Below are 57196 nucleotides of genomic sequence, written 5' to 3'. Positions count from 1 at the left end.
GCACCTTCGCAGAGTCTGTCCTGGGGACAGACCCGGCCGCACATCTCCGGCAGGGAGTTGGTCTGGTGGGACAGATCGGCCGCCTCCAGAATCCGCCCCTGCTTGGCCAGTTTCAGCCAGTCAGGGATGTAGTTGTGTACGGGGCATTTCCACTCGCAGTAGGGGTTGCCGCAGTCCAGGCAGCGTTCGGACTGTTCGGCAACCTTCTCCTGTTCGAAAGGCCGGTAGATCTCGACAAACTCCTGCTTTCGGGTAGTGAGCGGAGCCTTCTCGGGGTCGTGGCGATCCACCTCAAGAAATTGAAATACGTTGCTCATCTTCACTCCTTAACTTGCCTTGACCTGCAGTTGCTGACTCTGCTCCAGCGCCATCAATTCACCCAGTTGGCTCGCCTTGGGTTTGACGATGCGGAACTTGGGCAGCCAGTTGGTGAAATCCTCCAGGATCTCGGCGGCTCGCTCGGAACCTGTGGCGTCCAGGTGCTCCTCCAGCAGGCGCTTGAGGTGCAGCTGAACCATGGGCTCGACCACCGGCAGGGCTTCCACCAGCTCTTTGTTCAGGCGCCGGTCCAGGTAGTTTTTCTGGTCGAAGACGTAGGCAAAGCCGCCAGTCATTCCCGCGCCGAAGTTGACGCCGGTGCGTCCCAGTACCATCACCACACCGCCGGTCATGTATTCACAGGCGTTGTCGCCACAGCCCTCAATCACCGCGATGGCTCCGGAGTTACGCACCCCGAAACGTTCACCAGCGGTCCCGGCGGCAAACAGTTTGCCTCCGGTGGCGCCGTAGAGGCAGGTGTTGCCGATGATGGCGGACTGGTGGCTGCGATAGGCGACGCCCGGGGGCGGGGTGATCACCAGTTTGCCGCCAGTCATTCCCTTGCCCACATAGTCGTTGGCGTCCCCGGCCAGGGTCAGATTCATCCCCTCGACGTTCCACACGCCGAAGCTCTGGCCGGCGGAGCCGTTGAAGCGGATGTCCAGCGGCGTTTCACGCAGCCCCTGGTTGCCCCACTTGGCGGCGATGTAGCCGGAGAGGGAGGCGCCGACACTGCGATCGGTGTTCTGCAGCGTCAGTTGCCAGCCGGCACTCTGACGGGCGTCCACCGCCTGTTTGGCCAGCTCCAGCAACTGCTGGTTCTTCAGTCCCTTGTCGTCCGGGTAGTTGCGCTCGGTGCAGAACAGCTCGGTATCGCTGCCCGCCGGCACACTGGTCAGCACGGGAGAGAGATCCAGCTTGGCCTGACGCGGGGTTTCCCCAGGCAGCTGGGTCATCAGGTCGGTACGGCCGATGAGCTGGTTAAACTCGGTCACGCCCAGCTTGGCCATGTAGTGACGCAGATCCTCGGCCACGAAGCGGAAGAAGTTCTCTACTTTCTCCGGGGTGCCGTTGTAGTGGTTGTTGCGCAGGTCTTCACGCTGGGTGGCGACGCCGGTGGCGCAGTTGTTCAGGTGACAGATGCGCAGGTACTTACAGCCCAGGGCGATCATGGGCGCGGTGCCAAAGCCGAAGCTCTCCGCTCCCAGCAGCGCCGCTTTCACCACATCCAGGCCGGTCTTCAGACCGCCGTCCACCTGCAGGCGCACCTTGTGGCGCAGGCCATTGGCCACCAGGGCTTGCTGCACCTCGGCCAGGCCCAGCTCCCAGGGGGATCCCGCGTAGTGGATGGAGGTCAGAGGGCTGGCACCTGTGCCGCCATCGTAACCGGAGACGGTGATCATGTCGGCGTTGGCCTTGGCTACGCCACAGGCGATGGTGCCGATGCCGGGCTCAGATACCAGCTTCACCGATACTCTGGCCTTGGGGTTCACCTGCTTGAGATCGAAGATCAGCTGAGCCAGATCCTCAATGGAGTAGATGTCGTGGTGGGGCGGCGGCGAGATCAGGGTGACACCCGGACGCGAGTAGCGCAGGGTGGCGATCTCTGTGCTTACCTTTTTGCCGGGTAGCTGACCGCCCTCGCCGGGTTTGGCGCCCTGAGCCACCTTGATCTGGATGACGTCGGCGCTCATCAGGTAGGCGGCGGTGACGCCGAAGCGGCCGGAGGCCACCTGCTTGATGCGGCTGTTACCCGGGCTGTTGAAGCGGCGGGGATCCTCGCCCCCTTCGCCGGAGTTGGAGTGGCCACCGAGGCGATTCATGGCGATGGCCAGCGCCTCATGGGCTTCCGGCGCCAGGGCGCCGATACTCATGGCGGCGGTGTCGAAGCGCCAGAACAGCTTGTCTGCACCCTCCACTTGTTCCAGGGCCAGGCCCTCTTCCGGTGGGGTCAGTTTGAGCAGGTCCCGCAAGGTGGCCACCGGACGGGTGTCCACCAGTTCACAGTAGTGGTCGTAGTCCTTCTGATTGCCACTGGCGACCGCTTTCTGCAGAGCCTGGACCACGTCCGGGTTGAAGCAGTGGTACTCACCGCCATGGACAAACTTCAGCAGACCGCCGTGTCCCAGGGGCTGGCGCGCCTTGAAGGCGGCCTGATGCAGCTGCCTTTGATCCTGCTCCAGATCCTCGAAGTCGGCTCCCTGGATGCGGGCGGTGACGCCGAAGAAACAGAGATCGATCACCTCGCTGGAGAGGCCCACAGCCTCGAACAGGCGGCTGCAACGGTAGCTGGCGATGGTGCTGATCCCCATCTTGGAGAGGATCTTCTGCAGACCCTTGTCGATGCCGGCACGGTAGCCCAGCAGCAGATCACGCAGCTCCGCTTCCTCGCCTTGTTGACGGGCCAGGGCATCGATGGACTCGTAGGCCAGGTAGGGGTAGATGGCGGTGGCACCAAAGCCGAGCAGCACGGCGAAGTGGTGGGGATCTCGGGCGGAGCCGGTTTCCACCAGGATGTTGGTGTCACAGCGCAGGTTGGTGTCCACCAGGCGCTTTTGCACCGCACCCACGGCCATGGCGGCGGGCACCAGCAGCTTATCGTTGGACAGCTTGCGGTCGGAGAGCACCACCATGGTGGCGCCTTCGCGGGCGGCGGTTTCCGCCTCGGTGCACAGGCGGCAGATCGCCTGCTTCAGCCCTTCGGACTCGTCGTAGTTGAGATCCAGGCTGACCGAGCGGTAGTGCTCGTTGTCCAGTGCCATCAGCTGGGCAAAGTCGGAGTAGAGCAACACCGGAGAGTCGAAGATCACCCGGTTGGCGTGACCCGTGGTCTCGTTAAACAGGTTTTGTTCCTTGCCAATGCAGGTGGCCAGGCTCATGACGTGCTTTTCGCGCAGCGGGTCGATGGCCGGGTTGGTCACCTGAGCAAACTGCTGACGGAAGTAGTCGCAGATGTGGCGTTCCTGCTTGGAGAGGACGGCGATGGGGGTGTCATCCCCCATGGAGCCGATCGCCTCCTGCGCCCCGGAAGCCAGAGGCCAGAGAATCTCCAGCAGCTCTTCCCGGGTCAGGTTGAACGCCTTCTGGTACTGGGTCAGCTGAGCATTGGAGAGATCGCCGCAGCCCAGGGCGCTGGCATCCAGCTGCTGGGGTGGGATCAGACGCTTGGAGTTGATGCGCATCCACTCGGCATAGGGGTGACGCTGCTTGAGATCCTCGTCGATCTCGAACGAGCGCATCAGGCTGCCGGTGAAGGTGTCCAGCACCAGCAACTCACCGGGGCCGACTCGGCCCTTCTCGACCACCTCATCAGGCTGGTAGTCCCAGATCCCCACTTCGGAGGCCAGGGTCAGGATGCGATCCTTGGTGATGATGTAACGGGAAGGACGCAGGCCGTTGCGGTCGACGGCGCAGGCGGCGTGGCGACCGTTGGTCAGTACCACCCCGGCGGGGCCATCCCAGGGCTCCATATGCATGGAGTTGAAGTCGTAGAACGCCTTGAGCTCTTCATCCATCTCTGGATTGGATTGCCAGGCGGGCGGGATCAACAGACGCATGGCACGCTTGATGTCCATGCCGCCGGCCAGCAGCAGCTCCAGCATGTTGTCCAGGCTGGAGGAGTCGGAGCCGGTCTCATTGACGAACGGCGCCGCGTCTTTCAGGTCCGGCAACAGCGGAGAGTTGAATTTGTACGCCCGGGCACGGGCCCACTGGCGGTTTCCGGCAATGGTGTTGATCTCACCATTGTGGGCCAGGTAGCGGAATGGCTGGGCCAGGGGCCACCTTGGCTGAGTGTTGGTGGAGAAGCGTTGGTGGAACAGGCAGACGGCACTTTCCATCCGCAGGTCCGCCAGGTCCGGGAATACGTTGGGCAGGTCCGCAGGCAGCATCAGCCCCTTGTAGACCACCACCTGACCAGAGAGGCTGGCCACGTAGAAGTCCGGGTCATCCTGTAGCTGCTTCTCGATGCGGCGACGGGCCATAAAGAGGCGGCGCTCGAGATCCCGGGCGCGCCAGCCTGCGGGAGCATTGATGAAGACCTGGGCGAAGGCGGGCACACAGGATGCGGCGATGCTACCCAGAACAGATTCATTGACCGGCACGTCACGCCAGCCCAGGACAGACAGAGTCTCTCTGCCGAGCTCCTGCTCTATCTGAGTGCGCGCGTGCTGGGCCCGAACCGGGTCCTTACTCATCATCAGCATGCCCACGGCATACTTGTTGGACAGGCGCCAGCCCTGCTCCTGGGCAAGGTGGCGGAAGAAGCCATCGGGTTTCTTCATCAGCAGTCCGCAGCCGTCGCCGGTCTTACCGTCGGCGCCCACGGCCCCCCGGTGTTTCAGGCGATCCAGAGCTTGGATTGCGGTACGGACAATACGGTGACTGGGCTCGCCATCCATGTGGGCAATGAGCCCGAAACCACAATTTTCACGCTCAAAATCAGGCTGGTACAACGACATTCCCTCTCCTCCGCGTCGTGCAAAACTGACTACTACTAACACATAATTATGCAGGTGAACGATTCAAAGTACCTAGGCTGGGTACAAAGGTCAAACGATGCACCATTCTGGTAAGTTGGGCGAGAATGGAAGCATTCACAACCTATATCATCGCTTTATGACCGGTTTACAGAGCAAACATTCTGCTATTTCGGCCAGTAAACTGTGCGCTGACGCAGAAACTCCTTCTCCTACCAGATCCAGATCCTGTTAACCAGTTCAAATATGGAGATAGATCACGGCCGCGATTGAAACTCACCTGAAGAGAAAGCTGAATAATCATTCGAAATATTGTGCAAAGCTGTGATCGGGATCCTGCGTTGGCCCGGTTCCCTTTAGGTACAATGCCCCGTTTTCCCTATTTTGGAGCAGTCATGGGGCTGGATCGGTACGTTCACACTCTGGGTAATCACATGAAGGCCCGCTATGGCCAGAAGATCCACAAGCTGACCATAGACGCCAGCTTCACCTGCCCCAACCGGGATGGCACCCTGGGCCGGGGGGGGTGCACCTTCTGTAACGTGACCTCATTCAGTGCCGAGGCTGGGCAGGGCAAAAGTGTGGCGGTGCAACTGGCGGAGGGCAAAGCCCGTCGCGGCGAGTCCAGGCGCTATATGGCCTATTTCCAGGCCTATACCTCCACCTATGATGAATATCAGGTGCTCAAGCGTCGATACGAAGAGGCGTTGGCGGTGTCTGACATTGTCGGCCTGTGCGTAGGGACCCGCCCGGACTGCGTGCCGGACTCGGTCCTGGAGCTGTTGGCCCACTACCGGGAGCAGGGAATGGAGTTGTGGTTGGAGCTGGGGCTGCAGTCCGCCCATGATGATACCCTGAAGCGGATCAACCGTGGGCACGGCTTCGAGGCATACCGGGATACGGTGGCGCGGGCCCGCGCCATGGGGTTGCAGGTGTGCACCCACCTTATTATGGGGCTGCCCGGCGAAGGACCTGAGCACGCCTTCGACACCCTGGATCGTGTGCTGGAGCTGGGCGTGGACGGGCTCAAGCTTCACCCCCTGCACGTGGTGCAAAACAGCACCATGGCCAAGCAGTATGCCGCCGGTCGCCTGCCACTGATGGATGCCGACACCTATATGGATACCGCCGCCGAGATGATTCGCCGAACGCCCGAGTCGGTGGTGTTTCACCGGGTCAGTGCCTATGCAAAGCCACCACAACTGGTCGCTCCCCAATGGTGTGGGGATAAGTGGTTGGCCTTAAACGGCATCCTGGATCGCCTCAAGCGAGATGGTGGTCAGGGCAGCGCCCTGTAAAGAGGCAATAAAAAGGCCGCAGCTGCGGCCTTGTCATTATCTGACTTCAGACTTAGGGCTGATAGCCGTTCTCCACACCCTTGCAGGTCACCGACACGGCATCGTGGGCATGCAGACTCTCCAGGTGATTGACGCGCAGCCAGAAGTCCTGGAACCGTTGCTCCTCATTGAGGGCGGTCTTCAGACGGCGGGCGGCGTCCTCCACGAACATCAGGTTCTGGCCGTTGAGGCGGGCAAACTCCTGCTCATCTTCCCGTTTAACCGCGGCCTGAACCGGGGTCGCCAGGGCACCTTCGATACGATCCACCAGGTTGACCAGAGGCAGGGCCTCCAGTTTCTCATCCAGCTTGACCCACACCTGAGCCAGACTGCGTTGGCTGTGAGGGGTGGCCACTACGCCCTGGGTGGTACCCAGCCATTGGTGCACCTCCTCGGCGGTGACGGTCTGCTGGTCGGCAAACTGATTGTTGAACGCTTCCTGAATCAACTGGCGTGCCAGCGCGGCGGAACAGGGGCAGGTGGAGGAGTAGGCGACTTCGACGCTCATCTCCAGTGACAGCTTGCCCTGGTCCAGGCTGCCCACCAGGGTCACCGGGTAGGCGCGCCAGCCACTGTTTTCAGACAACAGCGAGTTGCGACGCAGGTGATAGTCAAAACTGATCTTCACCTTGGCGCGGTCTGACAGCGCTTCGTGAGAGGAGATGAAATCGTCGAGCAGAGACTTGAGGCTGGCAAGGGTCAACTCACCGTTGAGAGACAACTGGTCCAGGGCCAGATAGAGGCGCGACATGTGGATCCCCTTGGCCTGGGGATTGGGCAGGTTCACAAAGGCCTCCACCTTTGCGGACACTGAGCGGGAGTGGCCGTCGTCGGCCTTAACCGTCAGTGGAAGTTCGATGTTGCTCATGCCCACCCAGTCCAGGGTGCCGCCCACCTGGGCTTTGGCACTGCTCGCTACATCGGGCATTGTTGTCGCCATGGACACAGACTCCGTCAATTATCTAACCCTCAAACTGCTTAAGGGCGGGATTGTAACATGGGGTGCGGCGTTCGCCGCGAAAAACTTTGGTTCTCCACTCGATTGCATCGAGCGGCTTTTTCGACCGAAACCGCCCGGCAATGCCGGGCGGTCAGGGGGGGATTGGTCCCGGTCTGGGCAGGCAATTTACCGCAGTGAGCCCAGGGATCTCAACCATGGACTTTGTGGGGCTTTGGGCAGGCTCGCGAGGGCCTGGCCGGCTTCGGCGCGATTGTTGAAGCTGCCCCACAGAACCTGATACCACCCGTTACTGAAGTGTATATGGGCATCCTTGCCCAGATTCAAGCCCTGCATCACCTGTCGGGCGCTGATTTCCTGCCGGGTTGCAGCGATCTGCCAGGTCAGATTGCCCGGAGGCTGGCTGGTGACCCAGTCGGCTTCGGCATCCGGGGAGTCCATGCCGCTGGCCCGCAGCAGCTGATGCTGTGCCTGAAGCTCTGCTGCGGGGCGCACCAGAGGCAGATCATTGGCAAAATCCTTGGGAACATCCCGCAACCCATACTGAGCCGACCGCTCCGTAGGAAAGCGGCCGCTGAGCAGCAGGTACATCGGCTTGCCGTCCCGCACAACCGGCAACTGGCTCAACGACAGGGCGGGGTAGCGCTTCTTAAGCGTGGTCAGGTCCCAGGCACGCCGGCTGGCAGCCAGTTGCAGAGTATACTCCTTGGGATCCATGGCCATCACGCCGTTGGGTACCCTTTGGGGTACCTGTGTCTTGGGAGTCGGCGGTTGAGGCTGAACCGGTGCTTGCCCCAGGCGCTGCATCAGGCTGGATTGTTCAAGGTAGCCCACCTTGATGTCCTGACGCTGATGATCCAGGGGCTTGCCGGAGATGGCCACGGGGTAGAGGGGCTCCTCCATCAGTACCCCTTGGTCGCCGATGATCGCCGGGTCAGGCTGAAGCAGGTAGTACCCGGGTTTGATGTCATCGAACCGATACTCACCCCTGGGGCCGGTGACCAGGGTGGCCAGGGGTTGACGATGGAGATCCTTAAGCACCAGGGGGATGCCTGAGAGTCCCTGATTGCTGTCACCCCGCAGCACCCGACCCTCCAGGTCCGTCAGTCGTACCAGTGGCAGATCCAGTACCACCAGCTTGCCGGTGACCGGCATCGCCTGTGCCGGACCGTCCCGCAGCACCAGATCCGAGGGCATAAACTCAGGTTCCACACCGATGCGATAGAGTTGGTTGGAGGGCACCTGAGTCAGTTTCACCAGACCGGTATCATCGCTGGGGGAGTGGGGCAGGCCGGGGGCCGTCAGCAGCGGCAGTCCCGTCAGGGGGCGATCACTGGGGTCAAAGCGGCCATTGTTGTTGATGTCTTCAAACACTCGAACCTGGATGTCAGACAGCTGAGGGCGGTAGTCCACCCCTTTCAGGCGTCCATCCTGATAGTTGAGGGCCACGGCACTGGTGGCCATCACCTGCCAGTCACCGCGGGTGTTCACTTCCCCTTCAAGGCCCAGGGTCAGCCATTGCCAGGTCAAGGCGAAGCGGTGACCCAGGCCGAATCGACTCTTGCTGTCCAGAGGGTCCCGATAGTAGAGCTGGGTCTGGTTGTTGATGCCGCGCCATGGACGCCAGCGCAGAGTGGTCAGCACCTCCCCTATCCCTTCCCCGGTCTGATAGTTCAGGTGGCCGGAGAGGTTCCAGTCCCTCATGGGGGTGTCGAACAGAAGTTGACCGCTCAGGCGCCGCGACACATCATCGAAGCGGGTGTCGTAGGCCAGATAATGGGTCAGATTGAGTCCGGATAGCTGGCCGCTGAGACGATTATCAAACAGGAAGCCGCTGCCCAATTCGGTGTCCCTGAAGGCGGTGCCAAACTGATATTGCAGGCCTGTGGCCCGGGGCAATGTCCCTTCAATTTCAAACCGGGTCGCCCGTCGCACCTGCACCAGCTCCTCTGGGGTGCTGCGACTGGATTGGAAGTCGCCAAAATCGTTGTGGGTTAACCGCAAACTGTGGTCGGTGCCCAGCAGGGTCTGCCAGCCCAGGGCAAAGGCGCTGTCGCCATCGGCCTCCATGGCGGCTTCGGCAAACCAGGTGCTGTCGGCAACATAGGCGGTGGCGCGGGTGCTGAAGTAGTCGTGGTTCTTAATGACCCCATTCTCCCGCACGCTCTGCTGGCTGTACCCCACTCCCAGGGTCAGAGTGTCGGTGAGGCCATAGTCCACCCTGGCATCATAGGCCCGTCGCAGCCCCAGGCTGGCCAGCTCTTTGTCGCTTTTGTGAGTGAACAGATTGCTGGTCTGGTCGATGTAGAAGCCGGAATAACTGACCTGCCCTGCGGCCAGGGTGGCGCCGCCGCTGTGGACTGTGCGCCTGCGGACCAGGTATTCACCATTGGGGCCAAACAGGTGCAGCTCAAACAGGTTGGAGCCCTGGACCAGGGGCAGGTTGCTGAACTGATAGTGGTTGTCCTGATCGGCGGTGGTGACCCGCATCAGGGCGCCGTTGCGATAGAGGTTGACCGACCAGCCTTCGGGGGCATTGCCCTCGATGACGGTTCGTCCGAACCTTGCCTGGTCCCGCTGCTGAGCATTGCCGAATACCACCCCCTGGCCCGTCATCTGGCCGTGGACAAGGTTGTCTCCGAAGTAGCGGACGTCCCCGACTTGGTAGCCGCCCAGTTGAAAGGGGATGAATCCGTCAAGATCCCCAAAGTCCCGGGAGATACGCAGCCGGAAGCGTTCATCCTCTCCCTGGGTGCGGCCGGCGCTGAACTCATAGGAGTGCATGGCCAGGTCGCCCTGGGCAAACAGGTTGAACATGTAGTCTTCGGTGACAAAGTCTTCACCGGCGAGGTCCGCTTCCCCCTGCAGATAGACCAGGGGCGGGGTATAGAGTTGATAGTCATGGGGATGCTGAGGGTCGAAACTGGTCTGGGTCAGATCCTTCTGCTGATTGGGATCCGCGGTGACCTGATTCAGGGTGATCGCCTGATCCACGGCGGGCATGGGGATGACCCCCGAGGCATGGACGGTTTGACGCAGATTCTGAATGTTGAGGGTCAGCGGCAGCAGCTGCTGGACAAATTCCGGTGTCAGGTAGATATCCAGGTTGTCCCGTCCCCAGACCATCTCAGGATTCACGGTGATCTGCTTGAGCCCCCGCCTGGCTTTGTCCCGGTTGAGGTCCAGCATCAGGTTGGCGTTCTCGCCCTGAATCCAGCCTGAGGCGGTCAGCGCCTGGGGGTCCACCTTGACGTCGATGCCCAGTGCCGCCGCCAGCCCCTGAAGGGGCAACAGCAGTTTTCCCCGATAGAGATAGACGGGCAGCTGATCGGTCAGCTGGACGCCTCTGGCGTGAAGGGTGAATGGCCGAAGATTCTGGTTGGGAAGGTCTATCTCCTGGGTGAAGGCGCAGGCGCTGTAACAACTCAACAACCCTGACAGAACTAGGCTAACAACTCGCATCAAACCAACTACGTTCGGTATATAACTGCCGGCGATGATAGCACCATTCATTCAGATTCATGGTTGTAAAACCAATAATTTACAATGGTTAAATTGCCCTGCTGTGATAACCTGTTTCTCTTAGGATGTGATGAGTTAGATGGAGTGTACGCATGACGGACGCAAGTACCGCTTCGCTGGATCTGCAGACCCTGGATGCCTATTGTGCTGCCATTGGCGCAGCGACCCTGCTAAAGAGTGTGGTGGTGTTTGAGCAGATGGCGCCTGAGTACCTGCAAACCATGGCAGCCGCCATGCAGAGCAAGGACAAGCCTCTGTTGTGCAGTGAAGCCCACAAGTTGAAGGGGGCCGCAGGCTCTGTGGGGTTGAAACGTATCCAGGAGTTGTCTCAGCAGCTTCAATGTGGCGATCTGCCCCAGTGGCAGGAGGGCCATGAGCAGTGGTATCAGCAGATTGAGCGGCACCTGGAAGAGGATGTGGCCAGTCTCAAGCAGTACCTGAGCCAACGAAGCTAAGTTGAAATAAAAAAAGCCGCTGAAAAGCGGCTTTTTTTATGGCTGGGCCTTACTGGTTTTCCAGCTGGCCACAGAAGCGGTAACCTTCGCCGTGAATGGTGGCGATGATCTCCGGAGTCTCTGGGTGACTCTCGAAGTGCTTGCGGATACGACGGATGGTCACATCCACAGTGCGGTCGTGGGGCTTGAGCTCACGGCCGGTCATCTTCATCAGCAGGTCCGCACGGGAGAGGATCTTGCCTGGGTTCTCAACGAAGTGCAGCATGGCGCGGAACTCGCTGCGAGGCAGCTTGAAGGGCTCGCCACTGGGGCTGACCAGAGAGCGGCTGTTGATCTCCAGGGACCAGCCATTGAACAGGTAGTGTTCCACCTGAGGCTTCTCTTCCGGTGCCTTGCTGGAACTGACGATACGGTTCAGCAGGTTGCGGGCGCGGATGGTCAGCTCCCGTGGGTTGAATGGCTTGGTGATGTAGTCGTCAGCACCGATCTCCAGGCCGAGAATCTTATCAACTTCGTTGTCACGACCGGTGAGGAACATCAGGGCGATGTTGTTGTTCTCACGCAGCTCGCGAGCCAGCAGCAGACCGTTCTTACCTGGCAGGTTGATGTCCATGATCACCAGGTTGACCTTGTGTGCCTTGAGCACATCGTGCATCTCGTCGCCATCTACGGCCTCGGATACCAGGTATCCCTCTGCTTCAAAAATACTTTTCAGTGTGTTTCGAGTGACGGCTTCGTCCTCGACAATCAAGATATGTGGATTTTGCATGATCAGCTACCTAAAGCCCATTTTAAACCAACCGTCCTGAACAGAGTCACTCTCCATTCGGGACAAGAATGCCTATGCAAATTCCTTTTCGGCGTGTAATAGCCCGATGCGCCAGCATTGGGGGAGCAGGACGAATTGGGATTCGCTCTGTTCATTTGAAGTGCCCAAAATACCGTATTTTGGCTCAAATGTTATCCGCAAATGTTAACAGAATCCGGTTTCTGCCGATTGTGTCACACTTTATGAAACTCACGGATGATTTTTGTTTCGGTCTGTAAGCCCGTACGCCTAAAGGTGTCTGTAATGATAGACGAATTACAGTATTGTGCCCCGGCGGTAACAGCCCCGGGGCGGGATGGGCCCGTTAAAACTGTGACCCGGCCTCCCGTAACGGGAGGGTAAGGGGTACATTACTTACTCAATCGTTTGACATTAAAACTGCATTAAGGTTTAGTGTCTGCAACCCTTTAGGTTTAGTTTTAACCAGACTCCCTGTCTGCAAGCTGAACCCAGGGCCAGAAGAGGTGCACTGCCCAGGCAGTTCCGCAGAGAGGGTCGGTCCTCTAAGACACGGAATCAGGGGGAGCAGTGCCGAGAGGGAGCCGGCGGCCGATCGCCGCTCCTTCGGTCGATGGGGCTGAATCCCCATGACTGTCACCGTAAGATGTGGTGGAGAGCTTCTGGTCGCTTACGCCGTACCCTGCGTGTTGTCGATCCGGACTCTTCGAACAGTGATACAGGTTCGAAGTCATGAATAATCCTATACCTACCTTAACCGTCGCCAAGTTCGGCGGTACCTCAGTGGCCGATTTGACGGCACTGAACCATTGCGCCGACATCATCCAGTCGGACCCTTCTGTACGCCTGGTGGTGGTCAGTGCCGCCGCCGGCGTGACCAACCGCCTGGTGGAGCTGGCCTCCGGCAGCCTGGACGAACCCCGCCGACAGCTGCTGCTGAGAGAGGTGGCCGCCATCGAGTACGCCATGCTCGATCGTCTGGACAATCCCGCCACCATCGCCGCCGAGCTCGATGGCTACCTGACCGAGATGGACAGGCTGTCCGGATCCTTGAGCGACCAGCCCGGCTGCGCCGAGTCGATGGACAGGCTGCTCTCCATGGGGGAGCGCTGCTCTTCGCTGATGATGACCCAACTGCTCAGTCAGCGCGGCGTGCCCGCCCGCAACTTCGATGCCTGCCAGGTGATGCGCACCGATGACCACTTTGGCCGTGCCACCCCGGAGATTGGTGCCATAGGCCGCTTGGCCCGGGAGCGGCTGGCTCCTCTGCTGGAGTCCCAGGTGGTGGTGACCCAGGGATTCATCGGCAGCGACAACGGCGGACGGGTGACCACCCTGGGGCGGGGCGGTTCGGATTTCAGCGCCGCCCTGATGGCGGAAGGACTGGGGGCGCAGACCTTGGCGATCTGGACCGATGTGGATGGCATCTACAGCTGTGATCCCAGGGTGGTGTCGGACGCCCGCCCCATTGAGGAGCTGAGCTTTAATGAAGCGGCGGAGATGGCCACCTTTGGTTCCAAGGTGCTCCATCCGGCCACCATACTGCCGGCGGTGCGCAGTGGCACTTCGGTGTTCGTCGGGTCGACCCGTGCGCCGGAGCAGGGCGGCACCTGGATTCGCAACCGCTGCGACAGCAAACCGGTGTTCCGTGCCCTGAGCCTGAGGCGCCAGCAAACTCTGCTGACCTGCCACAGCCTCAACATGCTCCATGCCCAGGGATTCCTGGCGGAGCTGTTTGCCATACTCGCCCGCCACCGCATCTCGGTGGATCTGATCACCACTTCCGAGGTTTCCGTGGCCCTGACCCTGGATCAGACTGGGTCGGACTCCAGCGGCCGTGCACTGATCTCCGACGCACTGCTGGAGGAGCTCTCCCCCCTGTGTCGGGTGGAGGTGGAGCAGGATCTGGCTCTGGTGGCGGTGATCGGCAACCACATCGCCCACACCGCTGGTATCGGCCTCAAGGTGCTGGAGGCGATGTCCGGCAGCAATGTGCGGATGATCTGTCAGGGCGCCAGTGCCCACAACCTCTGTTTCCTGGTGAAGGGGGAGGAGGGGGAAGCGGTGGTCAGGCGGTTGCACCAGAGCCTGCTGCCGGCCTAGGCGCGGATCAGAGATTAAAAAGGGGAGCCAGTTGGCTCCCCTTTTCAGATCAGGCTTGGTTTAAGCCAGCTTGCGGCGACGCAGCAGCGCCAGGCCCGAGAGGGCCAGGGCCAGGAAGCCGAAGCTGGAGGAGTCGCTGTCTCCACCCTGGGCCTTGGTCATGGTGATCACCACTTCGCCCTTGTTGCTTTCCAGCTCTCCGTCGCTGGCCACCACGCTGAAGGTGGCTTGTTTGCCGGCGCCGTCAGCGGGCAGGGTGAACTGGACACGGCCGCCATTGGTGCTGAAGGAGACGGCGTCACCACCGGTCTGCTCAACGCTCCAGCCGAGGCTGTCACCGTCCACGTCACTGCTGATGCTGCTCAGCTCCAGGAACAGGTTGGTGCGGGCGGCACCGGAAAGCTCGGTGGTCTCGGCAACCACGGGAGCGTCGTTGACAGCGGCAACGCTGAGCATCACCTTGGCTTCACCCGCAGGCAGGTCACCATCGGTCAGGGTGTAGCTGAAGCTGTCACTGCCGTTGAAGTCCTTGTTGGGGGTGTAGGTGAAGGTACCGTCGTCCGCCAGAGCCAGGGTGCCGTTGGCAGGCTCAGACTTGATGGTTGGGGTCAGGTCGGTGGTGCTCTCGACGCTGAACTGACGAACGGCCATCTGCTCGATGCCACCGGCGGCAGCGGTCAGCTCAACCACCTTGGTGGCGCTGTCGCTGTCGTTGTCGGTCACGGTGAACTCCATGGCGACGTCTTCGGTCACGGCGATGCTGTCATCGGCGGCGGCACCGGTCTCATCCAGCATCAGATCGAAGCTGAAGTCGATGTTGCCACCGGCCAGGCCGGAGACGTTGTACAGATCGTCGGCCGCTGGGGTGGTGCCAGCACCATCGAAGTGCAGGTTCACACCGGCGGAGGCGTTGCTGTTCTCGGCGCCGATGGTCAGACTCGCTGGCAGGCTGTCCACCTTGAGGTACTGATAGAACACCCCTTCGTCCTCGGTCAGGCTGATCCACACCTGGAAGGTGTAGCTGTTGTCGGAGCTGTCGCCGTAAACCTTGGCGTCGGCCCACTCAACCACCAGCCAGTCGGGGCCGGAGGCACCCACTATGTTCCAGTAGACGTTACCGCCACCGGTGGTGTCGGCATCGCCACCGTTCAGATCAAGGTCGGTCCAGAAGGGCGCCAGGATGTTGTTCGGTTGGTTGGCGTCGGGCAGCTGGCGGTTCAGCCAGGTCCCCGAAGTGTTGCCACCGCCGACCAACACGATGCCGTTGGTGGACACGGTCACATAGTCGTACTCCTGGCCCAGGTACTTGAACTTCAGGTCGGCGACCGACAGATCCAGGCTGAAGGCGGACTCATCACAGAGACCGGAACAGGCGGCCGGGCGGCCCGCGGCGCTGGGGCTGTAGCCCAGGCTGGCGTCGATCTTGTTGATCAGCACCTGGGGCTTGCCCAGGTTGCCGGCCCAGGTGATGGTGCCGTTGTCTTCATCCACGTTGTAGCTGGTGGTGGCGGCGCGGGCGCCGGCCAGCTTGGCGGAATCCTCGACCATGGAGGTGCCCTGAGGCAGTTTGGCGGTGATGGTCACCAGCTGGTCTTCGCTGAAGTCGGCGTTTTCGAAGTGAGTATCGATGCTCACCGACTGATCCGAGGTGGTGCCGTCGGCGGTCACGGCGATGTTGCTGCCGGTGGCGTCCATGTTGTGGATCACCAGAGGCAGGTGGGCCTGATCGTCGTTGATGCGCACCTGGCCAAACAGCCAGTCGCCCTGCTGGGCCAGACTGCCGTTGACGGTGAAACCGATCTTGGCACTGCCACCGCCGGCCAGGGTGATGGCGTCCACGTCGAAGTCGATGTCGGCACCGCTGAGAGCGCCACTGAGGTAGTAGGTCTTCTCGTCGCTGCCCGCCTCACGCTTGTCATAGAGGTGGAACTCGAATTCACACTGCTTCACACAGGCGGCATCCACCAGGGAGGGCTTGGAGAAGGTGATCTCGGCCTGGATGGCGTTGGCCACTTCCAGGCGACCGGCACCGGCGTCGAAGGCGTCGGCGGTGGTCACGGCATCATCTTTGCGCAGGTCGGAGTCCTTGGTGGAGGAGGTCAGGGCGGTCTTGATGTCCACCGCGGACCAGTCAGGATGGGCCTGTTTCATCAGGGCGGCGGCGCCGGCCACATGGGGGCTGGCCATGGAGGTACCACTGATGGCGGCAAAGGTGGCGCCGTCGCTGCCCGGGTCATCCGGCGACCAGGCGGACAGAATGTCGGTGCCCGGGGCGGCCAGATCCGGCTTGAGGATGCTGGAGTCACCATTGGGGCCGCGGGAGGAGGTGCCGGACTGGATGTCGGCGTAGTCGGCGTTGACCAGGGCCTGGATGCCCTGACCGACGGTCAGGCTGATGGCGCTGTCGCCGGCGTCTTCGATGGCGGCCACCACGGCTTCACCGTCGGCCTGATCGATCATTACCGCAGGGATGGTGCCATCGTCCATGGACATGGTGATGGGCTGGCCGGCGCGATTGTTGTACACCACCAGGCCGGTGGCGCCAGCGGCGGCGGCGTTGGTCGCCTTGTCGCTGAAGGCGCAGCCACCGCGGCTGATGACGGCGATGGAGCCCTTAAAGGCGTCGGCGTCGAAGGGGGTGCAACCCTCGACGTTGTCTGCGTCCACATGAACTGCCGCCTTGGCGGGACCGGTCAGGTCACCGTCCAGGTCCGCCAGGCGGGCCGCGCCGGTACCCTCGATAGACACCGCGTTGCTGACGGAGCCGATGGACACGGGATTGGCGAAGAAGCGGCCGTGGGTAAAGTTGGCCACGGACAGGCCGGACTCGATGCAGGAGGGGCAACCGATGGACTGGGCGCCCTGGGTACCGCTGTTACCGGCAGAGGTAGAGACCAAGATGCCGGCAGCTTCCGCCGCTTCGAACGCTTCCACATAGGGGCTGAAAGCCGGGTTGGAGCCGGCGCCGCCGCCCCAGGAGTTGTTGATGACGTCGGCGCCATCTTTAACGGCCATCTCCAGGGCTTCCAACAGCATGATGTTGGAGCCTGAGCCACCATGGATGTCGTCGGCGGGAGCAAACAGGGCCTTATACACCATCAGGTATGCGCCAGGGGCCACACCGGAGATCTCGGTGTCGACACCGGAATAGCTGGCGCTGATGACGTTACCCACGGCGGTGCCCGCAACGTGGGTGCCGTGACCGCCGTAGCCCAGGGGGCTCATATGCTCATCCGGCGCTACAGCGAAGGTGGGGGTGGAGTAACGGGCAACGATCAGCTTGTTGTTGCAGAAATCCTCGGCGGTGGCGCAGTAGTCGTCCTCGGGACGGTCCCACTCCAGCTCATCGAAGTTGGCCCCGGAGAACATCGGGTGTTCCGGGCGGATACCGGAATCGATGATGGCCACCTTGATCCCCTTGCCGGCCTCGGACACGCCGCCCATCAGCTCCCAGGCTTGCGGGGCATGGATCAGGGCGCGAGAGGTGTCCATCTGGGTGGTGTAGATGGCGTGGTCATAGACGGCGGCAACACCGGGCAGCGCCAGCAGCTTCTGCTTGGTCAGGCCCTGGCCGGAGACGCTGACGCCGTTGAACAGGGTGTCAAACTGACGCTCCACCTTGGCACCTATGCTGGCGGCCTGCTGGGCAAAGCCCTGACGTTTCTGCTTCAGATAGCCAGCGTAATCCTGCACCTTGGGGCTGGAGAGGTTCAGTTTGTTGCGCTTGTCACGGATGGCGTCGGTGGCGACAAAGCCGGCCACACCACCTGAGTAGGTGGCGATGGGGGCATCGTTCAGTTTAACCAGGAAGCGGGGCTGTTGCTCCTGGGTATAGTTGCGTTGTGCCGGTGCATAAAAATTCTCAATCGGCGCTTCGAGAGATATTCCCTGATCCCTGAAGTCCGTGGCGAGGGCTGACCCTGAGGCGAGTAGGGCGCCCACTGTGATCGCTATACGAGTTTTCATTCTTGTTGATTCCCTGATTTTATTAGGTTTGGCTAGTTAACTTCCTAAAGCCTTTCGTCTTTTTAGACGAATCGTACCTTGTATCAGGAGTCGCTGGTGAATGCGAATGGTCTCGTCAGACAAATCTTCTGTGATTCTGTTTCTTTGCAGAATGTTGATCGGATGTTTATGGCGTTATCTGGCGGTGAATGGGCTGCTGAAGCGAAAGCAGGGTCTCAGTTGACTGAATTTGTTCAATACTTTGAATTTTATGCACTAATAGCTCGTGAAGTGCATCAATGTTGTGGGTCAGGATCTTGGTGAAGATGCTGTAGTGGCCTGTGGTGTAGTAGGCTTCCACAACCTGGGGCAGGGCCAATAACTTTTCCAATACCGCCGGATAGTCACCTGCGGCTTTGAGGTTGATGCCGATAAAGCAGCACACCTGATACCCCAGCTTCTTAGGGTTCACCACCACCTGGGCGGAGGTGATGATCCCCGCCTGTTTCATCTTCTCTACCCGCACATGAATGGTACCCGGACTGACGCCGTTTCGCTTGGCCAGTTCCGCATAGGGGGTACGGGCATCCTCCTGCAGGGTGCACAGGATGGCTCTGTCCAGATTATCGATTCGATACTCTTCGTTCATTTTTTTGCCTCTCAATTAGCGAATCCTCAATATATCCTCAATAAATTAATGAATCAAAGAGGCTCTTGGTTTATTTGGTGGTGAATATTGAATTTGTCGGTGGGTTTAGTGAACAATCCTCTTCCAGATAAGCCAAAGATTGAGGATCGGACAATGAAACACAGCTACATCGAGACCCAGCAACAGATCGCCTTTGTGAAAGAGACCTTTGGTCAGCAGCTGAGTCGTCGCCTCAATCTTCTGGAGGTGCAGGCACCGCTGCTGTCCGAAGTGGGCAGCGGCCTGCAGGATGGGCTGTCTGGCCATGAAAAAGCGGTGCAGGTCCAGGTTAAAGCCATGCCGGAGCGCGGCTTCGAGGTAGTGCACTCCCTGGCAAAATGGAAGCGGGCAACTCTGGGGCGTTATGGTTTCGGCGCCGGCGAAGGCGTCGTGGCACAGATGAAGGCGCTGCGCCCTGATGAGGATACCCTGGGACCCAAGCACTCGGTGTTTGTGGATCAATGGGACTGGGAGCAGGTCTTGGGTGGCGGTGAGCGTACCCTGGAGGGGCTGACCACCCGGGTGGAGGCGATCTACCAGGCTTTGCGTGATACTGAGGCGGCGGTGGCTGCGCGCTTCGGCTTGCCTGCCATCCTGCCTGAAACCATCAGCTTCGTTCATGCCGAAGCGCTGCGCAGCCGCTTCCCAGACCTCTGTGCCAAGGAGCGGGAAAAGCAGATCTGCCGGGAGAAAGGAGCGGTGTTCCTGATCGGCATCGGCGCCGAGCTGGGCGATGGTCAGGCTCATGACTGCCGTGCCCCCGACTACGATGACTGGAGCAGCGAGTCTGAGCTGGGCAAGGGGCTCAACGGCGATATCCTGGTGTGGAACCCGGTGCTGGAGGACGCCTTCGAACTCTCCTCCATGGGGATTCGGGTGGATGCTGAAGCACTGGCCAGACAGATGCAGCTGGCGGACAAGGCTCAGGAGCTGGAGCAGCCCTGGCATAAGGCTTTGTTGGCGGGCGAGCTACCCCAGACCATAGGCGGCGGCATCGGCCAATCGCGGCTGACCATGTTCCTGTTGGGGATGAGTCACATCGGTCAGGTGCAGTGCGGTGTGTGGCAGGAGGCCTGCCCCAGCCATTTGTAACGCTGAGAAACTAAAGCAAAAGGGGCCCGGGCGGCCCCTTTTTCATGGTTGCGGATCAGTCGAAGGGGAGAGGGGCTTCGAAGGTCATCGGTGTATTGCTGTCGGGGTGATTGATGGTCAGGCGGCTGGCGTGCAGCTGCAGCCGGTCTGCTTTATTCAGGGCATCGCCCTCTGCATAGAAACGGTCGCCACAAATAGGGTGACCCAGGGCCAGCATGTGCACCCTGAGCTGGTGCGAGCGACCGGTGATGGGGGTCAGTTCCACCAGGGCGCTGTCATCACTTTGGTTGATCACTTTATACAGGGTCTGGGAAGGCTTGCCCTGCAGATGGCACACCATCTGCTTGGGACGGTTGGGCCAGTCGCAGATCAGCGGCAGATCCACTTCGCCCTGGGTGGGCGGAGTGCCCCACACCCGGGCGTGGTAGGTCTTACTGGTCTCCCGGTCGCGGAACTGACGCTTGAGCTCCCGCTCGGCCTCCTTATTGAGGGCAAACACCATCACGCCCGAGGTATCCATATCCAGCCGGTGCACCACCTGGGCCTGGGGGTGTTGGCTCAGCACCCGGGCATAGCTGGAGTCATGGTGGGCCGGATCCCGCCCCGGCACCGACAGCAGTCCGCTGGGCTTATCCACCACCAGGATGTCTCTGTCCTGATGAAGGATGACCAGAAAGGGGTCGGTGGGTGGCTGGTAATCCATGGGTTTCATGCTGCTGCTCTCATACTGCTGGGTTAGGGCCGTTGTTTTCGGATGACAGTGTGAGCCGATGAGATCGTGAGATCTTCGTGCTCCCTGGTGTTCGGGCGCTCACCATACTGTCAGACAGGCGGTGATGCAAGCCCATAAAAAAAGGGTCCCGAGGGACCCTTTAGCTTAGAATCGGCGTGTGTCTCAGGCAGATTCCAGAGACTCGATGTCGGCAGGCAGAGGCTTCTTGCCAATGACGCCTACCACCAGGCCAGCAATCACCAGGGCCAGCACCACACCTGCGGCGGTGGAGACGGTCATGGAGAGACCGAAGCCCAGGGTGGGGTTGTTCAGGATGAAGGTGATTACCACGGTAGTCATGAAGGTGGCCGGTACGGTGCAGATCCAGTGCAGACGGTTGGCACGGGCCAGGTAAGCCGTCGCGGTCCACAGCATGATGACAGCGGTAGACTGGTTGGCGAAGCCGAAGTAACGCCAGATTACACCGAAGTCGACCTGAGTGAGGATGGCACCGATGGCAAACAGTGGCACAGCAATCATCAGACGCTTGGGTAGTTGTTTCTGAGGCAGTTTGATGAACTCGGCCAGAATCAGACGGGCAGAGCGGAACGCGGTGTCACCGGAGGTGATGGGCAGTACCACCACACCCAGGATAGCCAGCACGCCACCCAGGGCACCCAACAGACCGGTAGAGGCTTCGAAGACCACGTTGGAGGGACCACCGTTGGCCAGGGCAGCCTGCAGGCCTTCAACACCGTGGAAGAAGGAGAGGGCCAGGGCACACCAGATCAGGGCGATGATGCCTTCGCCAATCATGGCTCCGTAGAAGACAAAGCGACCGTTCTTCTCGTTTTCCATGCAGCGGGCCATCAGAGGAGACTGAGTGGCGTGGAAGCCGGAGATGGCGCCACAGGCAATGGTGATGAACAGGGCTGGCCAGATGGGCTTGTCAGCAGGGTTCAGGTTGGTCAGCAGGTCGCCAGCGGTCACGCCAGGCAGCATGGAGTGGTCAGCAGAGACCATGATGGCGATGGTCAGGCCAACAGACATGAACAGCAGCAGGGCGCCGAAGAAGGGGTAGAGGCGGCCGATGATCTTGTCAACGGGAACCAGGGTGGCGATCAGGTAGTAACCGAAGATGATGGCCAGCAGCAGAGTCTTATCCCAGCCGCTCAGCTTCACCAGCAGGCCCGCAGGGGCAGATACAAACACCACACCCACCAGAATCAGCAGCACCAGGGCGAAGATGTTCATGAAGTGCTTGGCGTTCTTGCCCAGGTAGCGACCGGCCAGGTTGGGCACGGAGGCTCCGCCGTTACGTACGGAGAGCATGCCAGAGAAGTAGTCGTGTACCGCACCGGCAAAGATACAGCCGATGACGATCCATACCATGGCCGCGGGGCCGTACATGGCACCGAGAATCGGGCCGAAGATGGGGCCAACACCGGCGATGTTCAGCAGCTGAACCAGGTAGACCTTGCGCTTGGACATGGGAACATAGTCCACGCCATCGGTCAGGGTGTGAGCAGGAGTGGTGCGCTCGGGCTTAATGCCGAACACCTTTTCGACGAATGCGCCGTAGATAAAATAGCCGCCTATGAGCAGGCCAACAGCTAGTAGAAACCAAGTCATTTTTTCATCCCCTCTTTTTGAGTGGTTCCATTTTACTGAACTGAATTTCTAGTCGGTGAGAGGATTGGTTAAGCGGTCGTCAGCGCAGTTAAGCGGTCGATATGACCGGTTAACGGAAAAGAGAGGTAATGGAGATGTGATGAGAGTGTGATCAAGGTCATGGGCTCTGGGGGAGCGACCCGCCTCTTAGCCAGCGACTAAGACTGTGCTCAGCCCGGCGCGCAGGAGAATCCTTTCCTGTGTTGACGTGGGGCAACCGTTGACGGTGGCAAGAACCGCGAGCCCCACACCGCAGAGTGGGGCCAGTCAGGTCCGCAACCATGATCAGGCTGGTGGGGTTACTCTGCCTTGAGGGTGGCAACCCGCCCCTTGAGCTTGCCGCCGGCGGCAAAGGTGACCACCCGCCGCCCGGAGATCTCGTGCTCTTCACCGGTCTTGGGGTTGCGTCCGGGACGAGGGCTCTTGTCTCTTAGGTGAAATACGCCAAACCCGCTCAGCTTTACCTCTTCGCCGTTTTCAAGGCAGGTTCGGATCTCCTCGAAGAAGGCATCCACCAGGTTTTTGGCGTCGTTGGTGGACAGGTTCAGGTTGGTGATCAGATTCTGCGTCAGCTCGGCTTTGGTCAGGGACATGAGGACACCTCGTTTTGCCAGTCAGTCGTGCCGTGTCGGCGGCTAAAATAAGTGTAGTGACTGATCTGTAAAGGTGCCTAATAAATCACAACTATTGAAAGCCCAGCGTCTGTTTTAGTGCTTTGAGGTAGCGCCGGCTTACCGGAATGGTCCGCCCTCCCCGGGTGTGAATCTCGCCGTTACCTCCCTCCTGAATTTCGATCTCGGCGATGGCGGTGGGGTGGATGAGGTACTGGCGATGGCAGCGCAGCAGAGGGGTGCGACTCTCCAATACCTTCAGGGTCAGTTGGGTGTGGATCACTTCGTCGGTGCTGGCCACGTGCACGCCCCCCAGATCGGAAAAGGCGAACTCCACCTCCTCCACCTTGAGTACCTTGAGGATGGAACCTGTGTAACAGGGCACCAGGGTGAGTTGCTCCGGCATCATGGCACTGAGATCCTGGGGCTCCTGAGCCCGGCGTACCCGCTCCAGGCACTTCTCCAGGCGCTCGGTCTCTATGGGTTTGAGCAGGTAGTCGAAGGCGTTGTTCTCGAACGCCTTGACCGCGTATTCGTCGTAGGCGGTGACGAACACCACTTTGGGGGTATTGTCCGGATCCAGCATCGCCAGCATCTCCATACCGCTGATCTTGGGCATGGAGATATCCAGGAACACCAGGTCCGGCTTATGTTTGTGGATGGCGGCGATCCCTTCCACCGCGTTGGCGCACTGGTCCAGGATCTGTATGTCCGGATAGTGGGCCAGCAGGGTGGCCAGTTCCTCCCGGGCCAGGGGTTCATCATCAATCAGCAGGGTGGTAATCATCACTGTGTTCCACGGCAGGCAGGGTCACGGTCACCTTAGTATAGTGTTGGGGGCGACACTGAACACTGATGCCAAACTGTTGTCCATATTGTGCTTTTATTCGTTTATCCACCAGATTCATCCCCAGCCCGCTGCTGTTGGGATTCTCTTTGTAGGCGCCGGCGTTGTCCTCTACGGTGAGGATCAGCTGATCCCCCGCCTGGTGCGCGCCAATCTCAATTCTACCCGGTTCGAACAGGTTGGCGATACCGTGTTTCACCGCATTCTCTACCAGGGGCTGCAGGGTGAAGGTCGGCAACCTGAGATGCAGGACATTGTGTTCAATCTCCCGGTGGATGGAGAGCCGGTCGCCGAAACGGGCCTTCTCCACCTCCAGGTAGGCATCGATATGCTCCAGCTCATCCTTGAGAGTCACCACCCCGGTGCCTCGCTTAAGGTTGCCGCGCAGGAAGGTGGCAAGGTTCTGAATCAGCTCTCGGGCCCGGTTGGAGTCGATGCGGGTGACCGCCGCCACCGTATTGAGGGCGTTAAACAGGAAGTGGGGGTTCACCTGGGCCTGCAACAGTTTCAGCTCCGCCTGGGTCAGCAGGTTGCTTTGGTGTTGGTAACGGCCGTGGAGGATCTGGTTGGAGAGCAGTTTGGCGATCCCCTCTCCCAGGGTGCGGTTGATGTTGAGGAACAGCTTGTTCTTGGCTTCGTAGAGCTTGATGGTGCCGATCACTTCGTTCTCGCCCCGCAGCGGGATCACCAGGCTGGAACCCAGGGGGCAGTTTTTGGAGACGGAGCAGTGATACTTGAGCTGCAGGCCATCGGCGTACATCACCCGATCGCTGCGAATCGCCTCCATGGTGATCTCCGAGGAGATGGGGGTGTTGGGCAGGTGGTGGTCGGAACCGATGCCGATAAAGGCCAGCAGCTTCTCCCTGTCGGTGATCGCCACCGCGCCCACCTGGGTCTCCTCATAGACGATGCGGGCCACCTGTTTGGTGGTGGTGGCATTGAACCCCTGGCTGAGGATTCCGACGGTGCGCTCGGCGATCTTCAGTGCCTTGGCGGAGAACACCGAGGACATCTTCTCCACCATGACCCTCTGGTCACGCAGCATGCTCATAAACATGGCGGCCCCGACGCTGTTGACCAGCAGCATGGGCGGGGCGATCACCTGAACCAGCTGCCAGGCATCGGTGAAGGGGCGTGCCACCAGCAGGATGATGATCATCTGCAACACCTCGGCCCACAGGGCGACCAGAGCCACCAGGGCGGGGTGAAACAGCTGTTCCAGCTTGCCCTTACGAATCAGGTAGGCGTGCACCAAGCCGGCGGACAGGCCTTCACAGGTGGTGGAGATGGCACAGGCGACATCGGTGAAGCCGCCGAGGCTGTATCGGTGCAGGCCTCCGGTTAGACCCACGGCAAAACCGGTAATGGGGCCACCCAGCAAGCCGGAGAGTACGGCCCCCATGGCTCGGGTGTTGGCGATGGCGCCATTGGTCTGTTCACCGAAATAGGTGCCGAGGATGCAGAAACAGCTGAACACGCCGTACAGCATCAGCCTGTGCGGCAGGCGATGAGAGAGGGTGACCAGGGGTTTGAACACCGGCGTCTTGGTGAAGATGTAGGCGATCACCAGGTAGAGGGACATCTGCTGAGTCAGGTTAAGGATCAGCTGCAGGGCTTCAATGGAGATCATCGCTGCACCCAATTGCCGGAAACCGGATTCAGATCAAAGAGTGCTTTTAAAAGATGCATATAATTTGAATCTTCTGAAATCTGGAGAACCATTATGTCCGAGTCTATCCATGCCCACGAACTTCTCAACCTTATCGGCGAACAGAACGAGCCGCTGACCCTGGATCAGATCAAGGCCCTGGCTGCTGAGCAGTTCGGTGCCGAGGCCCGGTTCTTCACCTGTCGTCTGGACGATCAGAGCATTGAGCAGATTGTGACCTTTTTCGTTAAGATGGCCAAGGTGGCGCCCTCTGGTGACGGCTATGTGCTGAACCGTGGCAACATGTGCAGCCACTGATTCTACGACGATGATTCAAAGAAAAAGGAGGCCCTGGCCTCCTTTTTCTCTGTCTGGCCCTATCTCGGTGCTCTGTTGTGTTCGGTTTCGGTGCTGAAGTAGGTCTGTCCCACCTTGATCACCACCACGGTGGCGGCCAGCAGCAGCGCCGAGGCTGAGATGGCCAGCACCCGCCAGTCATCCATCGCCTTCATATCCAGGATCAGGTAGCGGGCCAGGGCGACGATGCCGATATAGATGGGCATCCGTACCGGCAGTTGCCCTTCGGCTGCGTATACCGCCACCATGGCCAGAACCTCCAGGTAGATGAACAGCAGCAGCAGATCCGCCAGGGCCACATGGCGGTTGGAGATCATCAGCCACACCTCCTGGCCAATGGCCACCATGGTCGCCAGGGTAATAATGATCAGAATCAGGTGTTCAAACAGGGCGATGGTCGGTAATCCGAATGATTTGTACAGTCTGTGCATGGGCACTCTCCAGGGGCAATCCGTGGCTCCCTACGGTCGATAGGGGCAGTCTGTTGTTCCCTACAGTCTATAGTTCCAAAAATAAAACTGCATTGTTATCAATGTGATCTGTTTCACAACTGCTTCTTGGCATTTCTTGCTGGTCTGCTATTCTGGCGCCCTCTTTTCCCATTTTTTCTCGGCCCCTATGATGTTGTTGGTTGCCAAGGTACTGGCGGCGGTGTTCGCCGTGGTGGGCCTGGCGTGGATTGCTGAACGCAGTGGTCCCCGCCTGGCGGGTGTTCTTTCCGGTTACCCTCTGGGCACCGCCATTGTGCTGTTCTTCTACGGCATTGAACACGGCCCGCAGTTCGCCGCCGAGGCGGCCCTCTATGGTCAGTTGGGGCTGGCGGCCACTACCGGTTACTGTCTGGTCTATACCCTGAGTGCCCAGGGGGCCGATCCTAGGGCCTGGCGTCCCATGGGGGTGGCCATCCTGGCTCTGGTGGGCTTTGCCTTACTGGCACAGTCGATGCCGCCTCTGGGGGCGGCGGGCGCCTTGGTGGCAGCCGGAGTGGCGCTGTTGTCGATACGCATTACCCGGCGTGTGCCGGAACCGGAATTTGTGGCGGTCAAGGCGGGCCCCATGATGATCTGGGGCAGGGCACTACTGGCGGCGCTGATCGTGGTGGTGATCACCGCACTGGCACATTGGTTGCCTCAGAGTCTGGCCGGTGTGATGGCGGCATTTCCGGTGACCCTGTTCCCACTGATGCTGTTGCTGCAACTGGAGTATGGCAACCGGCCGGTGGCGGTGTTGGCTAAGCACTATCCCTTTGGGGTGGGGAGTCTGGTGGTCTATGGCCTGTCGGTCTGGGTGAGTTACCCCTTACTCGGAGTGGCACTGGGTACCCTGGTTTCCTTTGTTGCCGCCACCCTCTACCTGGTGCTGTTCCTTAAGCTGCGAGGGCGCTGATCAGTTGCTGCAGCGGCCTGGGCGATAGGTCATCGCCTGCAGACGATCGCTGTCGGCCTGGTAGAGGTCCACCAGGCTTTGAGCTTGGCCAAGATCAGCCAGCAGTGGACTGAGCCACTCGGGAAGATCTTCTTTCAGGGAGTAGTAGACCCACTGTCCCTGACGGCGGTCTTGCAACAACCCCTGGCTGCGCAGGCTGGCCAGATGGCGGGAGATCTTGGGCTGGCTCTCATTCAGGGCTTCGACCAGTTCACAGACACACAACTCACCCTTGCGCACCAGCAGCAGCACACAGCGCAGCCGGGTTTCATCACTGAGCAGTTTGAAGAACAGATGTGGATTCACGGGTACCTCGGTTTTCCGGACCTTCAGGGAGCCTAGCTCCACCTGAGAGGGGCTTATTCAAAAATCGATAGATCTCAGCAGCTTTCCCTGAAGATTGCCATGGTTGAAATCAACAGAAATGGCGTATTTAGCGTCATTTGCATCCATTTGTGAAAGGAAAGATGAAAAGGTGGGAGAAAAGTGTAGGCGTGATCTCAGTTTCGGACACGAAAAAAAGGGGAAGCCAACGGCTTCCCCTTTTCCGTTCTTAACCGGAATTAGCGCTTGAGGGCGTCATTCAGGTGCGGACGCATGGCGGCCAGCAGGCCGGCGGTGACCTTGGGAGCGCCGGCGACGATGTTGCCGCTCTTCAGCTGGTTGTGACCGCCGATAAAGTCAGTCACGATGCCGCCCGCTTCCTTCACCAGCAGTTCACCTGCGGCAATGTCCCAGGGCTTGAGGCCGATCTCGAAAAATCCGTCGACGCGGCCGGCAGCCACGTAAGCCAGATCCAGGGCCGCGGAGCCGGTGCGGCGGAAATCAGCGGCATTTTCCCAGATACCCGCCAGCATATTCAGGTAGCTTTCGCTGTGCTGACGGCTCTTGAAGGGGAAGCCGGTGGCAATAACGGTACCGGTCAGGTTACGGGCGCCGCTGTTGCGGATGCGGTAACCGTTCAACTGGGCTCCGGCACCCCGGGTGGCGGTGAACAGTTCATTGCGGATGGGATCGAATACCACGGCATGCTCCAGCTTGCCCTTGATCTGCAGAGCAATGGAGACGGAGAAGTGGGGCAGGCCCTTAACGAAGTTAGTGGTGCCATCCAGGGGGTCGATGATCCATTGGAACTCTGCGTGCTCACCTTCGATGGTGCCGCACTCTTCGCCGATGATGGTGTGCTTAGGATAGGACTTCTGGAGGGTGGCCACGATGGCCGCCTCGGCGTCACGATCAACTTTGGTGACGTAATCATTGATGCCTTTCAGTTCGGCTTCAACTTTGTCCTGCTCAGAAAACGCGCGTGCAATAACCTCTCCGCCGGCGCGCGCAGCGCGAACGGCGATGTTCAGCATCGGATGCATATCGATACCCCTGAATGTAAAAGAACGGAAACCCCTGTGGGTTGGGGCGCGGATCTTAGCAGAGATGATCTATATATAAAAGCAACAAATGTTTCTAAAGTGGCACATTAGGCTGTGATAGCATATTGGCCCTCTTTGTTTACCTAAGTAATCAACCGGATGCTAGAGAATATCCGCATTATCCTGGTGGGCACCTCCCACCCGGGCAATATTGGTTCCGCCGCCAGGGCGATGAAAACCATGGGCCTGTCCCAGCTGATGCTGGTGGCCCCCAGAGTGGAGCCGGACGGTAAGTCCGTGGCTCTGGCCGCCGGTGCCGTGGATGTGCTTAAGCACATCAAAACCGTGGGCACCCTGGAGGAGGCGATCGCCGATTGCTCCCTGGCCATCGGCACCTCTGCACGCCGCCGAGGCCTGGACTGGCCTCAGCTTGACGCTCGTCAGGCCGGAGAGAAGCTGGCACTGGAGGGGCGAACCGGTCCCGTGGCCCTGGTGTTTGGTCGTGAGAATCATGGCCTGACCAACGAGGAGCTGCAGCTGTGCCACTTCCACGTCAACATCCCGGCCAATCCCGAGTATTCCAGTCTCAACCTGGCTCAGGCGGTACAGCTGCTCTGTTATGAGGTGAGGATGAAACACCTCAGCCTGCTGGCCAAGCCGGAGCCTGAGGAGGAGTACCCCAATGGCGAGCAGCTCGAGGGCTTCTACCAGCACCTGGAGTCGGCCCTGACTCACACCGGCTTTATCCGCAAAAATCATCCTGGTCAGGTGATGGCCAAGCTGCGCAGACTGTTCAACCGGGCTCGTCCAGAGTCACAGGAGTTGAATATCCTGCGAGGCGTCCTCACATCTGTAGAGAGAACTGACCCCACCACAAAAGAGTAATGGCAGACATGGGAATACGTGCGCGTCTAAAGGAAGATATCGCTTCCATCTATCACAGAGATCCGGCGGCCAACAGCGCCTTCGAGATTCTGACCAACTACCCAGGCATGCATGCGATCTGGCTTCACCGAATCTCCCACAAACTCTGGTGTCGTAACTGGAAGCTGACCGCCCGCCTTCTCTCTACTTTCTCCCGTTGGGCCACCGGTGTGGAGATTCACCCTGGGGCCCGCATTGGCCGTCGCTTCTTCATCGACCATGGCATGGGGGTGGTGATCGGCGAGACTGCGGAGATTGGCGATGACGTGACCCTGTACCACGGCGTGACCCTGGGGGGAACCAGTTGGAACGCCGGTAAGCGTCACCCCACCCTCCATGATAATGTGGTGGTGGGGGCCGGTGCCAAGATCCTGGGGCCCCTGGACATCGGTGAGGGCGCCCGGGTGGGGTCCAACTCTGTGGTGATCAAAGATGTGGAGCCGGGAACCACCATGATCGGCATTCCCGCGCGGTCCGTGCTCAGTAAGGCGGAGCGTGAGAAGGAGCACCGGCGCAGTCACCTGGCCCGGAAATATGGTTTCGACGCCTATGCGGTGTCGCCGGATAATCCGGATCCCGTGGCCAGTGCCATCGGTTCCATGCTCGATCATATGCACCTGATGGACGCCCGTATGATGGAGATCTGCCAGGCGCTGAAGGAGCAGGGCTGCACCATCGAAATCAAGGAGCTGCCACAGCTCAATGTCACCGCTTTTGTTGAAGCAGAGCAAGAAGCGGCAGATACCCGCCGAAAAGAGCACGAAAGATTTGATCCAGGTATTTGAATCCGACTTGCGAATAGGGTTAAATGCCCCAGCTGGATGCTGGGGTATTCCTCTCCATTAATCGAAAATCCCGGTTAAAGCTGCCAGAATAATACTTGAGTAATTTACTCAGGTATATGGTATAGTGGTAGCGTTGCATGAAAGGGACAGGTTATGAGATTGACATCCAAAGGCCGCTACGCGGTCACCGCCATACTCGATGTGGCTCTGCACTCCGCCGATGGGCCGGTGCCGCTGGCTGACATCTCCGAGCGACAAGGTATCTCTCTGTCGTACCTGGAGCAGTTGTTCGCCAAGCTGCGTAAAAACGGTTTGGTCAGCAGTGTACGTGGCCCGGGTGGCGGCTACCTGCTGGGGCAGGATCCTGCCGACATCGCCGTAGGCATGGTGGTGCACGCCGTGGATGAGTCCGTGGACGCGACCCGCTGTCACGGCAAGAGCAATTGCCAGAGCGGCGCCCGTTGCCTGACTCACTCCCTGTGGGGAGACCTCAGCGACAGAATTGCAGGATTTCTAAACGGCATCAGCCTGGCTGATCTGATGTCGAGCCATGACGTAAAGGTGGTCTCCGTACGTCAGGAAACACAACAGGCCAAAGCTCACGCACAGTAAAGGTTTTGGCGCTTGCGCCATGATGTAACTAACCGCCGGCACCATGTTTTTAGCCGGCTCAAGTCGGAGAAGGTAATGAAGCTTCCGATCTATTTTGATTACTCCGCCACCACTCCGGTCGACCCACGTGTCGCCGAGAAGATGGTTCAGTACATGACACTGGACGGCATGTTCGGTAACCCCGCGTCTCGCTCGCACAAGTTTGGCTGGCAGGCCGAAGAGGCGGTAGACATTGCCCGCAATCAGGTAGCGGATCTGATCAACGCCGATCCTCGCGAGATCGTCTTTACCTCAGGTGCCACCGAGTCCGACAACCTGGCCATCAAGGGTGTGGCGCACTTCTATAACAAGAAGGGCAAGCACATCATCACCAGCAAGACCGAACACAAAGCGGTGCTGGATACCTGTCGCCAGCTGGAGCGTGAAGGCTACGAGGTGACCTACCTGGAGCCGGAGAGCAACGGCATCATTCCCCTGAGCCGCTTCGAAGAAGCGATGCGTGATGACACCATCCTGGTTTCCATCATGCACGTGAACAACGAGATCGGCGTCATTCACGACATCGCCGCCATCGGCGAGCTGTGCCGCAGCAAAAAGATCTTGCTGCACGTGGATGCGGCCCAGAGCGCCGGCAAGCTGCCCATCGACGTGAAGGCGATGAAGGTGGACATGATCTCCATCTCCGCCCACAAGATGTACGGCCCCAAAGGGGTCGGTGCCCTGTACGTCCGTCGTAAGCCTCGGGTTCGTCTGGAAGCCCAGATGCACGGTGGTGGCCATGAGCGCGGCATGCGTTCCGGCACCCTGGCGACCCACCAGCTGGTGGGCCTGGGCGAAGCCTGCCGCATCGCCAAAGAGGAGATGGGTGCAGAAGCTGAGCGCATGCGCGCCCTGCGTGACCGCCTGCTCAATGGCATCAGTGACATTGAAGAGGTGTACATCAATGGTGACCTGGAGCAACGCCTGGTCTCCAACCTCAATATCAGCTTTAACTTCGTTGAGGGCGAATCTCTGATGATGGCCCTGAGCGACCTGGCAGTGTCTTCCGGCTCAGCTTGTACCTCTGCCAGCCTGGAGCCCAGCTATGTGCTGCGCGCCCTGGGCATGACCGACGAGCTGGCCCACAGCTCCATCCGTTTCTCCATCGGCCGCTTTACCACCGAGGAGGAGATCGATTACGCCATCGACAAGATCCGTGGCGCCATCGGCAAACTGCGTGAGATGTCCCCCCTGTGGGAGATGCACAAAGACGGTATCGACCTGTCCACCGTTGAGTGGGCGGCTCACTGATAGAGACACAACGAGGGGCCGGCGGCGACCGGTCCCCGACGAGAGTTAGGAATTTGGAGCGTAATCATGGCATACAGTGAAAAGGTCATTGACCACTACGAAAACCCCCGCAACGTGGGTTCTTTCGACAAGAACGACCCCAATGTCGCCACCGGTATGGTTGGCGCGCCGGCTTGCGGTGACGTGATGAAGCTGCAACTGAAGGTGGACGACGAAGGCGTTATTGAAGACGCCAAGTTCAAGACCTACGGCTGTGGCAGCGCCATCGCTTCCTCCTCCCTGGTCACCGAGTGGGTGAAGGGCAAGACCCTGGAGGAAGCGGCTTCCATCAAGAACACCGAGATCGCCGAAGAGTTGGCCCTGCCTCCCGTGAAGATCCACTGTTCTATTCTGGCTGAGGACGCCATCAAGGCGGCCATTGCCGATTACAACAGCAAGCAAGGCAAAGAGTAACGGGAGTTTCTATGGCCATCTCCATGACCGACGCCGCCGCCGACCGGGTGAAGCAGTTTCTGGCCAATCGCGGGCGCGGCATCGGCCTGCGCCTGGGCCTGAAGACCTCCGGCTGCTCCGGACTGGCCTACGTTATCGAGTTCGTTGATGAACTCAATCCAGACGATGAAGTGTTCGAAGACAAGGGAGTCAACGTGATCATCGACGCCAAGAGCCTGATCTATCTTGAGGGCGTGGAGCTGGATTTCGTCAAGGAGGGCCTGAACGAAGGCTTTAAGTTCAATAACCCCAATGCCCAGGGAGAGTGTGGCTGCGGAGAGAGCTTTACTGTTTGATGCCTGGGGCCCGAACGGGCCCAGTTGCCAGGTGCAGGGGATATTGATGAACTACTTCGAGTTGTTCGACCTTCCGGTGGCGTTCCAGGTGGACGCCACCCTGCTAAGCGGCCGCTACCGCGAGCTTCAGCGTGCCGTCCATCCGGATAACTTTGCCGACGCCTCCGAGCGGGACCGCCTGTTGGCGGTGCAGAAAGCGGCGGAGATCAACGACGCCTTCCAGACCCTGAAAGAGCCCGTGGGCCGGGCCCAGTATCTGCTGAAACTCAGTGGCATCGACCTGCAGGGTGAGACCCAGACCATCCGAGATACCGGCTTCCTGATGGAACAGATGATGCTCAGGGAGACCCTGGAAGAGGTGGAGGAGTCCTCCGACGTCGAGAGCGCGGCGATGGATTTCGCCGACGATCTGAGTCAGCGCACTCGCGCCCTGATGCAACAGCTGGAGTCACAGCTGGGAGAGCAGCAGTGGCCCCAGGCCGCCGACTCGGTACGCAAACTAAAATTCATGAAGAAGCTGGAGGAGGAGCTGGCGCAGCTGGAAGACCGGTTGCTGGCCTGATGCTTCACATCACTGATTATGGCGCTACTGCAAATTGCTGAACCCGGCCAGATGGCCGCCCCTCACCAGCACAAGCTGGCGGTGGGAATCGATCTCGGAACCACAAATTCTCTGGTGGCTGCGGTGCGCAGCGGTCAGGCGGAAACTCTGCCGGACCCCCAGGGGCACCACCGCATGCCATCGGTGGTGCGTTATCTGGAACAGGGGTTGGAGACCGGCGAGTCTGCCAAGGCCCTGGCCAGCGACGATCCACAGAACACCATCATCTCGGTGAAGCGCTTCATGGGGCGGTCCCTGGAGGACATCCAGAGCCGTTACCCCAAACTGCCTTATGAGCTGGAAGCCTCGGACAACGGCTTGCCGCTGTTTGTGACCCGCAGTGGCCGGGTCAATCCGGTCCAGGTCTCCTCCGAAGTGCTCAAGCCATTGATTGCCAGGGCCGAAGAAACCCTGGGAGGCGAGTTGTCCGGCGCGGTGATCACCGTGCCAGCCTACTTCGATGACGCTCAGCGTCAGGGCACTAAGGATTCCGCCGAACTGGTGGGCATCAAGGTGTTGCGGTTGCTGAACGAGCCCACGGCGGCGGCCATCGCCTACGGCCTGGATTCGGGCCAGGAGGGGGTGATCGCTGTCTACGATCTGGGTGGTGGCACCTTCGACATCTCCATCTTGCGCCTCAATCAGGGGGTGTTCGAGGTGTTGGCCACCGGCGGCGATTCCGCCCTGGGCGGGGATGATTTCGATCATCTGCTGGCGGACCATCTGGCCGAACTGGCCGGGATCGCCGATGCGGATGCCAGCCTGCGCCGGCAGCTGCAGAGTGAAGCCTGCCGGGTCAAGGAGGCGCTGACCGGTGCCGACAGTGTGACCGCCGCCATTGGCGACTGGCAGGGAGAGATCACCCGCAGCCAGTTTGATGCGCTGATCTCTCCATTGGTCAAACGCACCCTGATGGCCTGTCGCCGCAGCCTGCGGGACGCCGGCCTGGAGAAGCAGGAGGTGCTGGAGGTGGTGATGGTGGGCGGTTCCACCCGGGTTCCCCAGGTGCGGGACCAGGTGGGCGAGTTCTTTGGCCGTACCCCGCTGACCAGCATCGACCCCGATCGTGTGGTGGCCATCGGTGCCGCCATCCAGGCTGATATCCTGGTGGGCAACAAGCCCGACTCGGACATGTTGCTGCTGGACGTGGCGCCCCTGTCCCTGGGGTTGGAGACCATGGGGGGGCTGACCGAGAAGGTGATTCCCCGCAATACCACCATTCCGGTGGCCCGGGCTCAGGAGTTCACCACCTTCAAAGACGGTCAGACTGCCATGGCCATTCATGTGGTACAGGGTGAGCGTGAGATGGTGGCGGACTGCCGCTCCCTGGCGCGTTTCGTCCTCAAGGACATTCCGCCTATGGCTGCGGGCACTGCGGTGATTCGGGTGACCTTCCAGGTGGATGCCGATGGCCTGCTGTCAGTGACCGCCCAGGAGAAGACCTCAGGGGTTCAGACCTCCATTCAGGTGAAGCCCTCCTTCGGCCTGAGCGAGGGGGAGATCACCCGGATGCTCACCGAGTCCATGACGCACGCCAAAGAGGATATCGCCAAGCGGATGCTGACCGAGCAGCGCATCGAGGCCCAGCGGGTGATCGAAAGCCTGAGCTCTGCCCTGGATGCTGACGGCGATGAACTGCTGCGCCCTGAGCAGCAGCAGGTATTGCGTGACCGGATGGTGGCGCTGAAACAGTTGTGTGAAGGCAGCGATGGTCAGGTCATCAAGGACGCCATCGAGGCCCTGGATAAGGCCAGTGCCGAGTTTGCCGCGCGCCGGATGGACCTGTCCATTCGTCGGGCGCTGTCGGGACAATCGGTTGATAACGTATAAGGTTAGCTATGCCAAAGATTATTTTTCTGCCCAGTGAAGAGCACTGCCCTGAAGGTCTGGAAACCCAAGCCGAGCAGGGGGAGACCATTCTGGACGTCGCCCTGCGCAATGGCATCATCATTGAGCATGCCTGCGAGAAGTCCTGCGCCTGCACCACCTGTCACGTGGTGGTTCGCGAAGGCTTCGACTCTCTGGAGGAGAGCGACGAACTGGAAGATGACATGCTGGATAAGGCTTGGGGTCTGGAGCCGGAATCCCGTCTCTCTTGTCAGGCCAAGGTCGAAGATGAGGATCTGGTGGTGGACATCCCCAGATACACCATCAATCAGGTGAGTGAACACCACTAGTCTCGTTAGGAGGTAAGCATGGAACTGAAGTGGGTAGACGTGCAGGATATCGCCATCGAGCTGAGCGAGCAGAAGCCCGATGTGGATCCTACGCAGCTGCGCTTCACCGAGCTGCGCCAGTGGGTGATGGATCTGGAGGGGTTCAATGACGACCCCGATCACTGTAATGAGCGTATCCTGGAAGCGATTCAGCAGGCCTGGATAGACGAGGCCGAATAAGCCAGACTGAACAGAGAAGGCGGAGCATCAGCTCCGCTTTTTTTATGGGCAAAACTCAGGGCTGGCGGGTAACAGCGATGTTATGACCTTTTTTCAATTTTTATGACAAAGGACAATGTTTCGACCCGGGGTCCCTGAGTAACATGGAGCGACAAGGTTGCCACAGGGGCAGCCAGTTACCAGTAACAGGCCCGAAAGGCCTAGAGCGGGAAGGCAAGATGCACGAGATGTCACTGGCCGAAGGGATAGTACAAATCCTGGAGAGCGAGGCCCAGAAGCAGCAGTTCACCAAGGTGAAAGAGGTCTGCCTCGAGGTTGGGGAACTGGCCGGGGTGGAGCTGGAGGCGCTGGAGTTCAGCTTTGATGTGATCACCAGGGAGACCCTGGCCGAAGGGTGCAGCCTTTCCATCGAGTCGGTGCCCGGCACCGCCTACTGTTTCGATTGTGCCGTGGAGGTTCCCCTGTCACGGCGTGGGCAGCCCTGTCCCAAATGCAGCGGATACTCGCTGCAGGTAGTGGGAGGCACCCAGATGCGAGTCAAATCATTAGAGGTAGAGTAACCATGTGTACCGTATGCGGCTGTGCCGAAGGCAATGTAAAGATCGAACAGGGTCATAGCCATGACCACGGTCACCACCATCATCATGATCACGGCCACAGCCATGACCACAGCCACGGCCACAGCCATGACCACGGCCATGACCACGGCCATAGCCATGACCACAGTCATGCTCATGATCATCACCACGGCCATGCTCATCATGCCACTGTCGAGCCGACCATCATCCACCACCACTATCACCATCAGGGTAATGTAGAGCATCATTATCACTACCATATTCATGGTGAGGCGGCCCATCAGCATGGTCATAGCCACGGTCACGATCATAGCCACGACCATGGTCATTCTCATGAACATGACCATCATCACGATGACAAGGCCGAGGCTTTTGCTCCGGCACATCAGGGTGACAACCTCCACTATGGTCAGGGACCGGCCCATGCTCATGCGCCCGGTATGTCCCAGGCGCGGATGGTACAGATCGAACAGGATATCCTGGGCAAGAATGACGCCATCGCCGCCGACAACCGCAAGCGCTTCCATCAGGCGAACCAACTGGTGGTCAACCTGGTGTCGAGCCCAGGCTCCGGTAAGACCACCCTGCTGACCGAAACCTGTCGTCGCCTGGCCGATGACAAGGTGGTGGTTATCGAGGGGGATCAGGAGACCGCCAACGACGCGGACCGCATCCGTGAGACCGGTGTCCGTGCCATCCAGGTGAACACCGGCAAGGGCTGTCACCTGGACGCCGCCATGATCGGTTCTGCCTGTGACCGGCTGGATCTGGACAAGGACGAACTGGTGATCATCGAGAACGTGGGTAACCTGGTGTGTCCTGCCGGATTCGATCTGGGTGAACGTCATAAGGTGGCCATTCTGTCCGTCACCGAAGGGGAAGATAAGCCGCTTAAATACCCTGACATGTTTGCCGCGTCCAACCTGATGCTGGTGAACAAGGTGGATCTGCTGCCCCACCTGAACTTCGATGTTCAGGCCTGCATCGACAATGCTCGCAAGGTCAACCCGGATATCCAGGTGATCTGCACCTCGGCCACCACAGGTGAGGGGATGGATGAGTGGATCGACTGGCTGCAAAAGCAGCGTTAAACCCCTAAGGTTAAGCCGGCTCGATTGAGCCGGCTTTTTGGTTTTTAGGGACTTGGATGCGAAATCTGCGTCAGTTCATTTAACAAGCTAATCAAAACTGCCGCTATGTCTCATTGAGGGCAAAAAAAGGTTGTTTTTTTAGCCAGCAAGGAAGTATGTTGTGTAATCGCTGACCAGGCTGTCGGGGCTGAGTGGCGATAAATTGCTCAAACCAAAAATAATTGGGGCGGAAATAACAATGCAACAAGAAGTCCGCAAAACTCACTCTTTTGTTTGTCATTCAGACGGTTCGAATGACGCGTTTCCTGAGTGGAAGTACAAATTTATCCTAAGGAAGTTGGCACTGAAGCGCGGTGAGCGTGTGCTGGTGATCTCCCCGTGTGAAGAGGGGTTTGTCCGGGTACTGGCAAAGCAGGTTGGCGAAGCCGGGGCCATTGACATACTGACGGATCACGTCATGAACTCCGCCATGTTAAAGCAGCAATATGCTGATCTTCCAAGTGTTTCTATTCAAGTTCGAGGGCCGGCCGTCAAGCACGTCGCCTATCAGGCGGTGATCTGGTTGGGGGCCATGACCGAGTCGGGCAGTGACCTGGCCAGAGAGATTCAGTTCTCCTGGCGCCTGCTGGACAAATGCGGTCGCCTCCTCCTTGCCCTTCCACAATCCCATCCAGACTCTAACGCCTCCCTGGACGAAGCCATCGAGATTGGTAACGGCCTCGGCTTTGTCAGTCGCATGAGGCGTCGCTGTGACGAGCACTGCATGTGGATCGGTGTCAAATATTTGCGCTAATCGTGATCGCCAAGCCGCTCGCAATGATCCTGAACGTGATTTAAGTAGGGATCTTTGGGTGGTTTTGCCTTATAATCCGCGCCAAACAACACACCGACCCTAAATATGGAGAGAAAAATGGCGATTGAACGCACTTTTTCCATCGTTAAGCCTGACGCTGTTGCCAAGAACCTGATCGGCGCCATCTATGGCCGTTTCGAAAATGCTGGCCTGAAGATCGTGGCTTCCAAGATGGTTCACCTGAGCCGCGAGCAAGCCGAAGGTTTCTACGCTGAGCACAAGGAGCGTCCCTTCTTCGGTGCCCTGGTAGACTTCATGACTTCCGGACCCATCATGGTCCAGGTTCTGGAAGGTGAGAACGCCGTACTGGCCAACCGTGAAATCATGGGTGCCACCAACCCTGCCGATGCCGCTCGCGGTACTCTGCGCAGCGATTTCGCCAACTCCATCGATGAGAATGCCGTACACGGCTCCGATGCACTGGCTTCCGCCGAGCGCGAAATTGGTTATTTCTTCACTCAGGAAGAGATCTGCCCACGCACTCGCTAAGAGTCAGGCAGAGATAAAAAAAGCGCCCCTGGGGCGCTTTTTTTGTGTGGTGATTTCTGGGCGGGGGTGTCAGGCGGAGTCGTTGTCGCTGAGGGTAATGCCCCGCTGTTTCTTGCGCTGCTCCCACAGCTTGCGCGCCACGTCCTGCATGTCGGCGGCAGGATCGCTGAATTCAACAATCTCCAGCCCCAGCAGCGATTCGATGATGTCCTCCATGGTCACCAGACCCAGGACGCTGCCGTACTCGTCCACCACGATGGCGATCTGCACCCGCCGCTTGAGCAGCTGTTCAAACACCGCCATTAGCTTGGTGCCTTCCGGCAGGGCCAGAATAGGTCGCTTGAGGGCACGCAAAGGTTTGTCCGGGTTGCTTCGTTCAGCCAGCATCACCTCGTTGCGGTGAACATAACCGACAATGTCATCCCGCTCTTCGTCGTGCACCGGAATCCGGGTAAAGCGCGCCTCGGACTGTTCGCGGACAAAATCGGCCAGGCTCATATGCTGGCTGACCGCATGGATGACGGTCCTGGGGGTCATCACCGCGGTCACCGGAACCTCCCGGGCACTGAGCAGCTGCTTGAGAATGTTGGACTCCTTCTCCTCCAGCTCGCCGGATTGATGGCCAATGTCCGCCATGGCAGACATCTCGGCACGGATGTACTGCCCTTGTTCCCCTTTGCCCATCAGTCGGGTCACCTTGAGGGAGAGCCACACCAGGGGTTTGGTCAGAGTCACCATCCAGTTGAGTGCCAGGGACACTGGCGGAGCCAGGGAGCGCCAGTAGTTGGCGCCCAGGGTCTTGGGGATGATCTCGGAGAAGAACAGAATCGCCAGGGTCAGCACTGCGGAGAACAGACCCAGGAGCTCGTCACCAAATACCTTGGCTGCCTGTGCACCGGCACCGGCAGCGCCCGCTGTATGGGCTATGGTATTGAGAGTAAGGATCGCCACCAGCGGTGCTTCGACGTCCTCTTTCTGTTTTTCCAGGCGGGCGGCCGCCTTGGGATTGCTCTTTTTCAGGTTGGCAATATAGCTGGGTGTCACACTGAGCAGGGCCGCTTCGAAGACGCTGCAGACAAAAGAAACGCCAATGGCGGCAAGAATATAGCTAACTAACAGTATCATTGAGTCAGGTTAGAAACAGTCGTAATGAGCTCCAGTGTATCATGATATGGCTGGATACCGGCTGAACTCCTCTAAACCCCGTCATGGTGGACTTTCGGGGGGATTAGCCTGTACAATTGCGCGCCATTTTCCGGGCTGGAGTCGAGGAGCACTGAGATGACTGACAAGGTCAACCTTTTAAACCTGAATCGTCAGGCGATGCGTGAGTTTTTTGCCGAACTGGGCGAAAAGCCGTTTCGCGCCGATCAGATGATGAAGTGGATCTATCACTTCGGCCAGGACAACTTCGATGAGATGACCAACTTCAACAAGGCTCTGCGTGCCAAGTTGACAGAGATGGCCGTGATCCAGGCGCCGGAGATTGCCGACAGTCAGCACTCCTCAGATGGCACCATCAAGTTCGCCATCGACGTCGGCAATGGCCAGGAGGTGGAGACCGTGTACATCCCAGAGGATGACCGGGCGACCCTGTGTGTCTCCTCTCAGGTGGGCTGTGCCCTGGAGTGCAGCTTTTGCTCTACCGCCCAGCAGGGGTTCAACCGAAACCTGACCGTGGCCGAGATCATCGGCCAGGTGTGGCGGGTGGCGACCTACCTGGGCCTTTCCGGGAAAAGTCAGGATCGCCCCATCTCCAACGTGGTGATGATGGGTATGGGCGAGCCGCTGCTGAACATGACCAATGTGGTGCCCGCCATGGACATCATGCTGGACGACTACGGTTTCGGCCTCTCCAAGCGTCGGGTAACCATCTCCACTTCGGGTGTGGTGCCTGCCCTGGACAAGCTGGGTGACCAGATTGATGTGGCCCTGGCCATCAGTCTGCACGCCCCCAACGACAAGCTGCGGGATGAGCTGGTGCCGGTCAACAAGAAGTACAACATCGCCACCTTCCTGGAGTCGGTTCGCGGTTACCTGGGCAAATCTTTTGCCAATAAAGGGCGGGTGACCATTGAGTACGTGATGCTGGACCACATCAACGATTCCATGGACCAGGCCCGCGAGCTGGCGGAATTGCTGAAGGATACCCCTTGTAAGATCAATTTGATCCCTTTCAATCCCTTCCCTGGCAGCCCTTATGGTAAGAGCTCCAATTCTCGAATTGACCGCTTTTCTAAGGTATTGATGGAGAAGGGGTATACCGTTATTGTACGTAAGACCCGGGGCGACGACATCGACGCGGCCTGCGGCCAGTTGGTGGGTGACGTTCGGGACCGCACCAAGCGGATGCTGAAAAAACGCATGCATGGTGAACAAATTTCGGTAAAAATGAGCTAATACACTACTCAAGCTGACAAGGTGTTGGCATGAAGGCATGGATCGCCCTGGGATGTGTTGCCCTGTTAACTGCCTGCGTCACCCAGACCACTCTGGACGGCAGAGAGGTTGCCGACGGTGACCGCAGCCTGGACGCAGCGTCAGCAGCCCGGGAACGGGTTGCACTGGCAGTGGGCTACCTGGAACGAGGCGAAATGGAAGCGGCCAGGCGAAACCTGGAGCGGGCACTGGAGCACGATGGTGGTTCGGTGCAGGCGCACCTGACCCTGGCTTATTACTATGAACAGGTGGGCGATCTCCCTGCGGCCAGGGAGACCTATGAGCACCTGCTCAAGTTGCACCCCGACAGTGCCGATGTACATAACAACTACGGGGTGTTTCTCTGCCGACGGCTGGAGTTTGACGCCTCCGAAGAGCAGTTACTGGCTGCCATCGCTTCGCCCGGGTACGCGAAACAGGGAAGCAGCTTTGAAAATCTGGCGCGGTGTGCCCTGAAAGTGGGTCGTGAACCCCTGGCGGTTCAATACTTTCATTCGGCATTAAAGTATGATCCTGGTCGTATCGGCTTATGGCTGGAACTGGCAGAATTGGCGTTTCGCCTGCAGGATTATCCCCAAGCCAGGAGTGCTCTGTCCCAATTTCATGGGACAGCGGTCGCCACGGCACCCTCCCTTTGGTTGGGAGTGGAGATTGAGCGCCGGGCGCAGCAGTGGCAGGCGGCCAGACAATTTGGCGCCCAGCTGCTGGTGAAATACCCAGATTCGGAACAAGCTAAGGCATACCGGGCAAAGAATTATCAATGAATGACAATCAACAACACCAAGAACAACAAGAAGAAACTACGGTGATCACCCCAGGGCCCCTGTTGCGGGCCGCCAGGGAGGCCAGCGGCCTGACCACCCAACAGGTGGCTCAGCGTCTCAGCCTGCGCCGCTCCGTGGTTGAGGGGATCGAGAACGACGACTACGAGTCCGGTACCACCACCACCTATCTTCGCGGCTATGTGCGCAACTACGCCCGGCTGGTGGGCGTCAGTGAAAAACAGATCGCCCTGGCCCTGTCGGCGCTGCCTCACTCTCAGGCCGAAACCAATATGCAGAGCTTCTCCCGTCGCACTTCCAAGCAGCAGCGAGACAGCCGCTGGATGCTGCTGACCTGGGTCATCGTTCTGGCTCTGGTTGGCTTGCTGGTGTGGTGGTGGGTCTCCAAACCCCAATCCCTGCTGGAAACCAGCAGCGACATCTCCCTTCCCTCCATTGTCAGCAGTGAGCCTGAGCGTCGCAGTGCCGCGGAGCTGGTCCCCCAGCCCCGGGAGCGGGTTGACCCGCAGACCTTGGCGCAGACTCTGGACGCTTCGCCGGAGGCCGGCGAGGCGGATGCCCAAGGGGAGCTGCCTATGCACTCCGATATGGCTCAGCCCGATCCGGTCGATGCCCAAGTCGTTCAGCAGCCTGATGCCACTCAAGCGGCCGAGGCAGACGAGGTGACCGATGAAGCGCCCCTGGTCGCCCTGGATAAGGTCAGCCTGACTCTGGCCGGCGATTGCTGGATGCTGCTCAAGGATGCGGACGGCAATACCCTGATGGAGGGGCTCAAGCGCAACGGTTACCAAACTGCCCTGGAGGGCAAGGCTCCCATGAAACTGCGTGTTGGGGCGCCGGAAGTGGTGTCCCTGAGCTTTAACGGCAATCCCATTGATATGTCCGGTTACCGCCCAGGACGGGTCGCGGTAATCACTCTGGCCAATTAAGGTGTCTCATGCAACACGAATCTCCCATTAAGCGTCGCCCCACCCGCCAGGTCATGGTGGGCAATGTGCCCGTGGGTGGCGGAGCCCCCATCTCGGTGCAGTCGATGACCAACACCCGCACCACAGATGTGGACGCCACCGTGGCACAGATTCAGGCCATCGAGCGTGCCGGCGCCGACATCGTCCGGGTATCTGTACCCACCATGGAGGCGGCGGAGTCGTTTAAGCTGATCAAGCAACAGACCACCATCCCTCTGGTGGCGGACATCCATTTTGATTACCGCATCGCCTTAAAGGTGGCGGAGTATGGCGCCGACTGCCTGAGGATCAATCCGGGTAACATCGGCAACGAAGAGCGCATCAGGGCGGTGGTGGACGCCGCTCGCGAGCGAAATATTCCCATCCGTATCGGTGTTAACGCCGGTTCCCTGGAACGCGATATCCAGGAGAAATACGGTGAACCGACGCCTGCCGCACTGGTGGAGTCGGCCATGCGTCACGTCAAAATCTTGCAGGATTTGGACTTTCACAACTTCAAGGTCAGCGTGAAGGCCTCCGATGTCTTCCTGGCCGTGGACGCCTACCGCTTGCTGTCAGACGCCATCGAACAGCCGATCCACCTGGGGATCACCGAGGCCGGGGGTCAGCGCGCCGGCGCGGTAAAATCCGCCATCGGCCTGGGACTGTTGCTGAATGAAGGGATCGGCGACACCCTGAGGGTTTCCCTGGCGGCGGATCCCGTGGAGGAGGTGAAGGTGGGCTTTGATATCCTCAAGAGTCTGCGCATCCGCTCCCGCGGCATCAATTTTATCGCATGCCCCTCCTGCTCCCGTCAGGAGTTCGACGTCATCGGCACCGTCAATGCCCTGGAGCAACGTCTGGAAGATGTGACCACCGCCCTGGATGTGTCCATCATCGGCTGTGTGGTCAATGGCCCGGGTGAAGCCCTGGTGTCGGACCTGGGGCTGGCGGGCAGCAACAGAAAGAGTGGCTTCTATCTCGGCGGTGAACGCCAGAAAGAGCGCCTGGACAACGATCAGCTGGTGGAACTGCTGGAGGAGCGAATCCGCAAGCAGGCTGCCATCAAAGAGCAGCAGATCGCGGTCAAGGAAGTCAAAGAGTAATCACCCCTGTGTGACTCATAGGGCGCCCCGTAATCGGGCGCGCCCGATGGGACGCGGGGTCTTTTTATATTTAGAAAGAGAGCAACGTGAGTAAACAGATTCAAGCCATTCGCGGCATGAACGACTGCCTCCCCGGCGAAAGCGCCAAGTGGCAGTGGGTAGAAGCAGCCCTGCGTGACACCGTGGCCAGCTATGGTTATCAGGAGATCCGGACCCCCATCGTGGAGATGACCGGCCTGTTCAAGCGCGCCATTGGTGAAGTGACCGACATCGTCGAGAAGGAGATGTACACCTTCGAAGATCGCAATGGCGACTCCCTGACTCTGCGCCCTGAGGGCACCGCCTCCACAGTGCGTGCCGGCAACGAGCATGGTCTGCTCTATAACCAGGAGCAGCGCCTGTGGTACATGGGCCCCATGTTCCGTCATGAGCGTCCTCAGAAGGGGCGTTACCGCCAGTTCCACCAGTTTGGCGTGGAGGTCTATGGTATCGGCACCGCCGACGCCGACGCGGAAGTGCTGATGATGTCCGCCCGCCTGTGGGAGCGACTGGGCATTGCCGAGACCGTGCGACTGGAGATCAACACTCTGGGCACCAGCGAGGAGCGCAGTGCTTACCGCGAGGCTCTGGTGGCCTTCCTGGAGCAGCACAAAGAGACGCTGGACGAAGACAGCCAGCGCCGCATGTACACCAACCCATTGCGGGTGCTGGACACCAAGAATCCTGACGTTCAGGCGCTGTTGGCGGACGCCCCGGCCCTGATGGATCACCTGGGTGAAGCGTCAAAAGCACATTTTTCACTTTTGTGTGAACTGCTGGACGGCGCCGGCATCCAATACACGGTAAATCCTCGACTGGTGCGTGGCCTGGATTACTACAACCACACCGTATTCGAGTGGATCACCGACAGTCTGGGGGCCCAGGGCACCGTGCTGGCCGGTGGCCGCTACGATGGCCTGGTGGGTCAGCTGGGTGGCAAAGACACTCCGGCTGTGGGGTTTGCCTCCGGCATCGAGCGCCTGGTGTTGCTGCTGGATACCCTGGGCAAGTTTGATGCCCTGCCTGCGCCGGTGGATCTCTATGTGTGCGCCATGGGTGCCGGAACCCTGGGCAGCGCCATGGCCTTGGCGGACGATCTGCGCCGGGAGACCGACCTGGCAGTGATGATGCACTGCGGTGGCGGCAATTTTAAGAAACAGATGAAACGCGCCGACAAGAGTGGTGCCACAATGGCACTGATCATCGGCGAAGATGAATTACAACAAGGCGTGGTGACGGTGAAGCCGCTTCGCGCCGGGGGCGAACAGCGTCAGGTCAGCCGGGAAGAGCTGGCCGGTCTGTTGCCCTCTTTGGTGAACGCTTAAGGGGACTGACCAAGTGGAAATCTACAGCACCGAAGAACAACAGGTAGAAGCGATTAAGTCGTTTTGGAAGGAGTATGGTAACTCCATCATCGGCGGCGCCGCCATTGGTCTGGCTGCCCTGTTCGGCTGGAACACCTACCAGGAGTACCAGATAGGCCAGGAGGAAGCCGCTTCTGCCGCTTTTGATGCCGCCGTGGAGAAAGCCGGTGCTCGAGACACCCTGGCTGCCGCCGTGGATGAGCTGAAGCTGAGCCATGGTGATTCTGCCTACGCGGATCTGGCCTCGCTGATGCTGGCCAAAGCTGCCGCCGACGCCGGTGACCTGACTCAGGCCGAGCAGCGTCTGACCGATGTGGCTGCCGGCATCGATGCCGACATCAAGCCCCTGGTGGACCTGCGTCTGGCCCGGGTGCAACTGGCTTTAGGCAAGAGCGATGAGGCTCTGGCTACTCTGAACGCCATCACCGGTGAAGCCTTTGCCGGTCAGCGTGATGAGCTCAAGGGTGACCTGCTGAAGCAGAAGGGTGACCTGCAGGGGGCCCGCGATGCTTATCAGGCGGCCCTGACCGCCGGCAGCCGCAGCCCAGCGCTGCAGATGAAGCTCGACGACCTGGCAAACTGAGGATGGCGCGGATGGTGAAGGCAGGAAAAGGATGGCTGGCCGGACTGATGGTCCTGGCTCTGATGGGCTGTGCCTCCAGTGATGACGATGCCAAAGTGGAGATTTCGCCGCTGCCGGAGCTTGACTCCAGCGTGGCCACCACAGTGGTTTGGGATACCGGCGCCGGCGACGGCATTGGTGAGTATTGGTCCAGCCTGTCTCCTGAAGTGGCCTATGGCAAGGTGTTCGTGGCAGAGCGCTTCGGTCTGATCACCGCCTTTGATCAGGAGAACGGTAAAGAGCTGTGGCAGCAAAACCTGCGCCGCGTCTTTGCCACCGGTGCCCTGAAGAAAAACAACGGTGCCCGTCTCTCCGCCGGTCTGAGCAGCGGCTTCGACAAGGTGTTTGTCGGCAGTGAAAACGGTGTTCTGTTCGCTCTGGACCAGAACAGCGGCGAGGTGCTGTGGCAGGCCGTGACCCGGGGTGAGCTGCTGTCTGATCCGACCGTGGTGGATGCCAAGGTGGTGGTCAACACCGGTGCCGGCAAGGTACAGGCATTCGATGTGGAGACCGGTGAAGAGCTGTGGACCTATGAACTGACTCTGCCTTCTCTGGTGCTGCGTGGCACCAGTGCCGCCGCCACCACCCAGGGCGCCGCCTTTGTCGGCACCGCCGACGGTAAGCTGGCGGCGATCTTCGCCCAGCAGGGTGCGCCCATCTGGGAAGCCAAGCTGGCGGAAGCCTCAGGCTCCAATGAGCTGGATCGCATGGTGGACTCCGACGCCAAACCCCTGGTGTTGGGCACCACCCTGTATGCAAGTGCCTTTAACGGCAATCTGGCGGCGGTCGAGGTGCGCTCCGGCCAGATCAAGTGGAAGCGTCAATACTCCAGCTACACTCCGATGGATCTGGAGGGGAACGATCTCTACCTGACCGACAGTGACGGCACCATCTACTCGGTGAATCGTCTCAATGGTCTGGAGACTTGGGCCAACTCCGAACTGACCGGCCGACTGGTCACCGGCCCCGCCGTGCTGGGTGACTACCTGCTGGTGGGGGACTTCGAAGGCTACCTGCATATCCTCGATCGTGAAACCGGTAAACTGGTGGGACGACGCCAGATTGATGGCTCCGGCCTCTACAGCCAGCCGAGGGTCGAAGGAAACAAGGTATTCCTGCAGACACGAAGTGGTCGCATCGCCGTGGTGACAATAGGCTAAGGCACTGCTAAAATACTGCGCCCCCAATCCTGGGGGCGTTTTTTGTTTGAGAGGTTGTTCTCCATGATGCCAGTGGTAGCCCTGGTCGGGCGTCCGAATGTGGGCAAATCGACCCTGTTTAACCGCCTTACCCGAACCCGGGATGCCCTGGTGGCGGACTTCCCCGGTCTCACCCGGGACCGCAAGTACGGTCGCTCCAATGTGGGTGAGCATGAGTTTATCGTTGTGGATACCGGCGGTATCGATGGCACCGAAGAGGGGATCGAGACCAAGATGGCCGAGCAGTCCCTGGCGGCCATCGAGGAAGCGGATGTGGTGCTGTTCCTGGTGGATGCCCGGGCCGGACTGACCGTGGCCGATGAGGCGATCGCCCAGCACCTGCGCAGCAACGAGAAGCCGGTGTTCCTGGTGGCCAACAAGACCGACGGCATCGATGCCGACTCCGCCTGCGGTGAGTTCTACTCCCTGGGGCTGGGTGAGATCCATCAGATCGCCGCCGCCCAGAACCGCGGCATCAGTGCCCTGATCTACCGAGCCCTGGAGCCCTTTGTCGAGCAGTTTGCCGGCGACCAGAGCGAAGGTGATGAGGACGACGGCGAAGAGGCGTTCTTCGACGAGTCCGCCGAACAGCAGACCCTGACCGAAGAGGACGCCGAGGCCGAGGCCAAGCGTCTGCAGGATCAGCCGATCAAACTGGCCATCGTCGGCCGCCCCAACGTGGGTAAATCCACCCTGACCAACCGCATCCTGGGTGAGGAGCGGGTGGTGGTGTACGACATGCCCGGCACCACCCGGGATTCGGTGTTCATCCCCATGGAGCGTGACGGTCGTGACTATGTGCTGATCGACACCGCCGGAGTGCGCCGTCGTGGCAAGGTTCACGAGACGGTGGAGAAGTTCTCCGTCATCAAGACCCTGAAGGCCATCGAAGAGGCCAACGTGGTGCTGCTGACCATCGATGCCCGCGAGGGGATCTCCGATCAGGATCTCTCCCTGCTGGGCTTCGTGCTCAATGCCGGTCGTGCCCTGGTGCTGGCGGTGAACAAATGGGATGGCCTCTCCAACGAGGTCAAAGAGGACATTAAGCGGGAGCTGGATCGTCGCCTGGGCTTCATCGACTTCGCCCGGGTGCACTTTATCTCCGCCCTGCACGGTACCGGTGTGGGTCACCTGTTTGAATCCGTTCAGGAGGCCTATGCCAGTGCCACCCAGCGTCACAGCACCTCGCTGCTGACCAAGATCATGAAGATGGCGGTGGACGATCACCAGCCCCCCATGTCCCATGGCCGCCGCATCAAGCTGAAGTACGCCCATCCGGGCGGCTACAACCCACCCATCGTGGTGGTGCACGGCAATCAGGTGAAGAACCTGCCGGACTCCTACAAGCGCTATCTGATGAACTACTATCGTAAGTCGCTGAAGATCATGGGCAGCCCAATCCGCATCCAATTCCAGGAGGGGGAGAACCCCTTCGACAACCGTCGCAAGCGCTTGAGTGGTGATGACCTTAAGCAGCGCAGGCGGGTGCTGGGCCACCTGAAGAATCGCCGCTGATGGCAGAAGAGGCTCCCAATCGGGGGCCTTTTTTTTGGGTTGGTGTCAGAGGAAGTGCAGCACCAACCTGGGGGCCGGGTCGGCTTGCGAGGGCGCGGTCTGGTCAGGGGGGCGCCGCTGTTCCGCGGAGGGTCGTTGCCACTGAAGCTGGACGTCGGCGCGGTTGCACTTCGGGGCAGACAGTTGGTCCAGCACCCGAGGCAACGCCTCGGCGGGGACCAGGTTGAACTGGGCCGAGAAGGTCAGAGAACCGATGATGATGAACTTGAGCACGCGACCTCCGGGGTCCATATCCTCAAATTCAGTGTAGATCTCTTTGAAAAACTGCGCTTTTATTCAGGTTGAATCTGTGACTTCTGTGGCAGGTAGAGGCGGCCAAGATTGAGGATCTCCCCGTCGGGTGACAGGTCGATGGGGTAGAGGCGCTGCTGAATCTTCAACCGGTATTGGCCCGGCCGTATCCCCTGCAACAGGAACAGACCATCGTAGTCCACCCGGGTCTGAGCCACGGTGATGCCGTCTGTGTTCTCCAGGCTGACGGCCAGCCCGGCGGCGGGCCGGTCGTCCTGATCGGGCAGGCTCAGCATCACTTCACCCTCCACCTCGCTGCCCATCACCATCGGGACATTCAGCCGTTCGATGTGGCCGGCGTGAAGTCGAAGATGCCTTTGGGTGAAGGGGGAGAGCATAAAGGGATCGGCCAGGCTGGACTCGTCCAGCTGCAGCACCAGGTCGCTGTCGGCGGGCAGTCCCGCCAGCAGCAGCTGCCCCCGCCTGTCGGTACGTCCCCCGTCGCTGCGGCCGGTGCAGCGAAAGCGGACGCCGTCCAGCGGTGGTTCGCCCGGTTCACGGTGACCGTTGCCGTTGCGGTCCCAGAAGACACTGAGGGCGAGGTCTCCCTCGCGGGTGGGATCGTCTGCATACCAGTGCAAGGTGTCCTCCTGCCTGTCCCACAGCAGGCCATGGGACAGTTCCAGCCGGGCCTGGTAATCCTGATCGCCGGAGACACTGACCCCCAGGCTGACAAGCAGTGAGTCAAGGCTGAGGTTGAGGTTCTGATTGAACTGCCACTGCTGGGGCTGCCTGGGCAGCAGAACCAGTTCACTCTGACCGCCGAGGTGCCGGTCCAGCGGGTAGTTGAGGTTGACCCCCAGCCGCTGCAGGCGGGCGCTCGGCTGCCATTGCAGGTCGGCGTAGCCCCGCACCCGCCCCTGCTCCACACGACCGGAGAGGGCCAGTTGCTGCTTCAGGCTGTGTTCACCTGAACCGCGCCAGGTCAGGGCATGGCTCCAGCTGCTCTGCCGCCACTGGCCATTGAGGGTCAGTGAGGCCAGGTGCTGGTCATCATCGCTCAGGGTGTCGGTGCCCGCCTCAAACCGCCAGCCAAGATCCCACAGGCGGCCACTGGCACGCAGCAGCCATTGATGGCGCAGTTGCCGCTGCCGATGGGCGGCGCTGAGGTAGTCGTGATAGTGGGCGCCGCTCAGTTGCCATTGCCACCCTCCAGCGTCTCCTTGCAGGGCCAGCGCCAGTGCCTGGCCTCCCTGCCACTGCTTGATGCCGCGCACCTGGGTGAGAACGCCCCCGAGCCGGCCCACCAGGGCCAGGCTGGAGTAGTGGTCTGTCACCAGATCCGGTGCTTGCAGGTAGTGGTGGCCCAGTTGCAGGCTCAGGGCGTCTGACAGGCCGTAGCCCCACTCCAATTGTGCCTCGCTGCCACCGCCTCGCTCCCAGGTCAGTGCGGTCAGCCGGGTGCCACTGCTCCCAGGCGCCAGCTGGCTGCCGTTCAGGGGATGAGAGAGGCTTACCTGACGTTCCTCGCCATTGGGGCCGTAGAGCAGGATACGAAACCGATTCTGCCCCAGATAGAGGGCCACATTGTCGAATCGGTAGCGGCCGTCGGAGCCGATACGCTGGGCGTCGATCAGATCCCCTTCCCGATAGAGCTCGGCATCCCAGTCTGGGGGGGCTGGCCCCTCCAGCACCGTGGTAATGAATTGATCCGATTGCAGGCTCTCCCCCTGGCGCAGATCCGCCCCCCACCCCAGTTCGCCGCGGCTTACCAGAGGGGCATTGGGCCCAGTGATCGAGCCCAGCCGATACTGACTCAGCCAGGGCAGATCCCAATGGCGCTGAACCGAGGCTCTCAGCCTCCGTGTCTGATCATCCAGCTGTAAATTGAATTGTGCCTGATGGTGAGCCAGGTCACTGACGCCATCGAGCAGCAGACTGCCCTGTGTGTCGCCGTTGCTGCGGATAAGGCTCAGCTGGTTGTGCAGGGCCGGGTCTCCCATCAGGGCGTAGCGACTGGTATACACAGGTTGACCGGCGCCGCTGCGAGCCTGCTGCTGTTGCAGAAGGGCCAGTCGCTGCTGCCGTTGCCACACCTTGTCCAGGGGCAGCAGTTCATCAGCAGAGAGGCGCAGGGTCTGGTTGCGGGCGGAGAAGGTTAGAGTCAGCCGCCACAGAGGTGCCAGCTGATCCGCAGGCAGGAAAAGATCCCAGCCATCATTGATCAGCCCGGTCAGGCTGACTTTGGGGTAGCCAGAGCGGAGCAGCTGTCGATTCTCCAGGCGAAACCGGTCCGCCGGGATGCTGAGGCTGCCTTCGGCCCGGCCATGCTCCACGTCCACCAGCAGCGGCATCAGCAGCAGGTCGGCCAACTGCTGCAGCGGCAGATAGAGGCGGCCTTCGGACTCGTAGGCCAGCAGATCTTCGGAGAGCAACTCTCCCCGGTAGATCAGCTGCAGCACCAGCGGCGTAGCCTCCGCCGCATCGGCATGGGCCGCCTTGTGGGGCAGGGCAGTCAGCAGCACCAGTAGCAGGACAAGACGCATCAGGGCCGAAGCTGCAGGTGCACCTCTCGTTCACTGCCGTAGCGGGGATCCTCCCGGTAGAGGATCTCGATGGGCGCATCGCTCTGGATGGGCCGGTTCAATGGCACCTTGAACGTCAGCCGGTCAACTTCAGGGTAGAGGGCGACGCCTCGGAGCGTGCCCAGGCGTGTGGCTTGTCCGGATTGCTGTTGCACCAGCTCCAGATCCCCATACACCGATCGGTTTCCCGAAGCGCTGACCGTGACCTGGACATGGTGGGGGTGGATCTCGGCGGCCTCGATGGCCAGTGACGAGTCGGGGGCTCCCTTGCGGGCAATCACCGGGATCGACATGGAGAGCATGGGCCGAATCTGCAGGGCCAGGTTGTCGCCTCCCTGAGATTGATCGGCCTGCTGCTGGGTGGGAATCTGCCGAATCACCAAGTGGCTGCGATACTCCCCCTCCTCAAGATCACCTCTCATCCTCAGGGCCATCCTGATGGTCTGGCTGGCGCCGGGCTCCAGGGTGACTCGCCTGGGAGAGTAGCGAACCATGCTGGCCAGGCTGTAGGGGGTGTCAGGCAAGGGCAGCAATTTGCCTTCTGGGCTCATGGCCATCTCCTGGAAGCGAATATCAAACTTCTGCAGGCTGTCGGAGATGTTTTTCAGGATCAGGGCGTCGCTGCGCTGACCCGGCTCGAAATAGAGACGTTGGGGGGAAATCAGCAGGTTGGCCTGGGCCAGCAACGGCCACAGACTCAGAATCAGTGTTGCCAGTAACTTCATGGCGTTCTCCCTAAGACCCGAAAACGGGGCAGAAGGTCCACTTCTGCCCGCAGTGGGTCTGCCGTGCATCCTCGGGGGGGCCGGCGGCTATGGTTATGGTTTGGGGAAACGGCTTACTGGTAAGCCACGTCGATGGTGTAGTTGACGCTGCCGGCCCCGGCGCTGGCGGTGTCGGTGACGGTCAGGGTGCCGCCGAGGTTGAAGGTCAGTTTTCCTTGATCATCCAGGGCAACGGCAGAGTCGAAACTCTGGCTGGCTGCCGGGGCGAAGGTGACGCCGCTGCCGCTGCCGTTGTTGAGGGTGACTGCCACAGTACGGTTGGCGTCACCGGAGATGGTGAACGCACCGGCGGTGCCATTGCTGCTGAGACAGGCATCACCGGTGGCGGCGCCGTCAGCCGGAGCCAGGGTGCAGGTGATGTTGCTGCCCAGCTTAACGTTGCCGAAGTCCAGCTGAGTGGTTTCGGCGATGTCGACAGGTTGGATCAGATTGAAGGTGGCAGTAAATTCCTGGGCCACGGCCAGGGTAGAGACGCCTGCAGCCAGTACAGAGATAATGGCAATTTTTTTCATTTATGGTCTTTCCCAAAGTGCTTTGCGTATTGCCCCTGAGCCCCTCCGTTATGGGCTCGACCTCGAGCTTATAATTATCCCCCACCTCCCTGTGGAAGGCAGATGCTTAACAAGTTGAAACATCTTGAATCAAATTGATAACAAAATTAAGATTCGAATTCCATAGCAACTTGGTCGGATAATAGAAATAAAATGAGACCCTTATGTAAATCATTGCTGGCACCACTGCTGTTGCTGCTCCCTTTTCAGACGCAGGCCAGGGTGTGGCTGACCGAGCTTCAGAGCCTCACCTATCCCACCGCCATCAAGAACAGTCACAAGGCCAGCCGGGTGGTGGTGACCTGGAAGGGGGGGCTGGGAGGGTCCACCAATGTGGCGCTGCTGGACAGCTACTATCATCAGGCCAAGTATCGCATCACCTCCAACAGCAAAAGGCCCATCAGCATAGACATCGTCAACCTGGGCAATGAGGCCAAGGTCAATCTGCGTGGCTTCAAGGTGCGCTATCGCGACCGCACCTATAAACGCTTTCCGGTGACCAACCTGGAAAACCCGGGCCGGGAGGGGGAGGAGATCTGGATTGGGGCCACCGTCACGGCAGGCCAGCGGGCCAAGCCCGGACTCAAGCTGCCCGCCTACTGGCTGGAGGTGACCGACAGGTAGGAGACGTCAGTCAGTGGAGGGGGTGGTGCTTTCCACCCTGAGGCTGAGCTCACCCTGGTGCAACCGGGCGTTCAGGCTGTCCCCTGTCTGCACCTGGCGGGCGTCGGTGAGCGCCTTGCCGGACTCATCCTGCAAGATGGCATAGCCTCGTCCCAGTACCGCCAGCGGACTGATGGCATTGAGGGCCTGGGCCTGGGCAGCCAGTTGCTGGTTTTTGCGCTCTGTCATCGCGTTGATGCCGCGCTGCAGCCGGTCTGACAGGCTGGTCAGTTGCTGCTGGCGCTGGCGAACCTGACGCTCGGGTTGCCAGGCCTCCAATCGGGTGGCCAGGTTATCCAGGCGTCGGCTGTCCCCGGCCAGTGTCTGGCTCATGGCGTGAGTCAGCCTGAGCTGCTGTTCATCCAGCCGCTGGCTGAGAGTGGCCAGTTGCCGGCTGGGGTGAGCCGCCGCCAGCCGCGAGTCCAGCAGGGAGAGGCGGCTGCGCTGTTGTTGCAGGGTTCGGCCGATGGCGTGGCTGAGTCGATGCTGCAGATTGGCGATCGCCTGACGCTGATGGCGCTGATCCCCGGAGAGCATCTCCGCGGCTGCCGAGGGGGTAGGGGCGCGCAGATCCGCCACAAAATCGGAGATGGTGACATCCACCTCGTGCCCCACGGCGGAGACGACGGGCAGCCTTGAGGCGAATACTGCCCTGGCTACCGCCTCTTCGTTGAAGCACCAGAGATCTTCCAGCGAGCCGCCGCCGCGGGTCAACAGCAGACAGTCCACCTCATCCCGCTCATTGGCCACCTCAATGGCGCGACACAGACTGGGGATCGCCTCACGGCCCTGGACCTGGGTAGGATAGAGGATCACCTTGAGGGCCGGGTTGCGCCGCTTGAGTACCGACAGCACATCGTGGATGGCTGCGCCGCTGGGGCTGGTGATGATTCCCAGCGTGCCGATGGGATCCGGCAGGGGCTGCTTGACGGTGGAGGCAAACAGGCCCTCGGCGGCCAGTCGCATCTTCAGTTCTTCGAACTGCTGTTTCAGCAATCCGTCTCCCGCCGGCTGCATGCTGTCCACCAGCAGCTGCATGTCGCCCCTGGGCTCATACAGGGTCACCTGGGCCCGCACCAGCACCTGCATGCCGTCCCTGGGCCGGAAGGTCACCCTGGTGTTGCGGCCGCGGAACATGGCGCAGCGCAGCTGGCTGCGCTCATCTTTCAGGGTGAAATACCAGTGGCCGGAGGAGGGGGTGGCCAGGTTGGAGATCTCGCCGGTGAGCCAGACTCGTCCCCATTGCTGCTCCAAGGTGGCCTTAAGCTGACGGTTGAGGGCGGAGACGGTAAGGACCTGATTTGACAAGGGGAGAACCGGGGTTCATGAAATGATCTGAAATTAGTAACAAGAAATGATTGAAGTGGCAAGCCCGGATCCCTATAATTCCCCGGCAATATTTTACTACACCCATAAACCCTACCGGTGAAATGTTGCCATGCTAAGAATTAAACAAGAAGCGCTTACCTTTGACGACGTATTGCTCGTCCCTGCCCACTCCACTGTTCTTCCGAACACCGCAGAGCTTGGCACCCAACTGACCAAAACCATCAAGCTGAATATTCCTATGGTGACTGCCGCCATGGACACCGTGACCGAAGGCCGTCTGGCGATCGCCATGGCTCAGGAAGGTGGCATCGGCTTTATCCACAAGAATATGAGCATCGAGCAGCAGGCGGCCCAGGTTCGCATGGTGAAGAAGTACGAGGCCGGCATCGTAGCTGACCCCGTCACCGTCACCCCCGAACTGACCATCGCCCAGCTGAAACAGATCACCGAAGAGAACGGCTTCGCCGGCTACCCGGTGGTGACCGAGGGCAATGAGCTGGTGGGTATCATCACCGGCCGTGACGTTCGTTTCGTCAAGGACCTGTCCAAGAAGGTCGCCGATGTGATGACTCCCAAGACGCGCCTGGTGACCGTGATCGAGGGTACCCCCCTGGAGCAGGCTCAGCAGATGATGCAGAAGCACCGCATCGAAAAGGTACTGGTGGTGACGCCTGAGTTCCGCCTCACCGGCCTGATCACCGTCAAGGATTTCGAGAAAGCCGAGCGTAAGCCCAACGCCTGTAAGGATGACAAGGGTCGGCTTCGCGTCGGTGCCGCCGTCGGTGCCGGCGGAGGCAATGAAGATCGGGTTGCCGCCCTGGTGGAAGCCGGTGTAGACGTCCTGCTGATCGATTCCTCCCACGGTCACTCCGAAGGGGTACTGCAGCGTATCCGCGCTACCCGTGATGCCTTCCCCGATGTGCAGATCATCGGCGGCAACGTGGCCACTGCAGAAGGGGCCCGTGCCCTGATTGAGGCCGGTGTGGATGCGGTGAAAGTGGGCATCGGCCCAGGCTCCATCTGTACCACCCGCATCGTCACCGGCGTGGGTGTCCCCCAGATCACCGCCGTGGCCGAAGCCGCGTCCGTGGCCAACGAGTATGGCATCCCCGTGATTGCCGACGGTGGCATCCGTTTCTCCGGTGACATCGCCAAGGCGATCGCCGCCGGTGCCAGCCTGATCATGGCCGGTTCCCTGTTTGCCGGCACCGAAGAGGCCCCGGGCGAAATTGAGCTGTACCAGGGTCGTGCCTTCAAGTCCTACCGTGGTATGGGCTCACTGGGCGCCATGACCAAGGGCTCCTCCGACCGCTACTTCCAGAGCGACAATGCCGCCGACAAGCTGGTGCCCGAAGGCATCGAAGGCCGCATCCCCTATAAGGGCAAGCTCAAGGAGATCATTCACCAGCAGTTGGGCGGCCTGCGCTCCTGCATGGGTCTGACCGGTTGCGGCACCATCGAAGAGCTGCGCACCAAGGCCGAGTTCGTCCGCATCAGCGGCGCCGGCATCAAGGAGAGCCACGTTCACGACGTGACCATCACCAAGGAAGCGCCCAACTACCGTATGGGTTAAGGCTGAAAAGGGGGCAGGTCTGCCCCCTTTCTTCTAGCCAGGTAAAGAACAACGACAGGCCCATAGGCCGCAGGGCAAGAGTTCGCCCTCGTACCCAACCATCACAATAATGAGACCCGAATAAGATGAGCAACATCCACGACCATCGTATCCTTATCCTGGATTTTGGTTCCCAGTACACCCAGCTGATCGCCCGCCGCATCCGTGAGATCGGCGTCTACTGTGAACTGTGGGGCTGGGATGTTCCCGAACAGAAGATTCGCGAATTTGCCCCCACCGGCATCATTCTCTCCGGCGGCCCCGAGTCTGTGGCCGCAGACAACTCCCCCCGCGCTCCCGAATATGTGTTCAGTGCCGGCGTACCTGTGCTGGGCGTCTGCTACGGCATGCAGACCATGGCCGAGCAACTGGGCGGCAAGGTGTCCTGCTCCGACAAGCGTGAGTTTGGCTACGCCCAGGTGACCGTCCTGGAAGCCACCCAGCTGTTTGAGAACATCGAAGACGCCATCGACCACGACGGCAAGGCGCTGCTGGATGTGTGGATGAGCCACGGTGACAAGGTCACCGCCATCCCCGAAGGCTTCACCAAGGTGGCCGAGACCGAGACCTGCCCCTACGCGGCCATGGCCGACGAGTCCCGTCACTTCTACGGCGTGCAGTTCCACCCCGAGGTGACCC

52 protein-coding genes and 1 riboswitch (2 of these 53 only partly in view) are annotated in these 57196 nt (G+C 60.0%); of the genes, 31 read left to right on the top strand and 21 right to left on the bottom strand.

All coding sequences use genetic code 11. From position 1 onward, the window contains the following. Both G505_RS0118975 and gltB read right to left on the bottom strand, forming a co-directional pair. A protein-coding gene (locus G505_RS0118975) for an FAD-dependent oxidoreductase (protein WP_028110971.1) crosses the window boundary here: on the bottom strand, nt 1-317 show its 5' end (the start). Its footprint begins 1099 nt before the window's first position; the window shows 317 of its 1416 coding nt (coding positions 1-317); it begins with the start codon at nt 315-317; its stop codon lies off the left edge, out of view. Nucleotides 318-326: 9 nt separating this feature from the next. Beyond that, a complete protein-coding gene (gltB, locus tag G505_RS0118970; protein ID WP_028110970.1) occupies nt 327-4778 on the bottom strand; it encodes a glutamate synthase large subunit in 4452 nt (1483 codons plus the stop codon). A gap of 413 nt (nt 4779-5191) precedes the next feature. On the opposite strand from gltB, the gene mnmL reads away from it, so the two are divergent. Further along, the gene (mnmL, locus tag G505_RS0118965; RefSeq protein WP_028110969.1) at nt 5192-6094 is read left to right on the top strand and encodes a tRNA modification radical SAM protein MnmL/YtqA; all 903 of its coding nucleotides are present in this window, start codon (nt 5192-5194) and stop codon (nt 6092-6094) included. A 52-nt stretch (nt 6095-6146) separates the two neighbouring features. Here mnmL and folE2 read toward each other — a convergent pair whose 3' ends face one another. Together folE2 and G505_RS0118955 are read right to left on the bottom strand one after the other, a co-directional pair. Next, on the bottom strand, nt 6147-7073 hold the full coding sequence (gene folE2, locus G505_RS0118960) for a GTP cyclohydrolase FolE2 (RefSeq protein WP_028110968.1): 927 nt from the start codon (nt 7071-7073) through the stop codon (nt 6147-6149). A 186-nt stretch (nt 7074-7259) separates the two neighbouring features. After that, a complete protein-coding gene (locus tag G505_RS0118955) occupies nt 7260-10520 on the bottom strand; it encodes an SPOR domain-containing protein (RefSeq protein ID WP_028110967.1) in 3261 nt (1086 codons plus the stop codon). 185 nt (nt 10521-10705) lie between these two features. Here G505_RS0118955 and G505_RS0118950 point away from each other — a divergent pair, with 185 nt between their 5' ends. After that, nucleotides 10706-11068, top strand: a complete 363-nt coding sequence (locus tag G505_RS0118950) for an Hpt domain-containing protein (protein ID WP_028110966.1) — start codon at nt 10706-10708, stop codon at nt 11066-11068. 49 nt (nt 11069-11117) lie between these two features. On the opposite strand, the gene arcA is transcribed toward G505_RS0118950, so the two are convergent. After that, nucleotides 11118-11837, bottom strand: coding sequence for a two-component system response regulator ArcA (gene arcA / locus G505_RS0118945; protein WP_028110965.1), 720 nt, complete (start codon nt 11835-11837; stop codon nt 11118-11120). A gap of 511 nt (nt 11838-12348) precedes the next feature. Further along, a riboswitch (Lysine riboswitch) is annotated at nt 12349-12525 on the top strand. A 62-nt stretch (nt 12526-12587) separates the two neighbouring features. Here arcA and lysC point away from each other — a divergent pair. Continuing rightward, nucleotides 12588-13958 (top strand): lysine-sensitive aspartokinase 3, encoded by a 1371-nt coding sequence (lysC, locus tag G505_RS0118940; protein ID WP_028110964.1) that lies wholly within the window; start codon nt 12588-12590, stop codon nt 13956-13958. 60 nt (nt 13959-14018) lie between these two features. Here lysC and G505_RS0118935 read toward each other — a convergent pair whose 3' ends face one another. Together G505_RS0118935 and asnC are read right to left on the bottom strand one after the other, a co-directional pair. After that, nucleotides 14019-17924: a S8 family serine peptidase gene (locus G505_RS0118935; RefSeq protein ID WP_028110963.1), complete on the bottom strand. Its 3906-nt coding sequence runs from the start codon at nt 17922-17924 to the stop codon at nt 14019-14021. A gap of 166 nt (nt 17925-18090) precedes the next feature. After that, complete coding sequence (asnC, locus tag G505_RS0118930) at nt 18091-18552, bottom strand: transcriptional regulator AsnC (protein WP_028110962.1); 462 nt, start codon at nt 18550-18552, stop codon at nt 18091-18093. Nucleotides 18553-18705: 153 nt separating this feature from the next. Here asnC and asnA point away from each other — a divergent pair, with 153 nt between their 5' ends. Continuing rightward, nucleotides 18706-19683: an aspartate--ammonia ligase gene (asnA, locus tag G505_RS0118925; protein WP_028110961.1), complete on the top strand. Its 978-nt coding sequence runs from the start codon at nt 18706-18708 to the stop codon at nt 19681-19683. Nucleotides 19684-19738: 55 nt separating this feature from the next. Here asnA and rluA read toward each other — a convergent pair whose 3' ends face one another. The 5 genes from rluA to G505_RS0118900 all read right to left on the bottom strand — a co-directional run bounded on the left by rluA (nt 19739) and on the right by G505_RS0118900 (nt 25136). After that, complete coding sequence (gene rluA, locus G505_RS0118920; RefSeq protein ID WP_028110960.1) at nt 19739-20395, bottom strand: bifunctional tRNA pseudouridine(32) synthase/23S rRNA pseudouridine(746) synthase RluA; 657 nt, start codon at nt 20393-20395, stop codon at nt 19739-19741. A gap of 183 nt (nt 20396-20578) precedes the next feature. Continuing rightward, the gene (locus tag G505_RS0118915) at nt 20579-22027 is read right to left on the bottom strand and encodes a carbon starvation CstA family protein (RefSeq protein ID WP_028110959.1); all 1449 of its coding nucleotides are present in this window, start codon (nt 22025-22027) and stop codon (nt 20579-20581) included. Nucleotides 22028-22365: 338 nt separating this feature from the next. Continuing rightward, nucleotides 22366-22659, bottom strand: a complete 294-nt coding sequence (locus tag G505_RS0118910) for an integration host factor subunit alpha (protein WP_028110958.1) — start codon at nt 22657-22659, stop codon at nt 22366-22368. A 91-nt stretch (nt 22660-22750) separates the two neighbouring features. Further along, a complete protein-coding gene (gene btsR, locus G505_RS0118905) occupies nt 22751-23464 on the bottom strand; it encodes a two-component system response regulator BtsR (protein ID WP_028110957.1) in 714 nt (237 codons plus the stop codon). Beyond that, nucleotides 23442-25136 carry a sensor histidine kinase gene (locus G505_RS0118900; RefSeq protein ID WP_028110956.1) on the bottom strand — a complete coding sequence of 565 codons (1695 nt, stop codon included), beginning with the start codon at nt 25134-25136 and terminating at the stop codon, nt 23442-23444. The genes btsR and G505_RS0118900 overlap by 23 nt, the downstream gene beginning before the upstream one ends. A gap of 111 nt (nt 25137-25247) precedes the next feature. Between G505_RS0118900 and G505_RS0118895 the strand changes: the two genes are divergently transcribed. Next, entirely contained in the window at nt 25248-25490 is a 243-nt protein-coding gene (locus G505_RS0118895; protein WP_028110955.1) for a YecH family metal-binding protein, read from the top strand. Between the two features lie 59 nt (nt 25491-25549). On the opposite strand, the gene G505_RS22025 is transcribed toward G505_RS0118895, so the two are convergent. Further along, the gene (locus G505_RS22025) at nt 25550-25966 is read right to left on the bottom strand and encodes a phosphate-starvation-inducible protein PsiE (RefSeq protein WP_051216461.1); all 417 of its coding nucleotides are present in this window, start codon (nt 25964-25966) and stop codon (nt 25550-25552) included. Between the two features lie 184 nt (nt 25967-26150). Here G505_RS22025 and G505_RS0118885 point away from each other — a divergent pair, with 184 nt between their 5' ends. Continuing rightward, on the top strand, nt 26151-26915 hold the full coding sequence (locus G505_RS0118885; protein WP_157509289.1) for a hypothetical protein: 765 nt from the start codon (nt 26151-26153) through the stop codon (nt 26913-26915). Here G505_RS0118885 and G505_RS0118880 read toward each other — a convergent pair whose 3' ends face one another. Both G505_RS0118880 and suhB read right to left on the bottom strand, forming a co-directional pair. After that, entirely contained in the window at nt 26916-27260 is a 345-nt protein-coding gene (locus tag G505_RS0118880) for a metalloregulator ArsR/SmtB family transcription factor (protein ID WP_028110953.1), read from the bottom strand. A gap of 257 nt (nt 27261-27517) precedes the next feature. Further along, on the bottom strand, nt 27518-28321 hold the full coding sequence (gene suhB, locus G505_RS0118875) for an inositol-1-monophosphatase (RefSeq protein WP_028110952.1): 804 nt from the start codon (nt 28319-28321) through the stop codon (nt 27518-27520). 159 nt (nt 28322-28480) lie between these two features. On the opposite strand from suhB, the gene trmJ reads away from it, so the two are divergent. The 14 genes from trmJ to ndk all read left to right on the top strand — a co-directional run bounded on the left by trmJ (nt 28481) and on the right by ndk (nt 38728). Continuing rightward, nucleotides 28481-29206, top strand: a complete 726-nt coding sequence (trmJ, locus tag G505_RS0118870) for a tRNA (cytosine(32)/uridine(32)-2'-O)-methyltransferase TrmJ (RefSeq protein ID WP_028110951.1) — start codon at nt 28481-28483, stop codon at nt 29204-29206. Between the two features lie 8 nt (nt 29207-29214). Continuing rightward, nucleotides 29215-30030: a serine O-acetyltransferase gene (gene cysE, locus G505_RS0118865; RefSeq protein WP_028110950.1), complete on the top strand. Its 816-nt coding sequence runs from the start codon at nt 29215-29217 to the stop codon at nt 30028-30030. A 153-nt stretch (nt 30031-30183) separates the two neighbouring features. Continuing rightward, nucleotides 30184-30642: a Fe-S cluster assembly transcriptional regulator IscR gene (gene iscR / locus G505_RS0118860; protein ID WP_028110949.1), complete on the top strand. Its 459-nt coding sequence runs from the start codon at nt 30184-30186 to the stop codon at nt 30640-30642. A gap of 75 nt (nt 30643-30717) precedes the next feature. Next, a complete protein-coding gene (locus G505_RS0118855; protein WP_028110948.1) occupies nt 30718-31932 on the top strand; it encodes an IscS subfamily cysteine desulfurase in 1215 nt (404 codons plus the stop codon). A 66-nt stretch (nt 31933-31998) separates the two neighbouring features. Beyond that, nucleotides 31999-32385, top strand: coding sequence for a Fe-S cluster assembly scaffold IscU (gene iscU / locus G505_RS0118850; protein WP_028110947.1), 387 nt, complete (start codon nt 31999-32001; stop codon nt 32383-32385). An 11-nt stretch (nt 32386-32396) separates the two neighbouring features. Beyond that, the gene (gene iscA / locus G505_RS0118845) at nt 32397-32720 is read left to right on the top strand and encodes an iron-sulfur cluster assembly protein IscA (protein ID WP_028110946.1); all 324 of its coding nucleotides are present in this window, start codon (nt 32397-32399) and stop codon (nt 32718-32720) included. Nucleotides 32721-32766: 46 nt separating this feature from the next. Then, a complete protein-coding gene (hscB, locus tag G505_RS0118840) occupies nt 32767-33282 on the top strand; it encodes a co-chaperone HscB (RefSeq protein ID WP_028110945.1) in 516 nt (171 codons plus the stop codon). Between the two features lie 18 nt (nt 33283-33300). Beyond that, complete coding sequence (hscA, locus tag G505_RS0118835; RefSeq protein ID WP_028110944.1) at nt 33301-35151, top strand: Fe-S protein assembly chaperone HscA; 1851 nt, start codon at nt 33301-33303, stop codon at nt 35149-35151. Between the two features lie 8 nt (nt 35152-35159). Beyond that, the gene (gene fdx / locus G505_RS0118830) at nt 35160-35498 is read left to right on the top strand and encodes an ISC system 2Fe-2S type ferredoxin (protein WP_028110943.1); all 339 of its coding nucleotides are present in this window, start codon (nt 35160-35162) and stop codon (nt 35496-35498) included. Nucleotides 35499-35516: 18 nt separating this feature from the next. Next, nucleotides 35517-35717: a Fe-S cluster assembly protein IscX gene (iscX, locus tag G505_RS0118825; protein WP_028110942.1), complete on the top strand. Its 201-nt coding sequence runs from the start codon at nt 35517-35519 to the stop codon at nt 35715-35717. A gap of 218 nt (nt 35718-35935) precedes the next feature. Next, nucleotides 35936-36277 (top strand): hydrogenase maturation nickel metallochaperone HypA, encoded by a 342-nt coding sequence (gene hypA / locus G505_RS0118820; RefSeq protein WP_028110941.1) that lies wholly within the window; start codon nt 35936-35938, stop codon nt 36275-36277. 2 nt (nt 36278-36279) lie between these two features. Further along, the gene (gene hypB / locus G505_RS0118815; RefSeq protein WP_028110940.1) at nt 36280-37386 is read left to right on the top strand and encodes a hydrogenase nickel incorporation protein HypB; all 1107 of its coding nucleotides are present in this window, start codon (nt 36280-36282) and stop codon (nt 37384-37386) included. A 238-nt stretch (nt 37387-37624) separates the two neighbouring features. After that, nucleotides 37625-38179: a hypothetical protein gene (locus G505_RS0118810; protein ID WP_157509288.1), complete on the top strand. Its 555-nt coding sequence runs from the start codon at nt 37625-37627 to the stop codon at nt 38177-38179. Between the two features lie 117 nt (nt 38180-38296). Continuing rightward, nucleotides 38297-38728 (top strand): nucleoside-diphosphate kinase, encoded by a 432-nt coding sequence (ndk, locus tag G505_RS0118805; RefSeq protein ID WP_028110938.1) that lies wholly within the window; start codon nt 38297-38299, stop codon nt 38726-38728. Nucleotides 38729-38797: 69 nt separating this feature from the next. On the opposite strand, the gene G505_RS22020 is transcribed toward ndk, so the two are convergent. Then, nucleotides 38798-39853 (bottom strand): CNNM domain-containing protein, encoded by a 1056-nt coding sequence (locus tag G505_RS22020; protein ID WP_035385553.1) that lies wholly within the window; start codon nt 39851-39853, stop codon nt 38798-38800. A 156-nt stretch (nt 39854-40009) separates the two neighbouring features. Between G505_RS22020 and rlmN the strand changes: the two genes are divergently transcribed. From rlmN to der, 8 genes are all read left to right on the top strand, one after another. Continuing rightward, entirely contained in the window at nt 40010-41128 is a 1119-nt protein-coding gene (gene rlmN, locus G505_RS0118795; protein ID WP_035385552.1) for a dual-specificity RNA methyltransferase RlmN, read from the top strand. Nucleotides 41129-41157: 29 nt separating this feature from the next. Continuing rightward, on the top strand, nt 41158-41931 hold the full coding sequence (pilW, locus tag G505_RS0118790) for a type IV pilus biogenesis/stability protein PilW (RefSeq protein WP_028110936.1): 774 nt from the start codon (nt 41158-41160) through the stop codon (nt 41929-41931). Beyond that, on the top strand, nt 41928-42878 hold the full coding sequence (locus G505_RS0118785) for a RodZ domain-containing protein (RefSeq protein ID WP_028110935.1): 951 nt from the start codon (nt 41928-41930) through the stop codon (nt 42876-42878). Before pilW ends, G505_RS0118785 begins: the two co-directional genes overlap by 4 nt. 8 nt (nt 42879-42886) lie before the next feature. Beyond that, on the top strand, nt 42887-44002 hold the full coding sequence (gene ispG / locus G505_RS0118780) for a flavodoxin-dependent (E)-4-hydroxy-3-methylbut-2-enyl-diphosphate synthase (protein WP_028110934.1): 1116 nt from the start codon (nt 42887-42889) through the stop codon (nt 44000-44002). A gap of 86 nt (nt 44003-44088) precedes the next feature. Next, complete coding sequence (hisS, locus tag G505_RS0118775; RefSeq protein ID WP_028110933.1) at nt 44089-45366, top strand: histidine--tRNA ligase; 1278 nt, start codon at nt 44089-44091, stop codon at nt 45364-45366. A gap of 13 nt (nt 45367-45379) precedes the next feature. After that, nucleotides 45380-45988, top strand: coding sequence for a YfgM family protein (locus G505_RS0118770; RefSeq protein WP_028110932.1), 609 nt, complete (start codon nt 45380-45382; stop codon nt 45986-45988). A gap of 11 nt (nt 45989-45999) precedes the next feature. After that, entirely contained in the window at nt 46000-47187 is a 1188-nt protein-coding gene (gene bamB, locus G505_RS0118765) for an outer membrane protein assembly factor BamB (protein WP_028110931.1), read from the top strand. Between the two features lie 63 nt (nt 47188-47250). Further along, nucleotides 47251-48741, top strand: a complete 1491-nt coding sequence (gene der, locus G505_RS0118760) for a ribosome biogenesis GTPase Der (RefSeq protein WP_028110930.1) — start codon at nt 47251-47253, stop codon at nt 48739-48741. A 45-nt stretch (nt 48742-48786) separates the two neighbouring features. On the opposite strand, the gene G505_RS0118755 is transcribed toward der, so the two are convergent. The 4 genes from G505_RS0118755 to G505_RS0118740 form a co-directional block, all read right to left on the bottom strand. Continuing rightward, nucleotides 48787-49014 (bottom strand): hypothetical protein, encoded by a 228-nt coding sequence (locus G505_RS0118755; protein ID WP_157509287.1) that lies wholly within the window; start codon nt 49012-49014, stop codon nt 48787-48789. A gap of 59 nt (nt 49015-49073) precedes the next feature. Continuing rightward, complete coding sequence (locus G505_RS0118750) at nt 49074-51578, bottom strand: carboxypeptidase-like regulatory domain-containing protein (protein WP_028110928.1); 2505 nt, start codon at nt 51576-51578, stop codon at nt 49074-49076. Continuing rightward, nucleotides 51578-52342 carry a fimbrial biogenesis chaperone gene (locus G505_RS0118745; protein ID WP_028110927.1) on the bottom strand — a complete coding sequence of 255 codons (765 nt, stop codon included), beginning with the start codon at nt 52340-52342 and terminating at the stop codon, nt 51578-51580. The genes G505_RS0118750 and G505_RS0118745 overlap by 1 nt, the downstream gene beginning before the upstream one ends. 113 nt (nt 52343-52455) lie before the next feature. Then, complete coding sequence (locus tag G505_RS0118740) at nt 52456-52914, bottom strand: DUF4402 domain-containing protein (protein ID WP_028110926.1); 459 nt, start codon at nt 52912-52914, stop codon at nt 52456-52458. A gap of 192 nt (nt 52915-53106) precedes the next feature. On the opposite strand from G505_RS0118740, the gene G505_RS22015 reads away from it, so the two are divergent. After that, entirely contained in the window at nt 53107-53577 is a 471-nt protein-coding gene (locus tag G505_RS22015; protein WP_157509286.1) for a hypothetical protein, read from the top strand. Nucleotides 53578-53583: 6 nt separating this feature from the next. Here G505_RS22015 and xseA read toward each other — a convergent pair whose 3' ends face one another. Beyond that, nucleotides 53584-54924, bottom strand: a complete 1341-nt coding sequence (xseA, locus tag G505_RS0118730) for an exodeoxyribonuclease VII large subunit (RefSeq protein WP_028110925.1) — start codon at nt 54922-54924, stop codon at nt 53584-53586. Between the two features lie 130 nt (nt 54925-55054). Between xseA and guaB the strand changes: the two genes are divergently transcribed. Both guaB and guaA read left to right on the top strand, forming a co-directional pair. Next, on the top strand, nt 55055-56518 hold the full coding sequence (guaB, locus tag G505_RS0118725) for an IMP dehydrogenase (RefSeq protein WP_028110924.1): 1464 nt from the start codon (nt 55055-55057) through the stop codon (nt 56516-56518). Between the two features lie 125 nt (nt 56519-56643). Further along, nucleotides 56644-57196, top strand: the beginning of a protein-coding gene (gene guaA / locus G505_RS0118720) for a glutamine-hydrolyzing GMP synthase (RefSeq protein ID WP_028110923.1). It continues 1022 nt past the right edge of the window; only the first 553 of its 1575 coding nucleotides appear in the window; the start codon lies at nt 56644-56646; the stop codon falls past the right edge of the window.

Origin of the sequence: Ferrimonas futtsuensis DSM 18154 (assembly GCF_000422645.1) — a bacterium.
Classification (GTDB): Bacteria; Pseudomonadota; Gammaproteobacteria; order Enterobacterales; family Shewanellaceae; genus Ferrimonas; species Ferrimonas futtsuensis.
Note: the sequence above shows the minus strand (reverse complement) of the source record. Positions and strands in the feature narration are given on the sequence as shown.

What these genes read in the sequence shown, in the direction of transcription:
- gltB (WP_028110970.1), bottom strand. Translation starts at nt 4,778, where the DNA reads ATGTCGTTGTACCAGCCTGATTTTGAGCGTGAAAATTGTGGTTTCGGG.
- mnmL (WP_028110969.1), top strand. Translation starts at nt 5,192, where the DNA reads ATGGGGCTGGATCGGTACGTTCACACTCTGGGTAATCACATGAAGGCC.
- folE2 (WP_028110968.1), bottom strand. Translation starts at nt 7,073, where the DNA reads ATGGCGACAACAATGCCCGATGTAGCGAGCAGTGCCAAAGCCCAGGTG.
- G505_RS0118950 (WP_028110966.1), top strand. Translation starts at nt 10,706, where the DNA reads ATGACGGACGCAAGTACCGCTTCGCTGGATCTGCAGACCCTGGATGCC.
- arcA (WP_028110965.1), bottom strand. Translation starts at nt 11,837, where the DNA reads ATGCAAAATCCACATATCTTGATTGTCGAGGACGAAGCCGTCACTCGA.
- lysC (WP_028110964.1), top strand. Translation starts at nt 12,588, where the DNA reads ATGAATAATCCTATACCTACCTTAACCGTCGCCAAGTTCGGCGGTACC.
- G505_RS0118935 (WP_028110963.1), bottom strand. Translation starts at nt 17,924, where the DNA reads ATGAAAACTCGTATAGCGATCACAGTGGGCGCCCTACTCGCCTCAGGG.
- asnC (WP_028110962.1), bottom strand. Translation starts at nt 18,552, where the DNA reads ATGAACGAAGAGTATCGAATCGATAATCTGGACAGAGCCATCCTGTGC.
- asnA (WP_028110961.1), top strand. Translation starts at nt 18,706, where the DNA reads ATGAAACACAGCTACATCGAGACCCAGCAACAGATCGCCTTTGTGAAA.
- rluA (WP_028110960.1), bottom strand. Translation starts at nt 20,395, where the DNA reads ATGAAACCCATGGATTACCAGCCACCCACCGACCCCTTTCTGGTCATC.
- G505_RS0118915 (WP_028110959.1), bottom strand. Translation starts at nt 22,027, where the DNA reads ATGACTTGGTTTCTACTAGCTGTTGGCCTGCTCATAGGCGGCTATTTT.
- G505_RS0118910 (WP_028110958.1), bottom strand. Translation starts at nt 22,659, where the DNA reads ATGTCCCTGACCAAAGCCGAGCTGACGCAGAATCTGATCACCAACCTG.
- btsR (WP_028110957.1), bottom strand. Translation starts at nt 23,464, where the DNA reads ATGATTACCACCCTGCTGATTGATGATGAACCCCTGGCCCGGGAGGAA.
- G505_RS0118895 (WP_028110955.1), top strand. Translation starts at nt 25,248, where the DNA reads ATGTCCGAGTCTATCCATGCCCACGAACTTCTCAACCTTATCGGCGAA.
- G505_RS0118885 (WP_157509289.1), top strand. Translation starts at nt 26,151, where the DNA reads ATGTTGTTGGTTGCCAAGGTACTGGCGGCGGTGTTCGCCGTGGTGGGC.
- suhB (WP_028110952.1), bottom strand. Translation starts at nt 28,321, where the DNA reads ATGCATCCGATGCTGAACATCGCCGTTCGCGCTGCGCGCGCCGGCGGA.
- trmJ (WP_028110951.1), top strand. Translation starts at nt 28,481, where the DNA reads ATGCTAGAGAATATCCGCATTATCCTGGTGGGCACCTCCCACCCGGGC.
- cysE (WP_028110950.1), top strand. Translation starts at nt 29,215, where the DNA reads ATGGGAATACGTGCGCGTCTAAAGGAAGATATCGCTTCCATCTATCAC.
- iscR (WP_028110949.1), top strand. Translation starts at nt 30,184, where the DNA reads ATGAGATTGACATCCAAAGGCCGCTACGCGGTCACCGCCATACTCGAT.
- G505_RS0118855 (WP_028110948.1), top strand. Translation starts at nt 30,718, where the DNA reads ATGAAGCTTCCGATCTATTTTGATTACTCCGCCACCACTCCGGTCGAC.
- iscU (WP_028110947.1), top strand. Translation starts at nt 31,999, where the DNA reads ATGGCATACAGTGAAAAGGTCATTGACCACTACGAAAACCCCCGCAAC.
- iscA (WP_028110946.1), top strand. Translation starts at nt 32,397, where the DNA reads ATGGCCATCTCCATGACCGACGCCGCCGCCGACCGGGTGAAGCAGTTT.
- hscB (WP_028110945.1), top strand. Translation starts at nt 32,767, where the DNA reads ATGAACTACTTCGAGTTGTTCGACCTTCCGGTGGCGTTCCAGGTGGAC.
- hscA (WP_028110944.1), top strand. Translation starts at nt 33,301, where the DNA reads ATGGCGCTACTGCAAATTGCTGAACCCGGCCAGATGGCCGCCCCTCAC.
- fdx (WP_028110943.1), top strand. Translation starts at nt 35,160, where the DNA reads ATGCCAAAGATTATTTTTCTGCCCAGTGAAGAGCACTGCCCTGAAGGT.
- iscX (WP_028110942.1), top strand. Translation starts at nt 35,517, where the DNA reads ATGGAACTGAAGTGGGTAGACGTGCAGGATATCGCCATCGAGCTGAGC.
- hypA (WP_028110941.1), top strand. Translation starts at nt 35,936, where the DNA reads ATGCACGAGATGTCACTGGCCGAAGGGATAGTACAAATCCTGGAGAGC.
- hypB (WP_028110940.1), top strand. Translation starts at nt 36,280, where the DNA reads ATGTGTACCGTATGCGGCTGTGCCGAAGGCAATGTAAAGATCGAACAG.
- G505_RS0118810 (WP_157509288.1), top strand. Translation starts at nt 37,625, where the DNA reads ATGCAACAAGAAGTCCGCAAAACTCACTCTTTTGTTTGTCATTCAGAC.
- ndk (WP_028110938.1), top strand. Translation starts at nt 38,297, where the DNA reads ATGGCGATTGAACGCACTTTTTCCATCGTTAAGCCTGACGCTGTTGCC.
- G505_RS22020 (WP_035385553.1), bottom strand. Translation starts at nt 39,853, where the DNA reads ATGATACTGTTAGTTAGCTATATTCTTGCCGCCATTGGCGTTTCTTTT.
- rlmN (WP_035385552.1), top strand. Translation starts at nt 40,010, where the DNA reads ATGACTGACAAGGTCAACCTTTTAAACCTGAATCGTCAGGCGATGCGT.
- pilW (WP_028110936.1), top strand. Translation starts at nt 41,158, where the DNA reads ATGAAGGCATGGATCGCCCTGGGATGTGTTGCCCTGTTAACTGCCTGC.
- G505_RS0118785 (WP_028110935.1), top strand. Translation starts at nt 41,928, where the DNA reads ATGAATGACAATCAACAACACCAAGAACAACAAGAAGAAACTACGGTG.
- ispG (WP_028110934.1), top strand. Translation starts at nt 42,887, where the DNA reads ATGCAACACGAATCTCCCATTAAGCGTCGCCCCACCCGCCAGGTCATG.
- bamB (WP_028110931.1), top strand. Translation starts at nt 46,000, where the DNA reads ATGGTGAAGGCAGGAAAAGGATGGCTGGCCGGACTGATGGTCCTGGCT.
- der (WP_028110930.1), top strand. Translation starts at nt 47,251, where the DNA reads ATGATGCCAGTGGTAGCCCTGGTCGGGCGTCCGAATGTGGGCAAATCG.
- G505_RS0118750 (WP_028110928.1), bottom strand. Translation starts at nt 51,578, where the DNA reads ATGCGTCTTGTCCTGCTACTGGTGCTGCTGACTGCCCTGCCCCACAAG.
- G505_RS0118745 (WP_028110927.1), bottom strand. Translation starts at nt 52,342, where the DNA reads ATGAAGTTACTGGCAACACTGATTCTGAGTCTGTGGCCGTTGCTGGCC.
- G505_RS0118740 (WP_028110926.1), bottom strand. Translation starts at nt 52,914, where the DNA reads ATGAAAAAAATTGCCATTATCTCTGTACTGGCTGCAGGCGTCTCTACC.
- G505_RS22015 (WP_157509286.1), top strand. Translation starts at nt 53,107, where the DNA reads ATGAGACCCTTATGTAAATCATTGCTGGCACCACTGCTGTTGCTGCTC.
- guaB (WP_028110924.1), top strand. Translation starts at nt 55,055, where the DNA reads ATGCTAAGAATTAAACAAGAAGCGCTTACCTTTGACGACGTATTGCTC.